General features: G+C 71.0%; 55 protein-coding genes and 1 pseudogene (2 of these 56 only partly in view). 39 read left to right on the top strand and 17 right to left on the bottom strand.

Going from position 1 to position 56,499, the window contains the following annotated elements; genetic code table 11:
- From ftsZ to AC07DF_RS21945, 6 genes are all read left to right on the top strand, one after another.
- Positions 1-450 carry the 3' portion of a cell division protein FtsZ gene (gene ftsZ, locus AC07DF_RS21970; protein WP_189729071.1) on the top strand. Its footprint begins 744 nt before the window's first position, so only the last 450 of its 1,194 coding nucleotides appear in the window; its start codon lies beyond the left edge, outside the window; it ends in the stop codon at positions 448-450.
- A 10-nt stretch (positions 451-460) separates the two neighbouring features.
- A complete protein-coding gene (pgeF, locus tag AC07DF_RS21965; protein WP_478973743.1) occupies positions 461-1,192 on the top strand; it encodes a peptidoglycan editing factor PgeF in 732 nt (243 codons plus the stop codon).
- A 6-nt stretch (positions 1,193-1,198) separates the two neighbouring features.
- Positions 1,199-1,918, top strand: coding sequence for a YggS family pyridoxal phosphate-dependent enzyme (locus AC07DF_RS21960; RefSeq protein ID WP_478973740.1), 720 nt, complete (start codon positions 1,199-1,201; stop codon positions 1,916-1,918).
- A 129-nt stretch (positions 1,919-2,047) separates the two neighbouring features.
- Positions 2,048-2,689: a cell division protein SepF gene (locus AC07DF_RS21955; protein WP_184596554.1), complete on the top strand. Its 642-nt coding sequence runs from the start codon at positions 2,048-2,050 to the stop codon at positions 2,687-2,689.
- A gap of 59 nt (positions 2,690-2,748) precedes the next feature.
- Positions 2,749-3,033: a YggT family protein gene (locus tag AC07DF_RS21950; RefSeq protein WP_115908676.1), complete on the top strand. Its 285-nt coding sequence runs from the start codon at positions 2,749-2,751 to the stop codon at positions 3,031-3,033.
- Positions 3,034-3,089: 56 nt separating this feature from the next.
- On the top strand, positions 3,090-4,217 hold the full coding sequence (locus AC07DF_RS21945; RefSeq protein ID WP_399020654.1) for a DivIVA domain-containing protein: 1,128 nt from the start codon (positions 3,090-3,092) through the stop codon (positions 4,215-4,217).
- A gap of 223 nt (positions 4,218-4,440) precedes the next feature.
- Here AC07DF_RS21945 and ileS read toward each other — a convergent pair whose 3' ends face one another.
- Positions 4,441-7,584 (bottom strand): isoleucine--tRNA ligase, encoded by a 3,144-nt coding sequence (ileS, locus tag AC07DF_RS21940; protein WP_478973734.1) that lies wholly within the window; start codon positions 7,582-7,584, stop codon positions 4,441-4,443.
- Between the two features lie 615 nt (positions 7,585-8,199).
- Between ileS and AC07DF_RS21935 the strand changes: the two genes are divergently transcribed.
- The 6 genes from AC07DF_RS21935 (at position 8,200) to AC07DF_RS21910 (ending at position 14,543) form a co-directional block, all read left to right on the top strand.
- A complete protein-coding gene (locus AC07DF_RS21935; RefSeq protein WP_478973731.1) occupies positions 8,200-9,861 on the top strand; it encodes a TraR/DksA family transcriptional regulator in 1,662 nt (553 codons plus the stop codon).
- Between the two features lie 89 nt (positions 9,862-9,950).
- A complete protein-coding gene (gene lspA, locus AC07DF_RS21930; protein ID WP_478973728.1) occupies positions 9,951-10,607 on the top strand; it encodes a signal peptidase II in 657 nt (218 codons plus the stop codon).
- Positions 10,608-10,652: 45 nt separating this feature from the next.
- Positions 10,653-11,597: an RluA family pseudouridine synthase gene (locus tag AC07DF_RS21925; protein WP_478973725.1), complete on the top strand. Its 945-nt coding sequence runs from the start codon at positions 10,653-10,655 to the stop codon at positions 11,595-11,597.
- Positions 11,594-12,064 (top strand): GNAT family N-acetyltransferase, encoded by a 471-nt coding sequence (locus AC07DF_RS21920; RefSeq protein ID WP_478973722.1) that lies wholly within the window; start codon positions 11,594-11,596, stop codon positions 12,062-12,064. Before AC07DF_RS21925 ends, AC07DF_RS21920 begins: the two co-directional genes overlap by 4 nt.
- A 95-nt stretch (positions 12,065-12,159) precedes the next feature.
- The gene (locus tag AC07DF_RS21915; protein ID WP_478973719.1) at positions 12,160-13,746 is read left to right on the top strand and encodes a Na+/H+ antiporter; all 1,587 of its coding nucleotides are present in this window, start codon (positions 12,160-12,162) and stop codon (positions 13,744-13,746) included.
- Positions 13,747-13,802: 56 nt separating this feature from the next.
- Positions 13,803-14,543, top strand: coding sequence for an SDR family NAD(P)-dependent oxidoreductase (locus tag AC07DF_RS21910; RefSeq protein WP_478973716.1), 741 nt, complete (start codon positions 13,803-13,805; stop codon positions 14,541-14,543).
- 75 nt (positions 14,544-14,618) lie between these two features.
- Here the strand turns inward: AC07DF_RS21910 and AC07DF_RS21905 are convergent, their stop codons facing one another.
- Positions 14,619-15,749 (bottom strand): mechanosensitive ion channel family protein, encoded by a 1,131-nt coding sequence (locus AC07DF_RS21905; protein WP_478973713.1) that lies wholly within the window; start codon positions 15,747-15,749, stop codon positions 14,619-14,621.
- An 87-nt stretch (positions 15,750-15,836) separates the two neighbouring features.
- Here AC07DF_RS21905 and AC07DF_RS21900 point away from each other — a divergent pair.
- Positions 15,837-16,439 (top strand): annotated as a pseudogene (locus AC07DF_RS21900) (dienelactone hydrolase family protein); the annotation flags it as partial.
- Here AC07DF_RS21900 and AC07DF_RS21895 read toward each other — a convergent pair.
- The 4 genes from AC07DF_RS21895 to AC07DF_RS21880 form a co-directional block, all read right to left on the bottom strand.
- Positions 16,424-18,094 carry an alkaline phosphatase D family protein gene (locus AC07DF_RS21895; RefSeq protein ID WP_478973710.1) on the bottom strand — a complete coding sequence of 557 codons (1,671 nt, stop codon included), beginning with the start codon at positions 18,092-18,094 and terminating at the stop codon, positions 16,424-16,426. The pseudogene AC07DF_RS21900 and the gene AC07DF_RS21895 sit on opposite strands and share 16 nt — an antisense overlap.
- Positions 18,095-18,186: 92 nt before the next feature.
- Positions 18,187-19,005: a DsbA family protein gene (locus AC07DF_RS21890; protein WP_478973707.1), complete on the bottom strand. Its 819-nt coding sequence runs from the start codon at positions 19,003-19,005 to the stop codon at positions 18,187-18,189.
- A gap of 103 nt (positions 19,006-19,108) precedes the next feature.
- Positions 19,109-19,813 carry a hypothetical protein gene (locus tag AC07DF_RS21885; RefSeq protein ID WP_478973704.1) on the bottom strand — a complete coding sequence of 235 codons (705 nt, stop codon included), beginning with the start codon at positions 19,811-19,813 and terminating at the stop codon, positions 19,109-19,111.
- Positions 19,814-19,894: 81 nt separating this feature from the next.
- Positions 19,895-21,220 (bottom strand): DUF2252 domain-containing protein, encoded by a 1,326-nt coding sequence (locus AC07DF_RS21880; RefSeq protein ID WP_478973701.1) that lies wholly within the window; start codon positions 21,218-21,220, stop codon positions 19,895-19,897.
- 217 nt (positions 21,221-21,437) lie between these two features.
- On the opposite strand from AC07DF_RS21880, the gene dnaE reads away from it, so the two are divergent.
- Positions 21,438-24,977, top strand: a complete 3,540-nt coding sequence (dnaE, locus tag AC07DF_RS21875; protein WP_478973698.1) for a DNA polymerase III subunit alpha — start codon at positions 21,438-21,440, stop codon at positions 24,975-24,977.
- 124 nt (positions 24,978-25,101) lie between these two features.
- Here dnaE and AC07DF_RS21870 read toward each other — a convergent pair whose 3' ends face one another.
- Positions 25,102-25,266: a hypothetical protein gene (locus AC07DF_RS21870; RefSeq protein WP_478973695.1), complete on the bottom strand. Its 165-nt coding sequence runs from the start codon at positions 25,264-25,266 to the stop codon at positions 25,102-25,104.
- A gap of 223 nt (positions 25,267-25,489) precedes the next feature.
- Here AC07DF_RS21870 and AC07DF_RS21865 point away from each other — a divergent pair, with 223 nt between their 5' ends.
- The 4 genes from AC07DF_RS21865 (at position 25,490) to AC07DF_RS21850 (ending at position 29,497) form a co-directional block, all read left to right on the top strand.
- The gene (locus AC07DF_RS21865) at positions 25,490-26,701 is read left to right on the top strand and encodes an NYN domain-containing protein (RefSeq protein WP_478973692.1); all 1,212 of its coding nucleotides are present in this window, start codon (positions 25,490-25,492) and stop codon (positions 26,699-26,701) included.
- 122 nt (positions 26,702-26,823) lie between these two features.
- A complete protein-coding gene (locus tag AC07DF_RS21860; RefSeq protein WP_382499059.1) occupies positions 26,824-27,798 on the top strand; it encodes an ABC transporter ATP-binding protein in 975 nt (324 codons plus the stop codon).
- A 107-nt stretch (positions 27,799-27,905) separates the two neighbouring features.
- Positions 27,906-28,727 carry an ABC transporter permease gene (locus AC07DF_RS21855; protein WP_478973688.1) on the top strand — a complete coding sequence of 274 codons (822 nt, stop codon included), beginning with the start codon at positions 27,906-27,908 and terminating at the stop codon, positions 28,725-28,727.
- A 56-nt stretch (positions 28,728-28,783) separates the two neighbouring features.
- Positions 28,784-29,497, top strand: a complete 714-nt coding sequence (locus AC07DF_RS21850; RefSeq protein ID WP_478973685.1) for an AAA family ATPase — start codon at positions 28,784-28,786, stop codon at positions 29,495-29,497.
- Positions 29,498-29,607: 110 nt separating this feature from the next.
- Here AC07DF_RS21850 and ybaK read toward each other — a convergent pair whose 3' ends face one another.
- The 4 genes from ybaK to AC07DF_RS21830 form a co-directional block, all read right to left on the bottom strand.
- Positions 29,608-30,117, bottom strand: coding sequence for a Cys-tRNA(Pro) deacylase (ybaK, locus tag AC07DF_RS21845; RefSeq protein ID WP_478973682.1), 510 nt, complete (start codon positions 30,115-30,117; stop codon positions 29,608-29,610).
- A gap of 11 nt (positions 30,118-30,128) precedes the next feature.
- Positions 30,129-30,869, bottom strand: a complete 741-nt coding sequence (locus tag AC07DF_RS21840) for an LON peptidase substrate-binding domain-containing protein (RefSeq protein WP_193480559.1) — start codon at positions 30,867-30,869, stop codon at positions 30,129-30,131.
- A gap of 11 nt (positions 30,870-30,880) precedes the next feature.
- Entirely contained in the window at positions 30,881-31,912 is a 1,032-nt protein-coding gene (locus tag AC07DF_RS21835) for a hypothetical protein (protein ID WP_478973679.1), read from the bottom strand.
- Positions 31,913-32,033: 121 nt separating this feature from the next.
- A complete protein-coding gene (locus AC07DF_RS21830; protein WP_478973676.1) occupies positions 32,034-33,611 on the bottom strand; it encodes an oxidoreductase in 1,578 nt (525 codons plus the stop codon).
- Between the two features lie 177 nt (positions 33,612-33,788).
- Between AC07DF_RS21830 and hisD the strand changes: the two genes are divergently transcribed.
- The 10 genes from hisD to AC07DF_RS21780 all read left to right on the top strand — a co-directional run bounded on the left by hisD (position 33,789) and on the right by AC07DF_RS21780 (position 41,593).
- Positions 33,789-35,114 (top strand): histidinol dehydrogenase, encoded by a 1,326-nt coding sequence (hisD, locus tag AC07DF_RS21825; protein ID WP_478973673.1) that lies wholly within the window; start codon positions 33,789-33,791, stop codon positions 35,112-35,114.
- Entirely contained in the window at positions 35,111-36,223 is a 1,113-nt protein-coding gene (locus AC07DF_RS21820) for a histidinol-phosphate transaminase (RefSeq protein WP_478973670.1), read from the top strand. The genes hisD and AC07DF_RS21820 overlap by 4 nt, the downstream gene beginning before the upstream one ends.
- Positions 36,220-36,813 (top strand): imidazoleglycerol-phosphate dehydratase HisB, encoded by a 594-nt coding sequence (hisB, locus tag AC07DF_RS21815; protein WP_030248649.1) that lies wholly within the window; start codon positions 36,220-36,222, stop codon positions 36,811-36,813. Before AC07DF_RS21820 ends, hisB begins: the two co-directional genes overlap by 4 nt.
- Positions 36,810-36,974: a hypothetical protein gene (locus tag AC07DF_RS21810; protein ID WP_478973667.1), complete on the top strand. Its 165-nt coding sequence runs from the start codon at positions 36,810-36,812 to the stop codon at positions 36,972-36,974. Before hisB ends, AC07DF_RS21810 begins: the two co-directional genes overlap by 4 nt.
- Positions 36,971-37,615, top strand: coding sequence for an imidazole glycerol phosphate synthase subunit HisH (gene hisH, locus AC07DF_RS21805; RefSeq protein ID WP_478973664.1), 645 nt, complete (start codon positions 36,971-36,973; stop codon positions 37,613-37,615). Before AC07DF_RS21810 ends, hisH begins: the two co-directional genes overlap by 4 nt.
- A 1-nt stretch (position 37,616) precedes the next feature.
- On the top strand, positions 37,617-38,345 hold the full coding sequence (priA, locus tag AC07DF_RS21800; RefSeq protein ID WP_478973661.1) for a bifunctional 1-(5-phosphoribosyl)-5-((5-phosphoribosylamino)methylideneamino)imidazole-4-carboxamide isomerase/phosphoribosylanthranilate isomerase PriA: 729 nt from the start codon (positions 37,617-37,619) through the stop codon (positions 38,343-38,345).
- A complete protein-coding gene (locus tag AC07DF_RS21795) occupies positions 38,342-38,743 on the top strand; it encodes a RidA family protein (protein ID WP_478973658.1) in 402 nt (133 codons plus the stop codon). Before priA ends, AC07DF_RS21795 begins: the two co-directional genes overlap by 4 nt.
- A gap of 13 nt (positions 38,744-38,756) precedes the next feature.
- Positions 38,757-39,512, top strand: coding sequence for an imidazole glycerol phosphate synthase subunit HisF (gene hisF / locus AC07DF_RS21790; protein ID WP_478973655.1), 756 nt, complete (start codon positions 38,757-38,759; stop codon positions 39,510-39,512).
- Between the two features lie 111 nt (positions 39,513-39,623).
- A complete protein-coding gene (locus AC07DF_RS21785; RefSeq protein ID WP_478973652.1) occupies positions 39,624-40,829 on the top strand; it encodes a DNA sulfur modification protein DndB in 1,206 nt (401 codons plus the stop codon).
- A 116-nt stretch (positions 40,830-40,945) separates the two neighbouring features.
- Positions 40,946-41,593 (top strand): NYN domain-containing protein, encoded by a 648-nt coding sequence (locus AC07DF_RS21780; protein ID WP_478973649.1) that lies wholly within the window; start codon positions 40,946-40,948, stop codon positions 41,591-41,593.
- A 34-nt stretch (positions 41,594-41,627) separates the two neighbouring features.
- Here the strand turns inward: AC07DF_RS21780 and AC07DF_RS21775 are convergent, their stop codons facing one another.
- Entirely contained in the window at positions 41,628-42,263 is a 636-nt protein-coding gene (locus AC07DF_RS21775) for a TIGR03085 family metal-binding protein (protein WP_478973647.1), read from the bottom strand.
- A gap of 83 nt (positions 42,264-42,346) precedes the next feature.
- Between AC07DF_RS21775 and hisI the strand changes: the two genes are divergently transcribed.
- The 11 genes from hisI to lgt all read left to right on the top strand — a co-directional run bounded on the left by hisI (position 42,347) and on the right by lgt (position 51,051).
- Positions 42,347-42,745, top strand: coding sequence for a phosphoribosyl-AMP cyclohydrolase (gene hisI / locus AC07DF_RS21770; RefSeq protein WP_478973644.1), 399 nt, complete (start codon positions 42,347-42,349; stop codon positions 42,743-42,745).
- Between the two features lie 11 nt (positions 42,746-42,756).
- Complete coding sequence (locus AC07DF_RS21765; protein WP_478973641.1) at positions 42,757-44,238, top strand: anthranilate synthase component I; 1,482 nt, start codon at positions 42,757-42,759, stop codon at positions 44,236-44,238.
- A 41-nt stretch (positions 44,239-44,279) separates the two neighbouring features.
- The gene (locus tag AC07DF_RS21760; protein WP_478973638.1) at positions 44,280-44,921 is read left to right on the top strand and encodes a TIGR02234 family membrane protein; all 642 of its coding nucleotides are present in this window, start codon (positions 44,280-44,282) and stop codon (positions 44,919-44,921) included.
- Between the two features lie 124 nt (positions 44,922-45,045).
- Positions 45,046-45,297, top strand: a complete 252-nt coding sequence (locus AC07DF_RS21755; RefSeq protein WP_215122074.1) for an HGxxPAAW family protein — start codon at positions 45,046-45,048, stop codon at positions 45,295-45,297.
- Between the two features lie 81 nt (positions 45,298-45,378).
- On the top strand, positions 45,379-45,813 hold the full coding sequence (locus AC07DF_RS21750; protein ID WP_478973633.1) for a DUF2752 domain-containing protein: 435 nt from the start codon (positions 45,379-45,381) through the stop codon (positions 45,811-45,813).
- 139 nt (positions 45,814-45,952) lie between these two features.
- Entirely contained in the window at positions 45,953-46,762 is an 810-nt protein-coding gene (gene trpC, locus AC07DF_RS21745; RefSeq protein ID WP_454360234.1) for an indole-3-glycerol phosphate synthase TrpC, read from the top strand.
- Positions 46,763-46,783: 21 nt separating this feature from the next.
- Entirely contained in the window at positions 46,784-47,005 is a 222-nt protein-coding gene (gene trpM / locus AC07DF_RS21740; protein WP_478973628.1) for a tryptophan biosynthesis modulator TrpM, read from the top strand.
- Positions 47,006-47,063: 58 nt separating this feature from the next.
- Positions 47,064-48,347 carry a tryptophan synthase subunit beta gene (gene trpB / locus AC07DF_RS21735; protein WP_478973625.1) on the top strand — a complete coding sequence of 428 codons (1,284 nt, stop codon included), beginning with the start codon at positions 47,064-47,066 and terminating at the stop codon, positions 48,345-48,347.
- Positions 48,344-49,162, top strand: coding sequence for a tryptophan synthase subunit alpha (gene trpA / locus AC07DF_RS21730; RefSeq protein WP_478973622.1), 819 nt, complete (start codon positions 48,344-48,346; stop codon positions 49,160-49,162). Before trpB ends, trpA begins: the two co-directional genes overlap by 4 nt.
- 86 nt (positions 49,163-49,248) lie before the next feature.
- On the top strand, positions 49,249-50,025 hold the full coding sequence (locus AC07DF_RS21725; protein ID WP_478973619.1) for a DsbA family protein: 777 nt from the start codon (positions 49,249-49,251) through the stop codon (positions 50,023-50,025).
- Positions 50,026-50,109: 84 nt separating this feature from the next.
- Positions 50,110-51,051 (top strand): prolipoprotein diacylglyceryl transferase, encoded by a 942-nt coding sequence (lgt, locus tag AC07DF_RS21720; protein ID WP_478973616.1) that lies wholly within the window; start codon positions 50,110-50,112, stop codon positions 51,049-51,051.
- Between the two features lie 61 nt (positions 51,052-51,112).
- On the opposite strand, the gene AC07DF_RS21715 is transcribed toward lgt, so the two are convergent.
- The 5 genes in view from AC07DF_RS21715 to AC07DF_RS21695 are tightly spaced (at most 7 nt apart) and all read right to left on the bottom strand, a layout consistent with a single transcriptional unit that may run on beyond the window.
- Positions 51,113-51,937, bottom strand: a complete 825-nt coding sequence (locus AC07DF_RS21715; RefSeq protein WP_478973613.1) for an HpcH/HpaI aldolase/citrate lyase family protein — start codon at positions 51,935-51,937, stop codon at positions 51,113-51,115.
- The gene (locus AC07DF_RS21710) at positions 51,934-53,145 is read right to left on the bottom strand and encodes a CaiB/BaiF CoA transferase family protein (protein ID WP_478973610.1); all 1,212 of its coding nucleotides are present in this window, start codon (positions 53,143-53,145) and stop codon (positions 51,934-51,936) included. Before AC07DF_RS21710 ends, AC07DF_RS21715 begins: the two co-directional genes overlap by 4 nt.
- A complete protein-coding gene (locus AC07DF_RS21705) occupies positions 53,142-54,575 on the bottom strand; it encodes an ADP-ribosylglycohydrolase family protein (protein WP_478973607.1) in 1,434 nt (477 codons plus the stop codon). The genes AC07DF_RS21710 and AC07DF_RS21705 overlap by 4 nt, the downstream gene beginning before the upstream one ends.
- Entirely contained in the window at positions 54,563-55,732 is a 1,170-nt protein-coding gene (locus AC07DF_RS21700) for an ADP-ribosylglycohydrolase family protein (RefSeq protein ID WP_478973604.1), read from the bottom strand. Before AC07DF_RS21700 ends, AC07DF_RS21705 begins: the two co-directional genes overlap by 13 nt.
- A 7-nt stretch (positions 55,733-55,739) precedes the next feature.
- Positions 55,740-56,499 carry the 3' portion of an ADP-ribosylglycohydrolase family protein gene (locus tag AC07DF_RS21695; protein ID WP_478973602.1) on the bottom strand. 515 nt of this gene lie beyond the right edge of the window, so 760 of the gene's 1,275 nt are visible here — the last part of the coding sequence; its start codon lies off the right edge, out of view; its stop codon occupies positions 55,740-55,742.

Raw genomic sequence — 56,499 nt, 5'->3', positions numbered from 1 at the left:
GCGTCCATCGACGGCGCCCGCGGCGTGCTCCTCTCCATCTCCGGCGGCAGCGACCTCGGCCTCTTCGAGATCAACGAGGCCGCCCAGCTGGTCAGCGAGGCCGCTCACCCCGAGGCCAACATCATCTTCGGTGCGGTGATCGACGACGCCCTCGGCGACGAGGTCCGGGTCACCGTGATCGCGGCCGGCTTCGACGGCGGCCAGCCGCCGTCCAAGCGGGACAACGTCCTCGGCTCGTCCTCGGCCAAGCGCGAGGAGCCGGCCCCGGCGCGGCAGACCGAGAGCCGCCCGTCCTTCGGCTCGCTCGGCAGCGTGACCCCGAAGGAGGACCCGGAGCCCGCTCCGGAGCCGGTCAATGACATCCCGGTCGCCCCGCCGGTTCCGCCGGCGCCGCGGACCTACTCGGACAGCGCGGCCGAGGAACTGGACGTACCGGACTTCCTCAAGTGATCCTTCAGTCGTGATAGGACAGCGCGAAAGCGTGAGCGGCGCGCACTTCGGCTTCACCGACCGGTGGGGCGGAGTGAGCGCCGCTCCGTATGAGGAGCTCAATCTCGGCGGAGCGGTCGGCGACGACCCCGACGCCGTACGCGCCAACCGGGACCTGGCCGCCAAGTCCCTGGGTGTCGAGCCGGACCGGGTGGTCTGGATGAACCAGGTGCACGGGGCCGACGTGGCGGTGGTGGACCGGCCGTGGGGATCTTCGTCCGAGATCCCGTCGGTCGACGCGATCGTCACGGTGAAGCGGGGGCTCGCCCTCGCCGTGCTCACCGCGGACTGCGTGCCGGTCCTGCTCGCCGACCCGGTCGCCGGGATCGCCGCGGCGGCCCACGCGGGCCGGCCCGGCATGATCGCCGGGGTCGTCCCGGCCGCGCTACGCGCGATGACCGAACTGGGCGCCGAGCCTTCCCGGATCGTCGTCCGCACCGGGCCCACCGTCTGCGGCCGGTGTTACGAAGTACCCGAGGCGATGCGCGCCGAGGTGTCCGCCGTCGAGCCGGCGGCGTACGCCGAAACCAGTTGGGGCACTCCGGCGGTCGACGTGAGTGCCGGAGTGCACGCCCAGCTCGAACGACTCGGGGTGCGCGACCGGGCGCAGTCTCCGGTGTGCACGCTGGAGTCGGACGATCACTTCTCGTACCGCCGCGACCGCACCACCGGTCGGCTCGCGGGCTATGTGTGGCTGGACTGATAGGGCATGACGGACCGTAAGGACGAACTCGCCGCAAATCTGGCGAAAGTTGAGCGACGCATCGCCGACGCATGCGCGGCCGCCGGGCGGGGGCGCGAGGAAGTGACCCTGATCGTGGTCACCAAGACCTATCCCGCGAGCGATGTGCGCATGTTGTCGGAGCTGGGGGTGCGGCATGTCGCCGAGAACCGCGACCAGGACGCGGCACCCAAGGCCGCCGCCTGTGCGGATCTGCCCCTTTCGTGGCACTTCGTCGGTCAACTCCAGACCAACAAGGTGCGATCGGTGGTCGGTTACGCGGACTTCGTGCAGTCCGTCGATCGTTCCAAGCTCGTCACAGCTCTGTCGAAGGAAGCTGTCCGCGCCGGTCGCGAACTGGGGTGCCTCATCCAGGTCGCGCTCGACGCCGGGGAGAGCGCGAGGGGTGAGCGGGGAGGCGTGGCCCCCGGCGGGATCGAGGAGTTGGCCGGCCTCGTGGCCGAGGCGCCGGGGTTGCGGCTCGGCGGACTCATGACCGTCGCGCCGCTCACCGGCGAGTATGCCGGACGCGAACAGGCGGCGTTCGAGCGGTTGATGGTTTTGTCGACCGACCTGCGCCGGAGTCATCCGACTGCCACCATGGTCTCGGCAGGGATGAGTGCGGACCTCGAACAGGCCGTGGCGGCCGGAGCGACACATGTGCGCGTCGGCAGCGCGGTACTCGGAGTCCGCCCCAGGCTCGGGTAACGTCGCCAAGAAGTCGGACCACAGCAGAAAATATGGTCATTGCCGCCGATAGGCGGACTCAAGGACCTCGTGGATCGCAGGCACTTGGCAGTCGTCAGCAGATCCACCACAGAGCGGAGGACTCAGAGCATGGCCGGCGCGATGCGCAAGATGGCGGTCTACCTCGGCCTCGTGGAGGACGATGGGTACGACGGCCGCGGATTCGACCCCGACGACGACTTCGAACCCGAACTGGACCCGGAGCCCGAGCGGGACCACCGACGGCACGAGCCGTCCCATCAGCCGCACGTCTCACATCAGCCCCAAAGGGACGAAGAGGTACGAGTCGTACAGCCGTCCGTGCCTCGCGAACCGGCCCCCCGTTCCGCTTCGCTCCCCGCGGAATCCGGACGCCCGGCGCGCATCGCGCCCGTGGCATCCATCACACAAGAACGCGCAAGTCTGGAGAAGAACGCACCGGTGATCATGCCCAAGGTCGTGTCCGAACGAGAGCCTTACCGGATCACCACACTCCACCCACGGACCTACAACGAGGCCCGTACCATCGGGGAACACTTCCGTGAAGGCACTCCGGTGATCATGAATCTGACTGAGATGGATGACACAGATGCGAAGCGACTTGTCGACTTTGCGGCTGGTCTGGTGTTTGGTCTTCACGGCAGTATCGAGCGGGTGACGCAGAAGGTGTTCCTGTTGTCGCCTGCTAACGTCGATGTCACGGCGGAGGACAAGGCCCGCATCGCAGAGGGCGGGTTCTTCAACCAGAGCTGAGACGCACCACCGGAAACAGCAGTACCCAGCAGGGCACAGGGGAGAGGGAAGCGCAGGTCATGAGCGTGGTTTTGGATGTCATCTACATCGCGCTGATGTGCTTCCTCATCGTGCTCATCTTCCGGTTGGTCATGGACTATGTCTTCCAGTTCGCCCGCTCATGGCAACCCGGCAAGGCGATGGTGGTCGTTCTGGAGGCCACCTACACTGTCACTGATCCACCGCTCAAGCTTCTGCGGCGGGTCATTCCGCCGCTGCGTCTCGGGGGCGTGGCGCTAGACCTGTCCTTCTTCGTACTGATGATCATCGTCTACATCCTGATCTCGATCGTGAGCCGGCTGTGATGAGCGATGTGACCTACCGTCTTGCCGAATGCCGACGACTACGTTGAGGTGAAGAGATGCCGTTGACCCCCGAGGACGTGCGGAACAAGCAGTTCACGACCGTCCGCCTCCGAGAAGGCTATGACGAGGACGAGGTCGATGCCTTCCTCGATGAGGTCGAAGCCGAACTGACCCGCCTGCTCCGCGAGAACGAGGACCTGCGCGCCAAACTGGCCGCGGCCACGCGCGCTGCTGCCCAGAACCAGCAGAACATGCGCAAGCCTCCGGAGCCCCAGCAGGATCAGCAGCAACAGCAGCAGCAGGGCATGCGCGGTCCGGGTGGTCCCGTACCCGCCGGCATATCGGGCCCGCCGCAGCAGCAGATGGGTGGCCCCATGGGTGGTCCGCCCCAGCTGCCGAGCGGTGCCCCGCAGCTGCCCGCCGGTCCCGGCGGTCAGGGTGGCCCGCAGGGCCCCGGTCCGATGGGCCAGGGTCCGGGCGGTCCGGGCCCCATGGGTCAGCCCCCGATGCAGCAGCAGATGGGTGGCCCGATGGGCGGCCCCATGGGCGGTCCGATGGGCGGCCCCGGTCAAGGAGGCCCCGGTGGCGACAGCGCCGCCCGTGTCCTCTCGCTGGCCCAGCAGACCGCCGACCAGGCGATCGCCGAGGCCCGTTCCGAAGCCAACAAGATCGTCGGGGAAGCGCGTTCGCGTGCCGAGGGTCTGGAGCGTGACGCCCGTGCCAAGGCCGATGCCCTGGAGCGGGACGCGCAGGAGAAGCACCGCGTGGCGATGGGCTCCCTGGAGTCCGCTCGCGCCACGCTGGAGCGCAAGGTCGAGGACCTGCGCGGCTTCGAGCGCGAGTACCGCACGCGCCTGAAGTCGTACCTGGAGTCGCAGCTGCGCCAGCTGGAGACCCAGGCCGACGACTCGCTGGCTCCGCCGCGCACTCCGGCTGCGGCGTCGCTCCCGCCGTCCCCGGCGCCTTCCATGGCTCCGGCCGGCGCGAGCGCCCCGTCCTACGGCGGTGGCAACCAGACGATGGGCGGCGGCCCGTCGCCGTCCGGTCCGTCCTACGGCGGCCAGCAGCAGATGTCGCCGGCGATGACCCAGCCGATGGCGCCCGTGCGTCCGCAGGGCCCGTCGCCGATGGGTCAGGCGCCCTCGCCCATGCGGGGCTTCCTGATCGACGAGGATGACAACTGACGGCCTGATGGCCAGTAGTACGGCGTAGGCATCGGCAGCGTTCAGGGCGAGGCCCCGGGGTGATCCCGGGGCCTCGCCCTTTTGCCATGCCGGTTCGGGTTGCCATGCCTGTTCGTCCGTACGCAATCGCGTTCGTGCGCACGCAACCGCGTTCGTGCGTACGCAACGCCGAAGGCCCGGTCCCGCCAAGATCTTTGGCGGGACCGGGCCTTCGGCCTGAGCGTTACGCCTTGCGCAGGCAGAACGTCAGGGACAGGCCTTCGTCCGTGAAGGGCTCGCCGTAGCCGCCGTCCGCCTCGCCCTGAGCGAAGTCCGTGGCGAGGACCTCGTCGGCGATCAGGCCGGCGTGGCCGGTCAGGGCCGCGACCGTCGCCTCGTCCGTGGCGGTCCAGCGCAACGCGATGCGGTCGGCCACGTCGAGGCCGCTGTTCTTGCGGGCCTCCTGGATCAGCCGGATCGCGTCACGGGCCAGGCCCGCGCGCCGGAGTTCCTCCGTGATCTCCAGGTCGAGGGCGACCGTGGCACCCGAGTCCGACGCCACCGACCAGCCCTCACGCGGCGTCTCCGTGATGATCACCTCATCGGGGGCGAGCGCGACGGTCTCGCCGTCGACCTCCACCGCCGCCGTGCCCTCGCGCAGGGCCAGGGACAGGCCGGCCGCGTCCGCGTTCGCGATGGCCTTGGCCACGTCCTGGACGCGCTTGCCGAACCGCTTGCCCAGCGCGCGGAAGTTGGCCTTGGCCGTGGTGTCGACCAGGCTGCCGCCGACGTCGCTCAGGGTCGCGAGCGATTCGACGTTCAGCTCCTCCGTGATCTGTGCGCGCAGACCGGAGTCCAGCGCGTCGAAGCCCGACGCGGCGATCAGGGCGCGCGACAGCGGCTGACGCGTCTTGACGCCCGACTCCGCGCGCGTGGCACGGCCCAGCTCCACGAGCCGGCGCACCAGCACCATCTGCTTCGACAGCTCCGGGTCGATGGCCGTGAGGTCCGCCTGCGGCCAGGAGGACAGATGGACCGACTCCGGGGCACCCGGGGTGACCGGAACGATCAGGTCCTGCCAGACCCGCTCGGTGATGAACGGGGTCAGCGGGGCCATCAGCTGCGTCACCGTCTCGACGACCTCGTGCAGCGTGCGCAGCGCCGCCTTGTCGCCCTGCCAGAAGCGGCGACGGGAGCGGCGCACGTACCAGTTCGACAGGTCGTCGACGAACGCGGACAGCAGCTTGCCGGCGCGCTGGGTGTCGTAGGCGTCGAGGGCCTGGGTGACCTGGTCGGTGAGCGCGTGCAGTTCGGACAGCAGCCAGCGGTCCAGCACCGGGCGGTCGGCCGGAGCCGGGTCGGCCTCGGACGGGGCCCAGCCCGACGTACGGGCGTACAGGGCCTGGAAGGCGACCGTGTTCCAGTAGGTGAGGAGCGTCTTGCGGACGACCTCCTGGATGGTGCCGTGGCCGACGCGGCGGGCCGCCCAGGGGGAGCCGCCGGCCGCCATGAACCAGCGGACCGCGTCGGCGCCGTGCCGGTCCATGAGCGGGATGGGCTCCAGGGTGTTGCCCAGGTGCTTGGACATCTTGCGGCCGTCCTCGGCGAGGATGTGGCCGAGACAGACCACGTTCTCGTACGACGACTTGTCGAAGACCAGGGTGCCGACCGCCATCAGCGTGTAGAACCAGCCGCGGGTCTGGTCGATGGCCTCGCAGATGAACTGCGCCGGGTAGCGGGCCTCGAAGGTCTCCTTGTTCTTGTACGGGTAGCCCCACTGCGCGAACGGCATCGAACCCGAGTCGTACCAGGCGTCGATGACCTCGGGCACACGCGTGGCCGTGCTGCCGCATCCGTCCTGCGGGCAGGCGAAGGTGACCGCGTCGATGAAGGGGCGGTGCGGGTCCAGCCCCGACTGGTCGGTGCCGGTCAGCTCGGTCAGCTCGGTGAGGGAGCCGACGCAGGTGAGGTGGTCGTCCTCGCAGCGCCAGATGGGCAGCGGCGTGCCCCAGTAGCGGTTGCGGGACAGCGCCCAGTCGATGTTGTTGTCCAGCCAGTCGCCGTACCGGCCGTGCTTGACCGTGTCCGGGAACCAGTTGGTGTTCTCGTTCTCCGCGAGGAGACGGTCCTTGATCTCCGTGGTGCGGATGTACCAGGAGGGCTGCGCGTAGTAGAGAAGCGCGGTGTGGCAGCGCCAGCAGTGCGGGTAGCTGTGCTCGTACGGGATGTGCCGGAAGAGCAGGCCGCGGCTGTCGAGGTCCTCGGTGAGCTTCTCGTCGGCCTTCTTGAAGAAGACGCCGCCGACGAGGGGGACGTCCTCCTCGAAGGTGCCGTCCGGGCGGACCGGGTTCACGACCGGCAGGCCGTAGGAGCGGCAGACCTTGAGGTCGTCCTCACCGAAGGCGGGGGACTGGTGGACCAGACCCGTGCCGTCCTCGGTCGTGACGTAGTCGGCGTTGACCACGTAGTGGGCCTCGGCCGGGAACTCCACCAGCTCGAAGGGGCGCTGGTACGTCCAGCGCTCCATCTCGGCGCCCGTGAAGGTCTGGCCGGTGGTTTCCCAGCCCTCGCCGAGGGCCTTGGCGAGCAGAGGCTCGGCCACGACCAGCTTCTCCTCGCCGTCGGTGGCGACGACGTAGGTGACCTCGGGGTGCGCGGCGACGGCCGTGTTGGAGACCAGGGTCCAGGGCGTGGTCGTCCACACCAGGAGCGCGGCCTCGCCGGCCAGCGGGCCGGAGGTGAGCGGGAAGCGGACGAACACGGACGGATCGACGACCGTCTCGTAGCCCTGGGCCAGCTCGTGGTCCGACAGGCCCGTGCCGCAGCGGGGGCACCAGGGGGCGACGCGGTGGTCCTGGACCAGCAGGCCCTTGTTGAAGATCTCCTTCAGCGACCACCAGACCGACTCGATGTACGCGGGGTCCATCGTGCGGTACGGGTCGTTGAGGTCGGTCCAGAACCCCATGCGCGTCGTGAGCTCTTCGAAGGCGTTGGTGTGGCGGGTCACCGACTCGCGGCACTTCGCGTTGAACTCGGCGATGCCGTACGCCTCGATGTCCTGCTTGCCGGAGAAGCCGAGCTCCTTCTCCACCGCCAGCTCCACGGGCAGGCCGTGGCAGTCCCAGCCGGCCTTGCGGGCGACGTGGTAGCCGCGCATGGTGCGGAAGCGGGGGAAGACGTCCTTGAAGACGCGGGCCTCGATGTGGTGGGCGCCGGGCATGCCGTTGGCGGTGGGCGGGCCCTCGTAGTAGACCCACTCCGGGCGGCCCTCGGACTGCTCCAGGCTCTTGGTGAAGATCTTCTGCTCGTCCCAGAAGGTGAGCACGGCGTGCTCGAGGGCGGGCAGGTCGACCTGGGCGGGTACCTGGCGGTACGTCGGCGATGTCATCAGCGGGCTTCCTCCGGCGGACTTGCTGCCTTCCGTCCGGAGGGACGAGAGCTACGTCATTGCCTGCGCCGCCTTCGGCGCGCTCCCGCGGTACCACCCTCCTTGGCCCTCCGGTGCGGGGTGTGCGCCGGTGAGCCCCCTCATTGGGGTCGCGATGCCGGCTCTACTGACCGCTGCTGTTCGGCTGCGGCTTTCTTCCGGCGGCTCCGGGGTGATCTTCACGTCGCGCTGGCCCCCGGGCTTCCACCGTCCCCGGGTCGCTCTGGGCTGCGTACGCCGCTACTCGTCCCCATCCACGCTTTTCGCTCCGCCCAGTGTACGGCGCCGGGGGGACAGCGGCCGACCGCTTTTCGGGGCCGCCGGGGACGGGGTGGCGCAAGAGGCGTTGTTTGGGTTTGATGACCCAATTGGAGTGGTATGGGTGTTCGGATCCTGGGACGTCCTGCTCGGCGGATTACCGGGCGGGGAGCTGGGCACAACGGATGCAGGCTCGCCGCGCGGCATGCGCGAGGCGGGCGAATCGGGCGGTGTGCCCCGTTGCCGCGGGACTCAAGTCGATTTATCGTCCCAGCACGATTCGCGAGCAAGATCACAATATGTGAAGGGGCCGCGGCCATGGTGGCGAAGAAGACCGCCGTACAGCAGCCGGCGTCCGGCAGGCCCGCGGAGGCCTCCGGCGGTGCGCCCAAGAACCCGGGCGGGAAGAAGACCACCCAGGGAGGATCGGCGGGGCGGGCGGCGAAGGGGGCGACCGCCAAGGCGACCGAGGGGACGAAGGCGGCTGTCACCCGGACCAAGGCGGCGGTCAAGAAGGCGACGGCCAAGAAGACCGCGGCAGGAAAGGCCGTGGCCAGGAAGGTCGCGGCGAAGACGGCGGAGGCCAAGGGGCGGAGCCAAAAAACGGAGGCCGGGGAGACCGCGGTCGAGAAGACTGGGGCCGGCAGGGCCGAGGTCGAGAAGGCCGCGGCCGAGAAGACCGAGGTCGAGAAGGCACGGCTTGAGAGAACCGCGGCGAAGAAGGCGGGGACCAAGAAAACGGCGGTCAGGAAGGCGACGGCCAAGAAGACCGCGGCCGAGAGGGCTGCGGGCGCGGAAGTCGCGGCCGAAAAAGCTGCGGGCGTGAAGGCCGCAGGCGCGGAAGTCGCGGCCCAGAAAGCTGCGGGCGTGAAGGCCGCGGGCAAGAAGGCGGCGGCCAAAAAGGCCGCTGCGGATGCGGAGCAGAAGGCCGCGGGTAAGAAGGCCGCTGTGGGCGGGGCGGCGGAGAAGAGGGCCGCGGGTAAGAAGGCCGCTGTGGGCGGGGCGGCGGAGAAGAGGGCCGGGGGCAAGAAGGCCGCTGTGGGCGGGGCGGCGGAGAAGAGGGCCGGGGGCAAGAAGGCCGCTGTCAGCGGGACGGTAGAAGAGAAGGCCGCGGGTAGGAAAGCGGCTGTGAGCGGGACGGTAGAAGAGAAGGCCGCGGGTAGGAAGGCGGCTGTGGGCGGGACGGCGGAGAAGAGGGCCGCGGGTAAGAAGGCGGCTGTGAGCGGGACGGCAGCAGAGAAGGCCGCAGGCAAGAAGGCGGCTGCCGGCGAGGTCGCGGAGAAGAAGGCCGCGGTCAAGAGGGCGAAGGCCGCCAAGGCCGTCGCCGCTGAGCAGGGCGTCGGGGCCGAGGGCGTGCGCGCCGGAGGCAAGAGCACCACCACGAAGAGCGCGGCCGGGAAGGGCACTGCCCGGACCGGAGCGGTCACACAGGACAAGGCCGGGAACAGCACGGCCGAGAAGGCGGGCGCGGCCGAGACCGCGACGCAGACGGGAGCGACCACGGTGGGTGCGAAGAAGACTCCTGGCACGGCGACGGCGGCCAAGACCGCCGTCCCGAAGGCACGGGTCGCCGCGGCGGAGCCCGGTGAGCTCGCGGTACGCCCCGGGGAGGACCCCTGGACGGAGGCGGAGGTCGAGGAGGCGCGTGCCGAGCTGACGTCCGAGGAGACCCGGCTGCGTGAGGAGATCACGTCGTCGGAGCGCTCGCTCGCGGGTCTGATGCGCGACTCCGGGGACGGAGCGGGCGACGACCAGGCGGACACCGGCACCAAGAACATCACCCGCGAGCACGAGCTGGCCCTGGCCGCCAACGCGCGCGAAATGCTCATCCAGACCGAGCGCGCCCTGGACCGCCTGCACTCGGGCACCTACGGCCTGTGCGAGAACTGCGGCAACGCCATCGGCAAGGCCCGGATGCAGGCCTTCCCGCGGGCCACGCTGTGCGTGGAGTGCAAGCAGAAGCAGGAGCGCAGGTACTGACCGACGACCGAATGCCGCCTGAGCACGTGGGGCCCACAGGGTGTGTCGTACCCTCGTCCTCAGTCAGGCACCTAGGTTGAGGGACTCACGTGGCAGAGGCGGAGCGCATCATCGGTACGCCGGACACACCGGATGCTGCCGGGGACGGGCGGGAGCGGCCCGAGAACGCGGCGTCGGGCGAGCGCGCCGACTCCGAGGGCACCCGGGCCGCCGGGGAGCCCGGCACGGGTGAGCCGGAGGCCACGGACGCGCGGCCCCGGGGCAAGCGCCGTATCGCGGTGCTGTTCGCCGTCGCCTCGTTCGCGTACGCCCTCGATCTGATCACCAAGATGATCGTGGTGGCCAAGCTGGAGCACCACCCGCCGATCGAGATCATCGGGGACTGGCTGAAGTTCGAGGCGATCCGCAACGCGGGTGCGGCCTTCGGCTTCGGCGAGGCCTTCACGGTGATCTTCACCATGATCGCGGCGGCGGTGATCGTCGTCATCGCCCGGCTCGCCCGCAAGCTCTACAGCCTGCCCTGGGCACTCGCGCTCGGAATGCTGCTCGGCGGTGCGCTGGGCAACCTCACCGACCGGATCTTCCGGGCTCCGGGTGTCTTCGAGGGCGCCGTCGTGGACTTCATCGCGCCCAAGCACTTCGCCGTCTTCAACCTGGCCGACTCGGCGATCGTGTGCGGCGGCATCCTGATCGTGCTGCTGTCCTTCAAGGGGCTCGACCCGGACGGCACCGTCCACAAGGACTGACAGGCGCCGTACGGGGCTGTCGGACCCGTCCGGCATACTCGACGGGTGAGCACGATTCCCGAGATCCGTACCCTGCCCGTGCCCGACGGACTGGAGGGCGAGCGCGTCGACGCCGCCATCTCCCGCATGTTCGGCTTCTCCCGGACCAAGGCGGCCGAACTCGCCGCCGCGGGGAAGGTCACGGTCGACGGGTCGGTGGTCGGCAAGTCGGAGCGTGTGCACGGCGGCGCCTGGCTGGAGGTCGAGATGCCGCAGGCGCCCGCGCCGGTGCAGGTGGTGGCCGAGCCGGTCGAGGGCATGGAGATCGTGCACGACGACGATGACGTGGTCGTGATCGTCAAGCCGGTGGGTGTCGCCGCGCACCCGTCGCCGGGATGGACCGGCCCGACCGTCATCGGGGGCCTGGCCGCCGCCGGGTACCGGATCTCCACCTCCGGTGCCGCGGAGCGCCAGGGCATCGTGCACCGCCTCGATGTCGGCACGTCCGGGCTGATGGTCGTGGCCAAGTCGGAGTACGCGTACACCTCCCTGAAGCGCCAGTTCAAGGAGCGCACGGTCGACAAGCGGTACCACACGCTCGTCCAGGGCCACCCCGACCCGACCAGCGGCACCATCGACGCGCCCATCGGCCGTCACCCGCACCACGATTACAAGTGGGCGGTCACCGCCGAGGGCAAGCCGTCCGTCACGCACTACGACCTCATCGAGGCCTTCCGCGCGGCGTCGCTTCTCGACGTGAAGCTGGAGACCGGCCGCACCCACCAGATCCGCGTCCACATGGCCGCCCACCGGCACCCCTGCGTCGGCGACCTGACCTACGGCGCCGACCCGACCCTCGCCAAACGCCTCGGCCTGACCCGCCAGTGGCTGCACGCGGTGCGCCTCGGCTTCGAGCACCCTGGGGACGGGCGGTGGGCGGAGTTCTCCTGCGACTACCCGGAGGACCTGCAGAAGGCCCTGGACCAGGTCCGGGAGGAGACGTACGCATGAGCACCCCGCGGTATGCGGTGCGCGTCGCGGAGGACCCCGGCGACCGTGAGGCGTGCTTCGCGGTGCGCAAGGAGGTCTTCGTCGGCGAGCAGGGCGTGCCGGAGGACCTCGAGTACGACGCGTACGACGCGGGGGCGGTGCACGTCCTGGCCGTTCAGGAGGACGGCGTGCCGCTCGGGACCGGGCGGCTGCTGTACGGCGAGGCGGCCGTGGCGCAGACCGGGGCCGGCCCGTCCGTGGGCTCGCTGGGCCGGCTGGCCGTGGCCGGCCAGGCGCGCGGCCTCGGTGTCGGTGTCGCCCTGGTGCGGGCCATCGAGGACGCGGCACGCGCGCGAGGGCTCGAGGCCGTCGATCTGCACGCCCAGACGCACGCGCTCGGCTTCTACACGCGGCTCGGCTACGAGGCGTACGGGCCGGAGTACTTGGAGGCGGGCATCCCGCACCAGGGGATGCGGCGTTCGCTGTAGCCGCTCGCCGCGGGTGCCGAAACGGTTTGTCCGTGGAGTTGCGTGGCAGGCTTGAGGTCAGTCGTGTGACCGTCTGACCTCCCGGAGCGCTGACCGTGGATCAGTTGGCCCTGTTGTTCGTGCTGCTGCTCGGGGCCGTGATCAGCGTCCCGGTCGGGGACCGGCTGCGGGTGCCCGCGCCGGTGCTGATGACGCTCCTGGGCATAGTCCTCGCGCTGCTCGAGTTCGTACCGAACGTCGAGATCCCGCCGGACCTCATCCTGCCGCTGCTGCTGCCGCCCCTGTTGTACGCCGCTGTGCGCCGCACGTCATGGCGGCAGTTCGCGGCGAACAAGAGGCCGATCTTCCTGCTGGCCGTGGCGCTGGTGTTCGTCACCATGGCCTGTGTGGCGGCCACGGCCGACGCGATCGTGCCGGGGCTGCCGCTGGCCGCGGCGTTCGCGCTCGGTGCGCTGGTCGCGCCGCCCGACCCGGTCGCGGCGACCGCCGTCGCCGGGCAGCTGGGGCTGCCGCGCCGGCTGGTGTCGATCCTGGAGGGCGAGGGACTGTTCAACGACGTGACGGCCATCGTCCTCTACCACGTGGCGATCGCCGCCGCCGTCAGCGGGACGTTCTCGCCCTGGCAGGCCGGGCTCGACCTGGTGCTGTCGGCCGTGGTGGGGGTGGTCGTGGGCATCGGGCTCGGCTGGGGCGCGAACAAGCTGATGGAGCTGCTCGGGGACGCGACCCTGCAGATCGGGCTGACCCTGCTGGTGCCGTACGCCTCGTACGTCATGGCCGAGGAACTGCACGGGTCCGGAGTGCTCGCGGTGCTCACCACCGCGGTGTTCCTCGCGGAGTACGGATCCGACGCCGACGACGTCATGACACGGCTGGCCGGGCACACGTTCTGGAACATCGTCGACACCCTCGTCACCGGCGTCGCGTTCGGTCTGGTCGGCCTCGAACTGCACAACGCCATTCGCACCGCGTCCGGCCGGTGGGGCGAACTGCTCGGCTGGGCGGCGGTGGTGGTGGCCGTCGTCGTGTTCGTACGGCTGCTGTGGCTGCTGCCGGCGACCTGGCTGACCAAACGCCTGCACGCGCGGCGGGACTACGACGAGGACATCCCGGTGAGCTGGCGCGAGACCGTGGTCATGTGGTGGTCGGGGATGCGCGGAGTGGCCTCGGTGGCGCTGGTGCTGGCCATTCCGCTGGAGACGGACACGGGCGCGCCGTTCCCCAGCCGGGACGAGCTCATCTTCATCGCCTTCGGGGTGATCGTGGCGACGCTGGTGGTGCAGGGGCTGACGTTGCCGTGGCTGGTACGGCGGCTGGGCGTGAAAGCCGACACGGATCAGGAGAAGGAACTCGCGAAGGAACTGGCGATCCGGGCGTCCAAGGCGGCGAAGCGGAGGCTGCGCGAGATCGAGGAGGAAGAGGAGCTCCCGGAGGAGTTGTCCGAGCAGATGCTGCGGCGGGCCTTCGACATCGGGGTGCGGATCAGTCCCGAGGTCGCGGAGGACGAGCGGCGGGAGGCTTCCCGGGAGCGCGCGCGGCGGGTGAAGCGGGTGCGGCGGATCCAGCAGGAGATGCTGAGCGCGGCGCGGCACGAGGTGCTGGCGGCGCGGAGTGAGCCGGGGGCCGATCCGGAGGTCGTGGACCGGGTGTTGCGGCATCTTGATGTGCGGTCGATGCGCTGAGGCGGGTCCGGCCGGGTTTTTGGGGTCGGCGGCTGACGGATCGTAGGGTCGTGGGTATGGCACGCAATGTAGTGATCAGTGGTGGAGGAACGGGGATCGGGCTCGCGGCGGCCCGGGTGTTCGCCGCGGGCGGGGACCGGGTGTTGCTGCTCGGGCGGCGGGCCGATGTGCTGGGGAAGGCAGAGGTGCCCGGGGCGCTGACGTATGCGGCGGATCTAGCCGAACCGGGGGACGTGCGGGATGTCGCCGGGTTCGTGAAGCGGGAGTTCGGGGCCGTGGACGTGCTCGTGCACAGCGCCGGAGGCAGCGGACTGCTGGAACCCGAGGCCGGGAGCGACGATCCGCTGGAGGCCCTCGCGCACAACTGGAGCGTGAACTTCCGGCTCAACCTCCTGACGTCCGTACTGCTCACCGAGGCGCTGAAGCCGCGACTCGCCGAGCCCGGCGGGCGGGTGCTGTTCCTCGGATCCATCGCCGCCTACCGGGGATCGGGGAGCGGGGCGTACGGGGCGGCCAAGGCGGGGCTGCACCCTTACGCCCATGACCTGGCCCGGGAGCTGGGACCGCGCGGCATCACCGTGAACGTGGTCGCGCCCGGCTACATCGAGGACACCGAGTTCTTCGGGAGCGCGATGGCCGAGGAACGGCGGGAGCGGCTCGTCGCGGAGACCTCGAACGGGCGGGCCGGAACACCCGGAGACGTCGCCGAGACGCTGCACTGGCTCGCCTCCCCGGGTGCCGGGCACGTCACCTCCCAGATCATCCAGGTCAACGGAGGCGCCGAGCGCGGCCACTGAGATCGGCCAGGAAGACGAGGAAGGGGCTGCCCGCACCGCGGGCAGCCCCTTCCTCGTCTTCCTGGCCGGCCTCCGTCAGCGTTCCGGCCTCGCCGAGCCGTGGTAGCGGCGCTGCTGGGGCGGGACACCGTCCTGCGACGGGCGGTGGCCGTTCCCGTTCCAGGACGGCGGCAGGATCGCGTCCGCCGTGTTGACCCGGGGGAGGGCGTACGGGTGCTCGTCGGCCAACCAGCGGACCATCTCCTCGCGCACCGTGACCCGCACCGTCCAGATGTCGTCCGCGTCCTTGGCGGTCACCAGGGCCCGCACCTGCATGGTGCTCGGGGTGGTGTCCGTGACGGACAGGTTGTAGGCGCGGCCGTCCCAGGCCGGGCACTCGCGCAGGATGTCGCGGAGCTTGTCGCGCATCGCGTCCACGGGGGCCGTGTGGTCGACGTGCCAGAAGACGATGCCGGTCATCTGCGGGGTGCCGCGCGACCAGTTCTCGAACGGCTTGGACGTGAAGTACGACACCGGCATGGTGATCCGGCGTTCGTCCCAGGTGTGGACGGTGAGGAACGTCAGCGTGATCTCCTCGACGGTGCCCCACTCGCCGTCCACCACGACGGTGTCCCCGATGCGCACCATGTCGCCGAAGGCGATCTGGAACCCCGCGAACATGTTGCTCAGCGTGGACTGGGCGGCGACACCGGCGACGATGCCGAGGATGCCGGCCGAGGCCAGCAGCGAGGCGCCCGCCGCCCGGAACGCCGGGAAGGTCAGCAGCATGCTCGCCGCGGCCACCACGCCGACGATCGCGGACACCACCCGCATGATCAGCGTCACCTGGGTGCGCACCCGGCGGACCCTGGCCGGGTCGCGGTGGGCCCGGGCGCTGGCGTACCGGCTGTACGACGTCTCGACGATCGCCCCCGCGATACGGATCACCAGCCAGGCGGTCGACCCGATCAGTACCAGGGTCAGCGCCCGGCCGATGGCCTCGTCGCGGCTCGGAAGCAGGTCCGCCTCGTCGTAGGACCCTCTCAGCAGGGCCGCGAAGAGCACGAGCTGGTAGGGGATGCGGCCGCGGCGGAGCAGACCCCACAGCGGGGTCTCGTGGTGCCGTTCGTCGGCCTTGCGCAGCAGGAAGTCGGTCGCCCAGCCGATCACTAGCGTGAGCACGACCGAGCCACCGACCACGATCAGCGGTCGCAGCAGGTTCTCCATGCCCCCGAACCTAACCGGCTCACGGCGGGCATGAACATGTGACTTCCGTCCGGTCATGGGTACTGCCGCGAAACTCGGGTTGTCACACCTGGCTGGCACCATGGCCTCATGAACATCATGCTCTTTCACTCGACCCAGGGGCTGCGGCCCGCGGTGCGCCAGGCCGCTGACCGGCTGCGCACGGCCGGACACGAGGTGTGGACGCCCGACCTCTTCGAGGGGCGCACCTTCGAGACCGTCGAGGAGGGCATGGAGCACCAGGAGAAGATCGGCAAGGACGAGCTGCTGAGGCGGGCCGTGCTGGCGGCCGCGCCCTACTCCGAGCGCGGGCTGGTGTACGCGGGATTCTCGCTCGGCGCCTCGATCGCCCAGACCCTCGCCCTCGGGGACGACAAGGCGCGCGGGCTGCTGCTCCTGCACGGCACGTCGGACATCGCGCCGGATGTCACGGCGGACGACCTGCCGGTCCAGCTGCACGTGGCGGAGCCGGATCCCTTCGAGACGGACGACTGGCTCAGCGCCTGGTATCTGCAGCTGGGCCGGACCGGCGCGGACGTCGAGGTGTACCGGTATGCCGGGGCCGGCCACCTCTACACCGACCCCGACCTGCCGGACTACGACGAGGAGGCCGCCGAGGCCACCTGGCGGGTGGCGCTCGGCTTCCTGGACTCGCTTCAGACCGGGTCGTAGACCCGCTCGAGCTTCTGTGTGCCGTTTCGGGTGCGGTAGGAGCGGGTCCATTTGGCGGTCGCGTCGCGGTTCGCGCGGTCGGAGAGGACGTAGTAGTCCATCTGCGCGCGTTCGGCCGTGATGTCCAGGACGCCGTAGCCGTGGCGGTCGGTGTCGACGAAGTGGACGTGCCGGTTGGCGGCGCGGATGACGGGTGAGGCGACCGCGGAGACCGTGCCCTCCGGGACCTTGACGATGTCGTCGAGGTTGTCCGAGGTGACCGAGGTGACGACGAACTCCGTGGCGGCGGACGGGGACAGCGGGTACGTGCCGGCGTCCACCGGCACGTCGTTGGCCCACGCCATGTGGATGTCGCCGGTGAGGAAGACGGTGTTGCGGATCGCGTTGGCGCGCAGATGGGCGAGGATCTCGCGGCGGTCGTCGGTGTAGCCGTCCCACTGGTCGGTGTTGAGGGCCAGGCCCTCCTGCGGCAGACCGAGCAGCTTGGCGAGGGGCTTCAGCAGGTCGGCGGAGAGCGAGCCGATGGCGAACGGCGAGATCATCACCGAGTTGCCGACCAGCCGCCAGGTGGTGTCGGACGCCTTCAGCCCCGCCTTGAGCCAGTCGAGCTGGGCCCGGCCGGTGAGCGTGCGGTCCGGGTCGTCGACCTCGCCGTTGCCCACCTTGACCTGCTGCGAGCGGAAGGACCGCAGGTCCAGCAACGAGAGGTCGACCAGCTTGCCGAAGCGCAGCCGGCGGTAGGTGGTGCCCGCGATCGCCGGACGCACCGGCATCCACTCGAAGTAGGCCTGCTTGGCGGCGGCCTGGCGGGCGGACCAGGCACCCTCCGCGCCCTCCGTGTGGTTCTCGGCGCCGCCCGACCAGGCGTCGTTGGCGAACTCGTGGTCGTCCCAGATGGCGACGACCGGGGCGGTGGCGTGCAGGGCCTGGAGGTCCGGGTCGGTCTTGTACCGCGCGTGCCGGATCCGGTAGTCGGCGAGCGTGACGATCTCGTGGGCCGGGGCGTGCGGGCGTACGACCGTGCCGCGCGTGCCGTACTCGCCGGTGCCGTACTCGTAGATGTAGTCGCCGAGGTGCAGCCAGGCGTCCAGGTCGCCGCGGGCCGCGAGATGGCGGTATGAGGAGAACCAGCCGGCTTCCCAGTTGGCGCAGGAGACCACGCCGAAGCGGAGGTTCGTGACGGCCGCGTCGGCCGCCGGGGCGGTGCGGGTGCGTGCGGCGGGGGAGTCGGTGCCGGCACAGGAGAAGCGGAACCAGTAGTCGGTGGCCGGCCTGAGGCCGCGGATGTCGGCCTTCACCGTGTGGTCGGAGGCGGCCCGCGCGGTGGTGGAGCCCTTGGCGACGATCGTGGTGAACGCCCGGTCCTCGGCGACGACCCAGCTCACCTCGGTGTCGGGGCCAAGACCGGAGCCGGGTATCGCCTCCGGGACGGGGGTCACGCGGGTCCACAGCAGGACGCCGTCGGGCAGGGGGTCACCGGAGGCGACGCCGTGCAGGAAGGCGGGAGCCTGGTCGACGGCGCGCGCGGGCAGGGTCGCTGCCAGCGGTCCGGCCAGGACAGCGGTCGCCGCCGCGGCCTTGACGACCGTACGGCGGCGCGGGGTGAGGGAGTTGAGGTCCTCTGACGGCTTCGATGATCTGTATCGACTGGTCACGGACGATCAGGTTACTGATCGGTACGCACCAGAGCGGGCGAACTCCGGAAGTTCGCCCGCTCTTCACATGGTGGCCCGTACCGGACCCGCCGTCACTTCTTGAGGGCCTCGCCGACCACCCTGTTGAAGTCCGCCACGGTCATCAGCGGCGTGCCCTGGCTGTCGGCGGTGAGCTGCTTGCCGTCCATGACGAAGCCCGGGGTGCCCGTCACACCGTCCTTGTTGTCGTCGAAGGTCTTCGACATGGCCATCGCCCAGGCGTCGTAGGTGCCCTTCTCGACCGCGGCCTGGAACTTCTTGTTGTCCTTCAGCTCGGGGACGGTGTTCGCGACCTTGATGAGGTAGCTGTCGTCCTTGAACTTGTCGGTCGTCTCCTCCGGGTGGTACTTCGCCGAATACAGCGCCGCCTTGTAGTCGAGGAACGCGGCGTCGCTCACGTTCAGCGCGGCGCCCAGGGCGCTCAGCGCGTTCTTGGAGCCCTCGCCGTTGTCCTTGTTGTCGATGAACGTGGCGCCGATGAACTGCATCTTGTACTTGCCGTCGTCGATGTCCTTCTTCACGGTCGGACCAACGGTCTGCTCGAACTGGGCGCACACGGGGCAGCGCGGGTCCTCGTAGACCTTCAGGGTCTTCTTGGCCGAGTCCTTGCCGATGACGACCGTGGTGCCCTTGGCGCCAGTGGTGTTGGCGGGGGTGACGACCTTGGCGTCCTTCTGGCCCTCCCAGTAGCTGGGCTTGTTGGCCTGGACGACCGCGTAGCTGATGCCGCCGGCTATCGCCAGGACGCCGACGATGGAGCAGGCGACGACGATCTGCCGCTTGACCTTCGCGCGCTTGGCCTCGCGCTCACGCTCGGCGCGCAGCCGCTCGCGGGCCGCCGTCTTCGCCGCCTGGCTGTTCCGCTTGCTCATGGTGATGTTCTCCGTAAGGGGACGCGCACACGTGGGTGTGCGGAATGCGTTGGGGGACTGCCTGTGCTCGAGAAGCTCGAAAGCTCGAAAGTGCGGGAGTGCCTCAGACGAAGGCGGGCGAGCACGGCGGTCCACGCCGCCCCAGGGAGTACGTGAGGATCCGGTCGCGGGCGGTGGGCGTGCGGTCGGCGGCGCGCGCCGGCAGGCACCGCCCAGCCGGAGCCCGCTCCACCGCGACCGCGGCGACCGCCAGCAGCAGCGGCAGGACCCTGGTGGAGACCGCCGCCGCCACGGCCCGCAGCAGCTGGGCCAGGGCCCGCTCGCCGCGGCGCAGCCAGACGGCGGCGACCAGGCCCACGCCGATGTGCGCGCCGAGCAGCAGCCAAGGGGTGGCCGGGTCGGCCTGCGCGACCGCGGCCGCGAGCCGGTCGGTGCCGGTGGCCCCGGCCATCCGGGCCAGCGGGGTGCCGACCTCGCCGCCCCCGCACAGCACGTCCAGGCCGACCGAACGCAACGGACCGGCGACCGGGCCGCCCGCCCGGCCGTAGCAGGCGTGCTGACCGGTGGTGAACACCGTGTCGGCGGCCAGTTCCAGCGGGATCAGCAGGGCCGCGATCCTCCCGAAGGAGCGCTCGCGGCCCGCCAGGGCGTACGCGATCACGAACACGGCGGCGGCGACCGCGGCCACCGTGCCCATCGGGAGCGGGACCTGGGACAGCAGCACGTGCGACGCGGTGCTGAGCGTCACGACCACTGCCGTGAACAGCGCCGCGCGTACGGCTCTGAGCTGGATCCCGGATATGTCCATAGCGAAAGGAGAGTCTGTCATGGGGGCCGGTAAGGGACCCCTAAAGGATGCCTGTGGGAGAGCGGATGGCAAAAGCCCCGGCTACAGGCCCGGGATCCGGCCGTTGCGGAACAGGTCCACGAAGGTCTGGTGGTCGGCCCGCGCGCGTGCGCCGTAGCTGTGCGCGAAGTCGACCAGCAGCGGCGGGAAGCCGTCCTCGTCGGCCGCGATCGCCGCGTCGATGGCCCGCTCCGTGGAGAACGGCACCAGGGACTCACCGGACTGGTCGTCCGCCGCCGAGTGCATCGTGGCCGTCGCCCGGCCGAGGTCGGCCACCACCTGGGCGATCTCCTCCGGGTCGTCGATGTCGCCCCAGTCGAGGTCCACGGCGTACGGCGACACCTCGGCGACCAGCTGGCCCGAGCCGTCCAGCTCCGTCCAGCCCAGCCACGGGTCGGCGTGGGCCTGGAGGGCACGCTGGGAGATGACCGTGCGGTGCCCCTCGTGCTGGAAGTAGTCGCTGATCGCCTGGTCCGTGATGTGCCGGGAGACCGCCGGGGTCTGGGCCTGCTTGATGTAGATCACGACATCGTTCTCCAGGGCGTCGCTGTGGCCCTCCAGGAGGATGTTGTACGACGGCAGCCCCGCCGAGCCGATGCCGATGCCCCGCCGGCCGACGACGTCCTTCACACGGTAGGAGTCCGGGCGGGCCAGGGAGCTGTCCGGCAGCGTCTCCAGGTAGCCGTCGAAGGCGGCGAGGACCTTGTAGCGCGTGGCCGCGTCCAGCTCGACGGAGCCGCCGCCCGGCGCGAAGCGGCGCTCGAAGTCGCGGATCTCCGTCATCGACTCCAGCAGGCCGAACCGGGTCAGCGAGCGGGCGTCACGCAGCGCGTCCAGCAGCGGGCCCTGCGCGGTGTCCAGCGTGAACGGCGGCACCTCGTCGCTCTTCGCACCCGTGGCCAGGGCGTGGATCCGCTCGCGGTAGGCCACCGCGTAGATCGTCACCAGCTCGGAGATCTGCTCGTCGCTGAGTGCCTTCGCGTACCCGATCAGCGCGATGGAGGCGGCGAAGCGCTTCAGGTCCCAGGTGAAGGGGCCGACGTAGGCCTCGTCGAAGTCGTTGACGTTGAAGATCAGCCGGCCGTTGGCGTCCATGTACGTGCCGAAGTTCTCCGCGTGCAGGTCGCCGTGGATCCACACGCGCGAGGTGCGCTCGTCCAGGTACGGCCCGCCCCGCTTCTCTGCGTCGAGGTCTTGGTAGAAGAGGCACGCCGTGCCCCGGTAGAAGGCGAAGGCGGATGCCGCCATCTTCCGGAACTTCACGCGGAACGCGGCCGGGTCGGCGGCCAGCAGCTGGCCGAAGGCGGTGTCGAAGACGGCGAGGATCTCCTCACCGCGGTGCTCGTCGTCGAGCTGCGGGAACGACATCGCTGGGTGCCTCCTGGTGCAGATGTTTCAGGGCGGCAGGTCCGCCCCTTGACTAACGTGCGGCGGGCCGCGGGAGTGCCCCGGACCCTCGCATGAAGGTACGCGGGTCAGCCCTCGGAGTGTCAGTGCCGAGGCATAGACTTCGACGCTGTCCCCCCAGACTGTGCGCAGCCTGTCGGGCCCCATTCGACCGCTCTTCTCCCTGGAGGCCGAAGCCGTGTCAAAGCCGCCGTTCACGCACCTGCACGTCCACACCCAGTACTCGCTGCTGGACGGTGCCGCGCGGCTGAAGGACATGTTCAACGCGTGCAACGAGATGGGCATGTCGCACATCGCCATGTCCGACCACGGCAACCTCCACGGGGCGTACGACTTCTTCCACTCCGCGCAGAAGGCCGGGGTCACGCCGATCATCGGCATCGAGGCGTACGTCGCGCCCGAGTCCCGCCGCAACAAGCGCAAGATCCAGTGGGGCCAGCCGCACCAGAAGCGGGACGACGTCTCCGGTTCCGGTGGCTACACCCACAAGACGATGTGGGCGGTCAACAGCACCGGCCTGCACAACCTCTTCCGCCTGTCCTCCGACGCGTACGCGGAGGGCTGGCTCCAGAAGTGGCCCCGGATGGACAAGGAGACCATCTCCCAGTGGTCCGAGGGGATCGTCGCCTCCACCGGCTGCCCCTCCGGCGAGGTCCAGACCCGGCTGCGCCTCGGCCATTTCGACGAGGCCCTCAAGGCCGCCGCCGACTACCAGGACATCTTCGGCAAGGACCGCTACTTCCTGGAGCTGATGGACCACGGCATCGAGATCGAGCGCCGGGTCCGCGACGGCCTGCTGGAGATCAGCAAGAAGCTCGGCATCCCCCCGCTGGTCACCAACGACTCGCACTACACCTACTCGCACGAGGCGGGCGCCCACGACGCCCTGCTGTGCATCCAGACCGGCAAGAACCTCTCCGACCCCGACCGCTTCAGGTTCGACGGCACCGGCTACTACCTGAAGTCCACCGACGAGATGTACGCCATCGACTCCTCGGACGCCTGGCAGGAGGGCTGCGCCAACACCCGGCTGGTCGCCGAGATGGTCGACACCACGGGCATGTTCGAGAAGCGCGACCTCATGCCCAAGTTCGACATCCCGGAGGGGTACACGGAGGTCAGCTGGTTCCGCGAGGAGACCCTGCGCGGCATGCACCGCCGCTTCCCGGACGGCATCCCGGACGACCGCATGAAGCAGGTCGAGTACGAGATGGACACCATCATCTCAATGGGCTTCCCGGGCTACTTCCTCGTGGTCGCCGACTTCATCATGTGGGCCAAGAAGCAGGGCATCGCGGTCGGCCCCGGCCGAGGCTCCGCGGCCGGCTCGATCGTCGCCTACGCCCTCGGCATCACCGACCTCGACCCCATCCCGCACGGCCTGATCTTCGAGCGGTTCCTCAACCCCGAGCGCATCTCCATGCCCGATGTCGACATCGACTTCGACGAGCGCCGGCGCGTCGAGGTGATCCGGTACGTGACGGAGAAGTACGGCGCCGACAAGGTCGCCATGATCGGCACCTACGGCACCATCAAGGCCAAGAACGCGATCAAGGACTCCGCGCGCGTGCTGGGCTACCCGTACGCGATGGGCGACCGCCTCACCAAGGCCATGCCCGCCGACGTCCTCGGCAAGGGCATCAACCTCGACGGCATCACCAATCCCGAGCACCCCCGTTACTCGGAGGCGGGCGAGATCCGGGGGATGTACGAGAACGAGCCGGACGTGAAGAAGGTCATCGACACCGCCAAGGGCGTCGAGGGCCTGGTCCGCCAGATGGGTGTGCACGCCGCCGGCGTGATCATGTCCAGCGAGACGATCACCGACCACGTCCCCGTCTGGGTCAGGCACACGGACAAGGTCACCATCACCCAGTGGGACTACCCGAGCTGTGAGTCGCTCGGCCTGCTGAAGATGGACTTCCTCGGCCTGCGCAACCTGACGATCATGGACGACGCCGTCAAGATGGTGAAGTCCAACAAGGGGGTCGACATCGACCTCCTGAGCCTCCCGCTCGACGACCCCACGACCTTCGACCTGCTCCAGCGCGGCGACACCCTCGGCGTCTTCCAGTTCGACGGCGGCCCGATGCGCTCCCTGCTCCGGCTGATGAAGCCGGACAACTTCGAAGACATCTCCGCCGTGTCGGCCCTGTACCGCCCGGGCCCGATGGGCATGAACTCCCACACGAACTACGCCCTTCGAAAGAACGGCCAGCAGGAGATCACGCCGATCCACCCCGAGCTGGAGGAGCCGCTCAAGGAGGTCCTGGACGTCACCCACGGCCTGATCGTCTACCAGGAGCAGGTGCAGAAGGCCGCCCAGATCATCGCCGGCTACTCGCTCGGCGAGGCCGACATCCTCCGTCGCGTCATGGGCAAGAAGAAGCCCGAGGAGCTGGCGAAGAACTTCGTCCTCTTCCAGGAGGGCGCCCGCAAGAAGGGCTTCAGCGACGAGGCCATCCAGGCCCTGTGGGACGTGCTGGTCCCCTTCGCCGGCTACGCGTTCAACAAGGCGCACTCCGCCGCGTACGGCCTGGTCTCGTACTGGACCGCGTATCTCAAGGCGAACCACCCCGCCGAGTACATGGCCGCCCTGCTCACCTCGGTGAAGGACGACAAGGACAAGTCGGCCGTCTACCTCAACGAGTGCCGCCGCATGGGCATCAAGGTCCTCCCGCCGGACGTCAACGAGTCGATGTCCAACTTCGCGGCCCAGGGCGACGACGTGATCCTCTTCGGCCTCTCCGCCGTCCGCAACGTCGGCACGAACGTCGTCGAGTCGATCATCAGGTGCCGCAAGGCCAAGGGAAAGTACGTCTCCTTCCCGGACTACCTCGACAAGGTGGAGGCGGTGGTCTGCAACAAGCGCACCACCGAATCGCTGATCAAGGCCGGTGCCTTCGACGCCATGGGCCACACCCGCAAGGGTCTGACCGCGCACTACGAGCCGATGATCGACAACGTGGTCGCGGTCAAGCGCAAGGAGGCCGAGGGCCAGTTCGACCTCTTCGGCGGCATGGGCGAGGCCGAGACCAGCGAGCCGGGCTTCGGTCTCGACGTGGAGTTCTCCCCCGACGAGTGGGACAAGACCTATCTGCTCGCCCAGGAGCGGGAGATGCTCGGTCTGTACGTCTCCGACCACCCGCTGTTCGGTCTGGAGCACATCCTGTCCGACAAGGCGGACGCGGGCATCTCCCAGCTGACCGGAGGTGACTATTCCGACGGCTCGGTGGTGACCATCGGCGGCATCATCTCCGGCCTCCAGCGCAAGATGACCAAGCAGGGCAACGCCTGGGCCATCGCCACCGTCGAGGACCTCGCCGGTTCGATCGAGTGCATGTTCTTCCCCGCGACCTACCAGCTCGTCTCGACGCAACTCGTCGAGGACGCCGTGGTGTTCGTCAAGGGACGTCTCGACAAGCGCGAGGACATCCCGCGGCTCGTCGCCATGGAGCTGATGGTGCCGGACCTGTCCAACGCGGGCACCAACGCGCCCGTGATCCTCACCATCCCGGCCACCCGGGTCACCCCGCCGCTGGTCAGCCGTCTCGGCGAGGTGCTCAGCCACCACAAGGGCGACAGCGAGGTCCGGATCAAGCTCCAGGGGCCGACCAAGACCACCGTGCTGCGTCTGGACCGGCACCGGGTGAAGCCGGACCCGGCGCTCTTCGGTGACCTGAAGGTGCTGCTCGGGCCCTCCTGCCTGGCCGGCTGAGGCAGGGCCCGGGGAGCGGGCCGGCGAAAGGCTCTCGACGCGCGTGAGGGGCGTACCCGCTACCGGGTACGCCCCTCACGCATATGCGCAAGTGAGTGGGTCTCAACGACCCGTCACGCAGATGTCAGTTGTGACCGAAGCTGCGCTTCCGCTTCCGGGTCGCCATGTCGCCCGGGGCGGCGACCTCGACTTCGGGCTGGTGCTCCGTCTGCGCCGCGGGGCTGCGGTCCGCCCGCTGGCCACGCTCGGTGGGACGCTGCTTGCGTTCACGGTTCTTGTTCTTGGCCATGGTGATGCCTCCTGTGGGGGATCTAGGGGCCAGGGCCGGGACCAGATTCACACAGGCCGACAACGATCGCATGTCGGACAATTACCGTGCGTGACAGGGCTGGTCGGAGCGGGAGCCCCGGAAACGCCACGCCGAAGATCGAGTTCCGGCCGTTAACCTCCGCGCCGTCGGGCAGACTCGAAGCAAGCCCGAACGCAAACCTCCTGGGAAGAGGGTGAGTCGTGTGGACCGCTGCATCGTCCTGGTGGACGCCGGGTATCTGCTGGGAGCGGCGGCGAGTCTCCTCGCCGGGGAACCCTCACGATCCCGCATCACCGTCGACCACACGGCCCTCATCCAGGGGCTGCGCGAACGCGCCGAGTCCGATACGCAGCAGCCCCTGCTGCGCATCTACTGGTTCGACGGCGCCCCCGACCGCGTCCCGCAGCCCGAGCACCGCCGGCTGCGCGTGATGCCCCGGGTCACCGTCCGGCTGGGCGCGCTGACCCGCAGCGACGGCCGCTGGGCGCAGAAGGGCGTGGACGCCGCGATGCACGCCGAGCTCACCGAGCTGGCCCGCAACCGCGCCTGCTCCGACGTCGTCCTCGTCACCGGCGACGGCGACCTGCTGCCCGGCATGATGGCCGCCAAGGAGCACGGCGTCGCCGTCCACCTGTGGGCCGTCCAAGCCGCCGACGGCGACTACAACCAGTCCGAGGACCTGGTCGCCGAGGCCGACGAGCGGCGCGTCCTGGACCGGACGTGGATCACCAAGGCGGTCCGCGCCAAGGAGTACACCGGCGTGTGCGCCCCGCAGCCCGTGCCCCGGCCCGAGATCGCCGCGATCCTCTCCGCGCCGCTGCCCGAGTCCTCGCTCGCCGCCACGGCCGAGCGGCCCGCCCCGCCGCCCCCGCACCCCGTCGCCGGCCCCGGGCAGAACGGCACCGAGGAGCGGGTCCCCGCCCCCAAAGGCGTCCCCACGCCCAAAGACTTGGCCGCACTGCGCGCCCCCGGAGCCCAGCCCGCCCAGCCCCCCGCCTCCGCCACCCTCCGCTGGTCCTCCGACAAGGGCTGGGTCGACCGGCCCACGGCCGAGCCTCCAGAAGCCGCCTCGATGCCGACGCTCGCCCAGCTGACCACGGCCGAGCAGCGGTGGGCCGACCGCGAGGAGGACATCACCACGGTCGGCGGCGACCCGTACGAGGTGGGGCAGGTCTTCGCCCGGCGCTGGGTGGAGCGCCTCGGCGACCAGAGCCATCTGCCGAAGCTGTCGGGGATGTACCCGCGCATCCCGCACCGGGTCGACGGGGAGCTGCTGCGCTACGCCGCCCGCTTCGGCCTGCTCGCCCACAAGGACGACCAGATCGACGAACGGGACCGGTACGCCATCCGGGCCGGTTTCTGGCGGGAGATCGGCGTGCGCACGGGCGTGGAGCACACGCCCGTCGGTGACTGAGTCCTTGCGAGCGGATTTCCCGGAATGGACCGACCCGAGAACGGGCCGGGGTTCCCGACCCCGTAGTCTCGTCCCTTGTGAGTAAGCGCGCGGCACAGGCATTTCGGCACGATGGTGACGTCGTGTGCGCGGTCCGCGGGCTGACCAAGACCTATCCGGCGGTCCGGGGTCGGCGCGGCGCGCCCGGAACACCCGAGGTCCGGGCCACGGACGACGTACGGCTGGACATCAGGCGCGGCGAGATCTTCGGCCTGCTCGGGCCCAACGGCGCCGGCAAGTCCACCCTCGTACGGCAGCTCACCGGGCTGATGCGGCCCGACCGCGGCAGCGTGGAGATCCTCGGGCACGACATCGTGCGCCACCCGGAACGGGCCGCGCGCATCCTCGCCTACCTCGGGCAGGAGTCGACGGCCCTCGACGAGCTCACCGTGTCACTCGCCGCCGAGACCACCGGACGGCTGCGCGGCCTGGACGTACGGGCCGCGCGGGCCGAGCGGGACGACGTACTCGACGAGCTGGGGCTCGCGCCGCTCGCCGGGCGGCCGCTGAAGAAGCTCTCCGGGGGCCAGCGGCGTCTGGCGTGCTTCGCCGCGGCACTGGTGGGGGAGCGGTCGCTGCTCGTGCTCGACGAGCCGACCTCCGGCATGGACCCGGTGGCGCGGCGGGCCGTGTGGTCCGCCGTCGACCGGCGACGCGCCGAACGCGGGACGACCGTGCTGCTCGTCACCCACAACGTCATCGAGGCCGAGACCGTACTGGACCGGGTGGCCGTCCTCGACCGGGGGAAGGTGATCGCCTGCGACACCCCGGCCGGGCTCAAGGAACAGGTCGCCGGTGAGGTGCGGGTGGAGCTGGTGTGGCGGGACGCGGCGCCGCTGCACGTCCCCGAGGTGGCCGCGCTGCGGGACCGCGTCGTGGAGTCGGGCCGCCGCTGGACGCTCCGGCTCGGGCCCGAGGAGGCCCGGGCCGTCGTCGCCACCGTCACCGGCGGGGCCGCCTTCGCCGCCCTGGACGACTTCACGCTGGCCACGCCGAGCCTGGAGGACGTCTACCTCGCCCTGGGCGGTGCCGTGCAGCAGGGGCTGGTGAAGGCGTGAGGACTACCGGGGCCCTGAGTGCGGGGGACTTGAGCGCACAGGCCGCCGCATACGTACCGAACAGGGCGACTGCCGCAGTGGACCCGAGCGAAGGGGAGCAGCGCGACGTGAGTGTCGTACCCGCCGATGTCCTGCCGGGCAGTGCCCTGGCCGCGGAGGAGCCGGCCGCGAGCGCGGCCGAGCTCGGGCCCAGGGCGCGGCTGTGGCCTTCGCTGGCGGCCGTGTACCGGGCGCAGCTGTCCCGGGCGCGGGTCGCGCGGATCCCGCTGCTGTTCGTGGCGACCTTCCAGTCGATCGGGATCATGATCCTGATGCGCGGCGTCGTGGACGACGGGGCCGAGGCGCAGGCGGTCGTCGCCGGTTCTTCGGTCCTGGTCGTCGCCTTCGTCGCGCTGAACCTGCTCGCGCAGTACTTCGGGCAGCTGCGGGCCAGTGGCGGACTCGACCACTACGCGACCCTGCCGGTGCCGCCGGCGGCGGTGGTGCTGGGCGCGGCGGGCGCGTACGCCTCGTTCACCGTGCCGGGGACCATCGTGACGGCGGTGTTCGGCTGCGCGCTGTTCGGGCTGCCGCTGGCCCATCTGTGGATCCTCATGGCCGTGATCCCGCTCGCGGGCGCCGCGCTGGCCGGGCTGGGGGCGGCGCTGGGGCTGCTCGCGCCCCGGCCGGAGCTGGCCACACTGCTCGGACAGCTGGGCATGTCGGCGGCGCTGCTGCTGGGCGTGCTGCCGGCGGACCGGATGCCGGAGGTCGTGCGCTTCGCGCGGGACCTGCTGCCGTCGACCTACGGGGTCGAGGCCTTCGCGCGGACGTTCGGGCCGCATCCCGACTGGGCCTTCGTGCTCGGTGACCTCGCCGTGTGCGGGGTGGTGGGCGTCGTCTCGCTGGCCGTGGCGACCTGGGCGTACCGCCGGGCGGCCGTCCGTTGAGCGCGGAGCGGTCGTCCGGTGACGCGGCGCACAGGCGGGGCTGGCACGATGGCAGGGTGACCGCACCACTGACTCCGCCACCGCCACCGCATGAACGTTCCGCGCAGGACGCGTGGCAGCCGCCGGCCGCCGGCCCCGGGGCGAACGGGCCCCAGGCTCCCGGGTCTCAGCACGCCGAGTACGCCGAGGGCGCCGGGCACGGCTGGTACGGACAGGACGGCCCCGGAATGAAGACCGAAGTGCGGGAAGCCGCCGTGATCTCGCTGGCCGTGGCGCTGGGCGGGGTGCTGCTCGGGGTTCTCTGGTGGTGGCTCGCGCCGCACGTGCCGCTGGTCGGTGACGTGGTGGAGGGCAACTGGGTCGTCTACCTCAAGGACACCGAGGGCGAGCAGGCCGTCGGGGTCGACGGCGTGTTCACGTTGCTCGGGCTGGGCTTCGGGGTCGTCAGCGCGCTGGTCGTGTTCCTGCTGCGGCGGCGTGGGGGTGTGCCGCTGGTGGTGGGACTGGCCGTCGGCGGGCTGCTCGGGTCGCTGCTGGCGTGGCGGCTCGGGGTGTGGCTCGGGCCCGCGGAGGATGTCATCGCGCGGGCGCGGGATGCGGGGCGGGGGGTGACGTTCTCCGCGCCGTTGAAGCTGGGGGCGAAGGGGGCGTTGCTGGCCTGGCCGCTTGCCGCGCTGGTGTTGCATCTGGGGCTTACGGCGTTGTTCGGGCCTCGGGATCCTGAGCCGGAGTTCGAGCACGGGCCTCATGAGGCGCCGCCTGCCGCGTAGATGCTCGGCGTTGGGGCTGGGGCGCGGGTGGGTGCGCAGCTCGGCGCGACGAGGTGCCGCTGCGCCCACCCGTGCCGCCCCTAGCGGCACGCATGCCCGCAGCTGAGCGGCTAGGCGGTCACACGCCCGATGGGCGCCAGGATCGCCTCCGTCAGTTTGGCCAGGGTCTCCGGTGACAGTTCCACCTCCAGGCCCCTCCGGCCCGCCGAGACGCAGATCGTCGGGTGGGACGACGCCGACTCGTCGAGGACCGTCGGGAGTTTCTTGCGCTGGCCCAGCGGTGAGATGCCGCCGCGGACGTAACCCGTGGTGCGTTCCGCCAGGGTCGGGTCGGCCATCGTGGCGCGTTTGCCGCCGACCGCTGCCGCCAGGGCCTTGAGGTCCAGTTGGCCCGCCACCGGGACCACGGCCACCGTCAACGCGCCGTCGACGTCCGCCACCAGGGTCTTGAACACCCGGTCCGGTGAGACGCCCATCGCCTCGGCCGCCTCTTCGCCGTAGGAGGGGTGGGCGGGATCGTGCTCGTAGGAGTGGACGGTGAAGTCCACGCCCGCCGTCGTGAGCGCGACCGTGGCGGGCGTGCCCCCCGGCTGCTGTTGCTTCTTCGACTTCTTCGCCATGCCGGTCCGCTTCAGTTGAGGCTCATCGGGCCGCGCGTCAGTTCTGACGCCGGCAACGACGGCAGATTACGGATGATGGCCGTCTCCGAGCGAAGGAGTTTCAGCTCGTCGCGCAGGCGGGACGCCGTGTCGGGGGCCTGGAGCAGGCGTTGCTTGGACGGGGTGTCCAGCATCATCGCCGCCGCCACCAGATACGACACCACGCCCGGTTCGTCGGGCAGCTCGGCACCGGTCGCCAGGGAGCGTTCCCGCGCCCCGGCCAGCCGCTTCTGGTACTGGCGGAAGGACCGCAGCACGCCCTCCGCCAGCGGCGCGGCCTCGTCGCCGGGCTCCTCGGGCAGCGTCTCCAGCTCGGCCGTGAGAAAGGGGCCGGACGCGTCGACGGACAGCAGCCGCACCCGGGAGGTGCCGGTCGCCAGCACTTCGAAGGAGCCGTCGGTCCGCTCCCGGATCGTCGCCGCGTCCGCCACACAGCCCACTTTGTGGAACGCCTTGACCGGGTCCGCGCCGAATCCGGCCAGGGGACCCCGTTCGGGCAGGGCTGTCGGGTCGGGCATGCCGGGTGCGCTCGGGGCCACCTCGTGGCCGTCGCGGATCGCCACGACGGCGAACCGGCGCGGCTCGTCCTCCGGGGTCTTCAGCAGCTCGCGCATCATGGCGCGATACCGCTCCTCGAAGACGTTGAGCGGGAGCACGAGCCCCGGGAACAGCACCGAGTTCAGGGGGAAGAGGGGGAGCCGGACGGTGGTCACGACGCAAAAGCCTAATGGTCGCCGGAGCGGACTCGTCCGCCCCGTTCACTCCGTGGATGCCAGGGCGGCTGACCTGCCGTCGCGGTCCGGACCTCGTCGCGTACCCGAATGAAGTGCCCGAGCGGGTCGTCCGACACCTGGTCCCAGGGGAACGAGGTGGCGTACGGGCCGTTCAGCCGCAGCTGCTCGGCGGCGTCCTGCCGGCGCTCCAGGCACACCAGGACGAAGATCAGCAGGTTCCGCATCCGGGCGGGCCAGGGGTCGGCCGCCGGCAGCAGCGGGGACAGCGCGATCGCCCGGTCGGCGGCCGCGTCCAGCCGCTCGCGCGGCACCTCGGGTCCGCAGCCGTCGGTCAGGTAGCCGAAGGCCGCCCGCAACGGGAGTGCCTGGGCGAGCGCGTCGGCGGGCGCGTCCTGTGCGGCCCGGTCGGCGAAGTCGAAGCACTCCTGGTGCGAACCGTGCCAGTAGGCGGCCAGATAGCGCAGGGCCGCCACATGAGAGCCGTAGTGGTGCGGAGACCGGCGTACGGCCGCCGCCCACAGTTCCTCGAAGTACTTGTGCCCGGCCTGCGCGCCCCGCGCGTGGTCGAGCGCGAGCCGCCACGGCACCGGGTCCCGCTGGTCGCCCCGGGCCGCGGCCGTGAGCAGCGGGCTCACCTCGCGCAGCAGCTCGGTGCGGGCCGGCGAGAGCCAGGCGCGGTCCACCGCCAGCTGGGCCCCGACCAGCAGCGCGTCGGGGTCGTGCGGGGCGGTGGCGAGCCAGGCGTCCAGCCATTCGGGGCGCGAGTGCGCGAAGGCGGCCAGCCGGGTCACGTACCGGTCGCGTCGCTCCCACTCGGCCGCCGCGCGGGTGGCGTGGAGCAGCCCGGCGGCCGGTCCGTGATCGCCGCGGGCGGCGGCGACCAGTGCCGGACTCAGCCGCGCGTCGGGCGCGTCGAGCAGCACCTCGTCGTCGGCGCACGGCCCGCCGACGAGGTGGGGGGCGGTCCTTGTCATCCGGCTCGCGCGGATGAACGGGAGCTGCAGAGCCATGGTGTCGACCATTGAAAGACCGCTGGTCACAGCGGCGCCAGATCGTTCGGGGAACTCGCCGAAAGTTGTACGCCCGATGGTCAAGAGAAGGTAAAGGTGTGACAGTTCAACCACTGTGGTCACACCAGCAACATCAATTGCGTCGCAGCAACCGTGTGGCCCCCGCCGCCACCGTCGTCGCCAGGATCCAGCCCAGCAGGATCATCGCGGTCGCCAGCCACTGCCAGCCACCGCGCAGCTGCCAGAAACCCACCTGGCCCAGGTCGATGACCGGCAGCAGCAGATCGAGCGTGAAGAGCGCCGGACTCCACTCCGGGTGCTCGCCCCGCTTCAGCGGCGGATGGCCGGCCTGCGCGAAGGCGAACGAGCCCGCCGCCCACAGCACCGCCATCCACACCGCGGCCCGGCCCGGCCGGTACCCGTAGGCGACCGTCCAGTCCTGCACATAGCCCCACAGCTTGGCCGCCGGCGGCAGGCTCTCGCGGTGCCGGCGCTGCTTGGCGAGCAGCACCTCACGGGCGTCCTCGTCCTCCCCGCCGGCCCGCAGCACGGCCGCGAGACGCTCGTACGGCTCCGGGTTGTACTCGGCCGTCGCCGCCGCCACCCAGTCCAGCCGCTCGGCCAGCGGGAACGGGCCGCGCGGCACGAGGTTCTCGTAGGCGAAGCCGCCCATGTGCAGCCGCCCCGGGCCGGGCCAGGCGTCCGCCCGGTCCATCAGGTTGATGACCTTCGCCCCCGACAGCACCACCCGCCCGCGCGCCGGATGCTCCCCGAGGAACCGCAGCTCGGGTGTCTGCACCCGGCGCAGCGACAGCTCCTGGTCCTCGGTGAGGGCGAGCCGGGCCCGCTCGAAGTCGACGGCGTCGCCGAACCGCCCGTCGTCGAGCCGGATCCCGCCCTCGCACTCGAACCGCTGGATCCGTGTGCCGCGCGCCGGGGTCATCCCGCTCATCGCCTGGGCGCCGACCCCCGCCGGGGTCAGATACAGGCTGCGCTCGACGGTCAGCTGCGGGGCGTTCAGCGCGAGCCGCGCGTAGGGGTTGGCCAGCCGCGCGCCGCGCAGGCTCAGCGAGACACCGATGGTGGCGGCGCGCAGGCTCAGCTCGCCGTGCGACTCCAGCAGCTCGGCCTGTAAGTCCTGGCCGACGGTCAGGCCGTCCGCGGCGATCGACCGGCCGCTGCGGTCCCGGTGCACGATCGACTGGTTGAGCATCAGGTCCGTGCCGATCTGCGCGTCCGTGATCCGGATGCCGCGGTGAAAACGGCAGCGCGGCATATGCAGATCGCCTTCGGTGTGCACCCGGGCCGCCTCGAGGCGCGGCACCGAGCAGTCCACCATCCGCAGGGTCGTGAAGCGGGCCTCCGGCAGCAGCACGTCCTGCTCGAACCGGCACTGGCGCATCTCGACGTACGGCACCACGGTGCCGCCGGCGAGGTCGAGTGAGCCGCTGATCCGGATGCCGGCCAGCTTCAGCGCCGACACCCGGCCGGCCAGGGCGGGCGGGCCGTCGAGCAGCAGCCAGCAGACGACCCGGGCCCGCACGGTCCGCTCCTCGCCCCACGGCCGGCCGCCGTGCGGATCGTCCACCAGCGGATCACCGCTGCTCAGGTCGTACACACTGCCGTCGCGGAAGGCCTGCCACATGCCGGCCTCGACCGCGGTCAGGTCTTCGGGCACATCCCCGGCGCGCACGCCGGCCCCCTCGGTCACGTCGTTCCCTTCCTCCCCGGGTACTCGCGGGTTGGTTTCTTCGTACAACTGTTCATGCCCGCTGGGTGACGCCCCGAACGCAAAACGTGAAGGGGATCTTCCGGCTTCCGCACCGTTCTGTATCAGCCATTGATACGCGCGGACGACGCCTGACCCAGGTCTGAGAGAATTGAGCACGTGATCTCCCGAATCGATCTGCGCGGCGACGCCCTCCCCGAGGGCACCGCCCTGCGTGACCTGCTGCCCCGAGCCGAATTCGACGTAGCGGCCGCCCTGGAGAAGGTGCGTCCGATCTGCGAGGACGTGCATCATCGGGGCGACGCGGCGCTGATCGACTTCGCCGAGCGGTTCGACGGCGTCAGGCTCGACCAGGTGCGGGTACCGGCCCCCGCGCTCACCCGCGCGCTGGAGGAGCTCGACCCGGCTGTGCGCGCGGCCCTGGAGGAGTCCATCCGCCGCGCCCGGATCGTCCACCGCGCGCAGCGCCGCGACACGCACACCACCCAGGTCGTTCCTGGCGGCTCCGTGACCGAGAAGTGGGTGCCGGTCGACCGGGTCGGGCTGTACGCGCCCGGCGGCCGCTCCGTCTACCCGTCCTCCGTGATCATGAACGTGGTGCCCGCGCAGGAGGCCGGCGTCGACTCCATCGCGCTCGCCTCACCCGCCCAGGCCGAGTTCGGCGGTCTGCCGCACCCCACCATCCTCGCCGCCTGCGCGCTGCTCGGCGTCGACGAGGTGTACGCGGCCGGCGGTGCCACGGCCGTCGCGATGTTCGCCTACGGCACCGAGTCCTGCGCGCCCGCCAACATGGTCACCGGCCCCGGCAACATCTGGGTCGCCGCCGCCAAGCGCTACTTCACCGGCAAGATCGGCATCGACGCCGAGGCCGGCCCGACCGAGATCGCGGTCCTCGCCGACGACACGGCCGACCCGGTGCACGTCGCCTCCGACCTGATCAGCCAGGCCGAGCACGACCCGCTGGCCGCCGCCGTGCTCGTCACGGACTCCGTCGAGCTCGCGGACGCCGTGGAGAAGGAGCTGGAGCCGCAGGTCGCGGCCACCCGGCACGTCGACGACCGGATCGTCCCGGCCCTGTCCGGCAAGCAGTCCGCGATCGTGCTGGTCGACGGCATCGACGAGGGCCTGCGGGTGGTCGACGCCTACGGCGCCGAGCACCTGGAGATCCAGACGGCCGACGCCGCGGCGGTGGCCGACCGGGTCCGCAACGCCGGCGCGATCTTCATCGGCCCCTGGGCCCCCGTCTCCCTCGGCGACTACGCGGCCGGCTCCAACCACGTCCTGCCCACCGGCGGCTGCGCCTGCCACTCCTCGGGCCTGTCCGTCCAGTCCTTCCTGCGCGGCATCCACATCGTCGACTACACGCAGGACGCGCTGGCCGAGGTCGCGCACCACGTGGTGACGCTGGCGGAGGCGGAGGACCTGCCGGCACACGGTGCGGCGATCAAGGCAAGGTTCGGTTGGAAGGTACCCGAGAGCAAGTGAGCGACGTACGTATCGACGATCTTCCCGTACGGGACGAGCTGCGCGGCAAGTCCCCCTACGGCGCGCCCCAGCTGGACGTCCCCGTACGGCTGAACACCAACGAGAACCCCTACCCGCTGCCCGAGCCGCTGGTCGAGCGGATCGCCGAGCGGGTGCGTGAGGCGGCCCGGAACCTCAACCGCTACCCGGACCGGGACGCGGTCGAGCTGCGCACCAAGCTCGCCGAGTACCTGACGGACACCTCCGGCCACGAGGTCGGCCTGGCCAACGTCTGGGCGGCCAACGGCTCCAACGAGGTCATCCAGCAACTGCTGCAGACCTTCGGCGGGCCGGGCCGTATTGCGATCGGCTTCGAGCCGTCGTACTCGATGCACGCGCTCATCTCGCGCGGCACCGGCACGGGCTGGATCTCCGGTCCCCGCAACGAGGACTTCACGGTCGACCCGGAGGCCGCCGAGAAGGCGATCGCCGAGCACCGGCCCGACGTCGTCTTCATCACCACCCCCAACAATCCGACCGGCAACGCGGTCCCGCCCGAGACGGTCCTCGCGCTGTACGAGGCGGCGCAGGCGGCCAAGCCGTCGATGGTCGTGGTGGACGAGGCGTACATCGAGTTCAGCCACGGCGACTCGCTGCTGCCGCTGATCGAGGGCCGCCCGAACCTCGTCGTCTCGCGCACGATGTCGAAGGCGTTCGGCGCGGCGGGCCTGCGCCTCGGTTACCTCGCCGCGCACCCGGCCGTGGTGGACGCCGTCCAGCTCGTCCGGCTGCCCTACCACCTGTCGGCCGTTACCCAGGCGACCGCCCTGGCCGCCCTGGAGCACACCGGAACGCTGCTGGGCTACGTCGATCAGCTCAAGGCCGAGCGGGACCGGCTGGTGCGCGAACTGCGCGCGGCCGGCTACGACGTCGTCGAGTCCGATGCCAACTTCGTGCAGTTCGGCAGGTTCGAGGACGCGCACACGGCCTGGCAGAAGATCCTCGACCAGGGCGTTCTGGTCCGGGACAACGGCATCCCCGGGTGGCTGCGGGTGTCAGCCGGAACCCCCGAAGAGAACGACGCGTTCCTCGACGCGGTTCGCGCACTGAAGAAGGAGCAGAGTCAATGAGCCGCACCGGACGCGTGGAGCGGACGACCAAGGAGACCACGGTCCTCGTCGAGATAGACCTCGACGGCACCGGCAAGACGGAGATCTCCACCGGCGTCGGCTTCTACGACCACATGCTCGACCAGCTCGGCCGGCACGGTCTGTTCGACCTGACCGTGAAGACCGAGGGCGATCTGCACATCGACTCGCACCACACCATCGAGGACACCGCCCTCGCGCTCGGCGCCGCCTTCAAGCAGGCCCTCGGCGACAAGGTGGGGATCTACCGCTTCGGCAACTGCACGGTCCCGCTGGACGAGTCCCTCGCGCAGGTCACCGTCGACCTCTCCGGCCGCCCCTACCTCGTGCACACCGAGCCCGAGAAGATGGCGCCGATGATCGGCGAGTACGACACCACGATGACGCGGCACATCCTGGAGTCCTTCGTGGCCCAGGCCCAGATCGCGCTGCACGTGCACGTGCCCTACGGGCGCAACGCGCACCACATCGTGGAGTGCCAGTTCAAGGCGCTGGCCCGGGCCCTGCGCTACGCGTCCGAGCGTGACCCCCGCGCGGCCGGCATCCTCCCCTCCACGAAGGGCGCCCTGTGAACGGCATCTCGACCCTGCTGATCGTCGTCGGCCTGTTCCTCGCCGGCGGGATCTACTCCTTCGTCAAGCAGCAGATGCCCAAGGGCCTGATCGTGCTGCTCTCGATCGGCGCCGCGATGTGCCTCGTGGCCGGTGTGCTGCGGCTGGAGGTGTGGAATTGAGCGCCCCCCAGAAGAAGGTAGTGGTCTTCGACTACGGCTTCGGCAACGTCCGCTCCGCCGAGCGTGCGCTCGCGCGCGCGGGAGCCGAGGTCGAGATCACGCGTGACTACGACAAGGCCATGAACGCCGACGGGCTGCTCGTTCCGGGCGTCGGCGCCTTCGCCTCCTGCATGAAGGGGCTGCGTGAGGCGCGCGGCGACTGGATCGTCGACCGCAGGCTGTCCGGCGGCCGCCCGGTCATGGGCATCTGCGTCGGCATGCAGATCCTCTTCGCGCGCGGCATCGAGCACGGCGTGGAGACCGACGGCCTCGACGAGTGGCCCGGCTCGGTCGAGCCGCTCCAGGCCGACGTCGTGCCCCACATGGGCTGGAACACCGTGGAGGCCGCGGCCGGCTCGCGGCTGTTCGCCGGCCTGGAGGCGGACGCCCGCTTCTACTTCGTGCACTCCTACGCCGTCCACGACTGGTCGCTGGAGACGCACAACCCGGCCATAGAGCCCCCCAAGATCACCTGGTCGACCCACGGCAAGCCGTTCGTCGCGGCCGTCGAGAACGGCGCCCTGTGGGCCACGCAGTTCCACCCCGAGAAGTCCGGCGACGCCGGAGCGCAGCTGCTGAACAACTGGATCGGAACCCTCTGAGATGGCTTCGAAGCTCGAACTCCTCCCCGCCGTCGACGTCCGTGACGGCCAGGCGGTCCGCCTGGTGCACGGCGAGTCCGGCTCGGAGACCTCCTACGGCTCCCCGCTGGAGGCCGCCCTGGCGTGGCAGCGCTCCGGCGCCGAGTGGCTGCACCTGGTCGACCTGGACGCCGCGTTCGGCACGGGGAACAACCGCGAGCTGATCGCCGAGGTCGCGCAGGCCATGGACATCAAGGTGGAGCTGTCCGGCGGCATCCGCGACGACGACACCCTCGCCGCCGCCCTGGCCACCGGCTGCAAGCGCGTGAACCTCGGCACGGCCGCCCTGGAGACCCCCGAGTGGGTCGCCAAGGTCATCGCCGAGCACGGCGACCAGATCGCCGTCGGCCTCGACGTACGCGGCACGACCCTGCGCGGCCGGGGCTGGACCCGCGACGGCGGTGACCTCTACGAGACGCTGGCGCGCCTCGACAAGGAGGGCTGCGCCCGGTACGTCGTCACGGACATCGCCAAGGACGGCACGCTCCAGGGCCCGAACCTGGAGCTGCTGCGCAATGTGTGCGCCGCCACCGATCGCCCCGTCGTGGCCTCGGGCGGCGTGTCCTCGCTGGACGACCTGCGGGCCATCGCCGAGCTCGTCCCCCTCGGTGTCGAGGGCGCGATCGTAGGGAAGGCGCTGTACGCGAAGGCGTTCACCCTGGAAGAGGCCTTGGAGGCTGTGTCGTCATGACCACTCGGCGCGTGCAGAGCGGAAGTCCCTGGGAAGAGTCCTTCGGTTTTGCACGTGCCGTTCAGGCGGGCGACCGGGTGCTGGTCGCGGGCACGACCGCCTTCAAGGGCGATGTGCTCTACGGCGAGGGCGACCCGTACGAGCAGGCCAAGGTGGCCTTCACCACCGCCCTTGAGGCGATCGCCGAGTTCGGGCTCACGGCAGATTCCGTGATCCGCACCCGGGTGTATCTGGCCCACGCACGGGACGTCGACGCCGTGGGTCGGGCCCACAAGGAACTGTTCGACGCCGTCCGGCCGGTCACGACCCTGCTGGTCGTGGAGGGTTTCATCGACTCCCGGGTCCTGGTGTCGGTGGAAGTGGAAGCATTCAGAGGGACACCTTCAAAGGAACACTAGAGGAGCACGATTCATGACCCTGGCGGTCCGAGTCATCCCCTGCCTGGACGTGGACAACGGCCGGGTCGTCAAGGGCGTCAACTTCCAGAACCTGCGCGACGCCGGCGACCCCGTCGAGATGGCCAAGGTCTACGACGCCGAGGGCGCCGACGAGCTGACGTTCCTGGACATCACCGCCTCGTCGGGCAACCGCGAGACGACGTACGACGTGGTGCGCCGCACCGCCGAGCAGGTCTTCATCCCGCTGACGGTCGGCGGCGGCGTCCGCACCGCCGAGGACGTGGACAAGCTGCTGCGCGCGGGCGCGGACAAGGTCGGCGTCAACACGGCGGCGATCGCCCGCCCCGAGCTGATCCGCGAGATCGCCGAGCGCTTCGGCCGGCAGGTGCTGGTCCTGTCGGTCGACGCGCGCCGCACCGAGTCGGGCTCCTTCGAGGTCACCACCCACGGCGGCCGGAAGGGCACCGGCATCGACGCCGTCGAGTGGGCGCACCGGGCCGCCGAGCTGGGCGCGGGCGAGATCCTGCTCAACTCGATGGACGCGGACGGCACGAAGGACGGCTACGACCTGGAGATGATCCGGGCCGTACGCAAACACGTGACCGTCCCCGTCATCGCCTCCGGCGGCGCCGGCAAGCTGACCGACTTCCCCCCGGCCGTCGAGGCCGGCGCGGACGCGGTGCTGGCCGCCTCGGTGTTCCACTTCGGGGACCTGCGGATCGGCCAGGTGAAGGAAGTCCTGCGTCGAGCGTCGTATCCGGTGAGGTAGTACCTTCTCGAGGCGAATAGTCACCAATCTCGAGAAAACCCTGCGCCGAGCTCGAGTCACGCCCTACCCTGATGGACCATCAGCGATGGTGCTGAAGAAATGGGTGGGGTTGTGGCAACGCTGAGCACCGACGGGTTCAACCCGGCGGCGGGTACGTTCATCCGCTGCATGCCGATCGACGAGCGGACCACGCACATCCAGGTGCAGTTCCAGCAGTTGCGCGCGGTCACCCACGACCCCGCGGTCCTCCAGCCGGGTGCGAAACTGCGCCCCTCGGACGTCACGGAGGACGACGTCGAACTGCACTCGTTGGTCCAGCGCGGCCTGGAGCTGGGCAAGAAGTCGAACATTCCCAAGTACGCGGCGTACATCCGGCGCCGCGTGATGGGGGAGGAGCACGGGGTGCTCCCTCCCATGCACTTGTGGACCGAACGGGCCCTGTCCGTCCACCAGTTCGCCGAGAGCGGTGTGGTGCAGCACTACCTCTGCGTGCCCTACGGCCTGAAGCTGATCGCCATCGACGGGGAGACGCAGCTGGCGAGCCACTATCACCTTCAGCAGGACCTGACCCTCGGTCAGGACGTGAAGGAACAGCACGCCACCTCCTACCTGAGCGCCGTGGTGCACGACGACCGGCCGCACATGCAGGCCCGGAAGTTCTTCCATGACCTGAACGTGCTCGGCGTCCGGGTCAACTCCACCATCGCCCTGTCCATGGACACCACCGACCCGGTGATGGCCGTCGTGGGCCGGATCTCGGACGAGGTGCCCTTCTTCAGCGGCCGGGTCGAACGGATCGCCCGCCAGATCAAGAAGAACAGTTCCAAGGTGATCAAGCTGCAGGATCTGCGGCAGTGCGTCATCAACATGGCGCACGGCATCGCGGGCGTGCAGTTCGGCGCCAAGCCCGCACCCGTCGACAGGGTCGACCTCGAGGATCTCGAAGCCGTGGCCCGTGACTGGCTGACGGCCTATTCGGAGGCCTTCGGCGCGGAACTCACGGACCGCGAGGGATGCGTCGCGGGCACCGGCACGGTCCTCGCCGCGGTCGGAGCGATGGGCCGGGCCCTGCTGACCGCCCCGCCCGAGGAACGCGACACGCGCCGTGAGGCACTGCTGGAAAGCCTGCGGCCGGTCGACTGGCGCAAGGGCGACCACTGGCTGGGCACCGTGCTCACCCAGACACCGCGCGGCAACTACACGATCAACGGGCCAAAGCAGTCCGCGTACGCCGTGTACGCGGCACTTCACGACCCCGCGAACGCCGCCTACCACCGGGTCCGCCACCTGCCCGAGCCGGCGACCGCCGGCGACTAGGCAGGGCCGCACCCGCATCAAAAAAACGGCCCCGTTGCCGGGGCCGTTCCTGTCGGCATGCGCCGACCTTGTATGACTTCACGTTAGCAGGCGGCATGCCTGGCCGGGAGAGACTCGTGAGCACCGTCATCGCCTACGTCGACGGCTTCAACCTCTATTACGGAATGCGGGCCAAATACGGCCACCGCTACTACTGGCTGGACCTGGCCGCCCTGGTCAGGCGGCTGAGACCGAATGACACGCTGGTCAAGGTCCGCTACTTCACGGCCATGGTCCGCGCCGAGCCCTCGGCCGCACAGAACCAGCGCGTGTACCTCGATGCCCTGGCCGCCCACAACCCGGGAGAGGTGGACATCACGCTGGGGCGCTTCACCGAGAAGCGCCCGCGCTGCGGCCGGTGCCGCACCGGCTGGCAGTGCGCCTGCGCTCCCTCGCGGGTCTACCGCACCTATGAGGAGAAGGCGACCGACGTCGCCATCGGGGCGCGGCTGGTCGAGGACAGCGCGCTGAGGGCCTCTGACGTGGCCCTGATCATCTCCGCGGACACCGACCTGGTACCGGCCGTCGAGTCGGCCCGCCGCGTTGATCCGAACAGAGCGATCTATCTCGCCCTGCCCCCGGGAAACATGTCTCCCAGCGCCAACTTCACCGGTGTCGGCCACTTCAACATCAACGAAACGGCCCTGCGCGCCTGCCAGCTCCCGCCGGTGGTCCCCGACGCCACCCGGGGGGCCCTGTACCAGCGGCCCGCCAAGTGGAAGTGAGCCGGGAGGCCGCGTAAGAGCCCCTCCCGGCGGGTCAGATTCCGAGCTGCTTCGTCTCGTGCAGCTTGGCGATCGCGTTCTCGTCGCCGTCCAGGTCGACCTTGGCCGCGCTCTGCCGGCCGTAGGAGAACAGGACCAGCTCGGACGGCTCGCCGGTCACCGTGACCACCGGTGTGCCGCGCTGGGCGACCGTCGTCTGGCCGTCGGGGCGGCGCAGGACCAGGCCCGTCGGGACGCCGCGGCCCATCAGCCGGGCGGTGCGTTCCAGACGGGACCACAGGGCGTCCTGGAAGACCGCGTCGAGCTCGCGCGCGGACCAGTCGGGCTGGGCGCGCCGGACGTCCTCCGTGTGGACGTAGAACTCGATGATGTTCGACATCTCGTCGACCGGCTTGAGGGAGAAGGGCGAGAAGCGCGGGGGGCCCGTACGGATCAGCTGGATCAGCTCCTCGTACGGCTTGTCGGTGTACTCGGCCATCACCCGGTCCAGGCGGGACGCGAGCTGCTTGATCAGTATCCCGCCGGCGGCGTCCGGGCGGCGCTCGCGCACCACCACGTGCGCGGCGAGGTCCCGGGTCGTCCAGCCCTCGCACAGGGTGGGCGCGTCCGGGCCCGCGGTCTCCAACAGATCGGCGAGGAGAAGTCGTTCACGCTTGGCATGGGTCGACATGCGGCAAGCCTACGACCGCCCGTCAGGTCCGCACAGCGGACACTCCACCCAGCCTGTCAGTGGCGCGCGGCACAATGGACGACATGACCAGCACGTCCCCCCGGCCGACCAGCCGCCTCGACCCGGAGATCGCCGCGCGCCTCAAGCGCAGCGCCGACGGCCTCCTGCCCGCCATCGCCCAGCAGTACGACACCGGAGAGGTGCTGATGCTCGGCTGGATGGACGACGAGGCACTGCATCGCACCCTGACCACCGGCCGCTGCACGTACTGGTCCCGCAGCCGCCAGGAGTACTGGGTCAAGGGCGACACCTCCGGCCACTTCCAGTGGGTCAGGTCCGTCGCCCTGGACTGCGACGCCGACACCGTGCTCGTCAAGGTCGACCAGGTCGGCGCCGCCTGCCACACCGGAGCCCGCACCTGCTTCGACGAGGACGTGCTGCTCAAGGACGGCGGTTCGGACGCCGCCGCCGCGGATCAGTAAGGTCAGCCGCCATGGACCTCGAGACGTTCCGCAAGCTCGCCACCGACCGGCGGGTCATCCCGGTCACCCGCAAGCTCCTGGCCGACGGCGACACCCCGGTCGCGCTCTACCGCAAGCTCGCCGCCGAGCGCCCCGGCACCTTCCTGCTGGAGTCCGCCGAGAACGGCCGCTCCTGGTCCCGGTACTCGTTCGTCGGAGTCCGCAGCGCCGCCACGCTGACCACACGCGACGGACAGGCGCACTGGCTCGGCACCCCGCCCGTCGGCGTCCCCACCGACGGCGACCCGCTCGCCGCCCTGCGCGCCACCATCGAGGCCCTGCACACCCCGCACCAGGAGGGCATGCCGCCCTTCACCGGCGGCATGGTCGGCTACCTCGGCTACGACATCGTCCGCCGCCTGGAGAAGATCGGCCCCGGCGAGCGCGACGACCTGAAGCTGCCCGAGCTGACCATGCTCCTCACCAGCGACCTCGCGGTCATGGACCACTGGGAGGGCTCGGTCCTGCTGATCGCCAACGCGATCAACCACAACGACCTCGACACCGGCGTCGACGAGGCGTACGCGGACGCGATCGCCCGTCTGGACGCCATGGAGGCGGACCTCTCGCGCGCGGTGGCCCAGCCCCCCGCCGTCCTGCCGCCCTCCGAGCTCCCCGAGTACTCCGCGCTCTGGGGCGGCCCCGACTTCCAGGAGGCCGTCGAGGACATCAAGGAGCGTATCCGGGCCGGCGAGGCCTTCCAGGTGGTGCCCTCCCAGCGCTTCGAGACGCCGTGCACGGCGAGCGCGCTGGACGTCTACCGGGTCCTCAGGGCGACCAACCCGTCGCCGTACATGTACCTGTTCCGCTTCGACGGGTTCGACGTCGCCGGCTCGTCCCCCGAGGCCCTGGTCAAGGTCGAGGACGGGCAGGCCATGGTCCACCCCATCGCCGGGACCCGCTGGCGTGGCGCCACCCCGCAGGAGGACCAGGCCCTCGCCGACGAACTCCTCGCCGACCCCAAGGAGCGCGCCGAGCACCTCATGCTCGTCGACCTGGGCCGCAACGACCTGGGGCGGGTCTGCGAGCCCGGCTCGGTCGAGGTCGTCGACTTCATGTCCATCGAGAAGTACTCGCACGTCATGCACATCGTCTCGACGGTGACGGGCCGCGTCGCCCCGGGCCGCACGGCCTTCGACGTCCTCACCGCCTGCTTCCCGGCCGGCACCCTCTCCGGCGCCCCGAAGCCCCGCGCCATGCAGATCATCGACGAACTCGAACCGTCCCGGCGCGGGCTGTACGGCGGCTGCGTCGGCTATCTCGACTTCGCGGGCGACTCCGACACCGCCATCGCCATCCGCACGGCCCTGCTGCGCGACGGCACCGCGTACGTCCAGGCGGGCGCCGGCATCGTCGCCGACTCCGACCCGGTCGCCGAGGACACCGAGTGCCGCAACAAGGCGGCGGCGGTCCTGCGGGCCGTCCACACGGCGAACCGGCTGGGAAAGGCCTGAGATGAACCCCGGGTGACGGTTCGCCCGGGGTTCAGGCGATAGTGGGGTACGTGACTGCTGTACCGCACCCACGTTCCCAAGCCTCCGGATCCGCCCGGGCCGGCCGCCTGAGCCTCGCCGTCGCACTGCTGTGCGGCGCGCTCGGCGCGGCCGTGGCGCTGCTCGCCACCCGGCAGAGCTGGTCGGAGGGCACCGCGACGGTGGCCGGTGGCGCCTTCCCCCTGACCGCCACGGGCAGCGACGTCACGGGCGTGCCCGCGGCGCTCGCCGTCGTGGGCCTCGCCGCGCTCGTCGCCGTCTTCGCCGTCCGCCGCGGCGGACGCGTGGTGGTGGCCGCCCTGCTGGCGCTCTCCGGCGCGGGCACCGTCGCCGCCGCCCTGCTCGGCGCCTCCGACAGCTCCGCACTGGACGAGAAGGCCGCCGAGGCCTCCGGCGACACCTCCGCCTCCGTGGCGGCCCTCAGCCACACCGCCTGGCCCTATGTCGCGGCAGTCGGCGGCGTCCTGCTCCTGCTGGCCGGACTGCTCGCCCTGCGCTACGGCCGGCTGTGGCCCGCGATGTCCGGCCGCTACGAGCGGGACGGAACGCCCCGGCCGCGCCGCAAGGCCCCCGCCGTCGACCCCGACCGGCCCGAGGACCTGTGGAAGGCACTCGACCGGGGCGAGGACCCCACCGGCGCGTAACGCCGCACGCGGGCGGGGCACGGGGAAGCGGAGGGAGCACCCCCGCTCACCGGACGCGCGCCCGTGCGGGACAATGGGCGCGAGCGTCCTGCTCAGACACGCACACAGCAACGAGGAGCAAGCAATGGCGGGCAGCAGCCACGGTCACACCCCGGCCGCCTGGACCGGTGTCACGATCGCCTTCATCGGTTTCTGCGTCGCGGGCGCGTTCATGGTGTTGGACCAGCCGCTGGGCTTCTGGGCGGGCATGGTCGTCGTGCTGCTCGGCGGTGTCGTCGGCGCGGCCATGCGGGCGATGGGCATGGGCCAGCCCAAGGACCTGCACCAGCCGCACGCGATGACGGGCGACCGCGAGCCGGCCCGCGCCGAGGGCTGAACCCCGGAACACCGCGTCGGCGCGTGAGGGGCGGTCGGCACTCGGGTGCCGGGACCGCCCCTCACGCGCGTGCGGGGCACAATGCGTACCGTGAACACCGACAGCCGAAGGGTGACGCGCCGCGTCCCGAGCCGCCTGGCCGCCCCCGCCGGGGTGCTCGCGGCCGTCGCCGCCGCCTTCGCCTACGTGGGCACGGTGGACCCCAACGAACCCGGCCACTACCCCGTCTGCCCGCTGCTGCACTACACCGGCCTGTACTGCCCCGGCTGCGGGGGACTGCGCAGCGCGCACGCCTTCGTCCACGGCGACCTCGCGGCGGCGCTCCAGGACAACGCGCTCGCCGTCCTCGGTTATCTGGGCTTCGCCGTACTGTGGACCGTATGGGTGGTCCACGCGGTCCGCGGGCGTCCCTTGCGGATCGAACCCCGGCCGGCGCAGGTGTGGAGCCTCGGCGCGTTGCTGCTGGTCTTCAGCGTTGTCCGAAACCTGCCCTTCGGTGGCTGGCTCCACCCTTGATCAACGGGCAGACGTCCAGGTACTGGGACCGGCGTCAACCGGATGCGAGGCCTACGCCCCGCTGCGGATACCATCGCAGTGACCATCGGTTTTCGACTGGTCGCTGGAACTGTCAACCGTCAGGAAGGGGGCCGCTCGCGTGAGTGTGCTCGACGAGATCATCGACGGAGTCCGTGCCGACCTCGCGGAGCGGCAGGCGCGCGTCAGCCTCGACGAGCTCAAGGAGCGCGCGGCGAAGGCTCCCGCGGCCAAGGACGGCGCGGCGGCGCTCCGCGGCGACGGCGTCAAGGTCATCTGCGAGGTCAAGCGCTCCAGCCCGTCCAAGGGCGCGCTGGCCGCGATCGCGGACCCGGCCGGGCTCGCCGCCGACTACGAGGCGGGCGGCGCGGCCGTCATCTCGGTGCTGACGGAACAGCGGCGCTTCGGCGGCTCGCTCGCCGACCTCGAGGCGGTCCGTGCCCGTGTCGACATCCCGGTCCTGCGCAAGGACTTCATCGTCACGTCGTACCAGCTCTGGGAGGCCAGGGCCTACGGCGCCGACGTCGTCCTGCTGATCGTCGCGGCCCTCGAACAGCCCGCCCTGGAGTCCCTCATCGAGCGCGCCGAGTCCATCGGGCTCACGCCGCTGGTCGAGGTGCACGACGAGGACGAGGTCGAGCGGGCGGTCGACGCGGGTGCCCGCGTGATCGGCGTCAACGCGCGCAACCTCAAGACCCTCGAGGTCGACCGCGGCACCTTCGAGCGCGTGGCCCCCGAGATCCCCGACCACATCATCAAGATCGCCGAGTCCGGCGTCCGCGGCCCGCACGACCTCATCGCCTACGCCAACGCCGGCGCCGACGCGGTCCTGGTCGGCGAGTCCCTCGTCACCGGCAAGGACCCCAAGACGGCGGTCTCCGACCTGGTGGCGGCGGGCGAACACCCCGCACTCCGGCACGGCCGGAGCTGATCACCCGCTAGGCTTGCCCCGATGACTCTCACCATGACGACCGTGGACCGGTACGCCCGCCTCGCGCGCGGCTGCCGCCCCCGCGGCTGCCGCGCCCCGGCCCGCCGGGTCCACGGCCGCCGCGTGCGCTACGTCATCGGTGACGAGCCGGGCCAGGTGAATGGCATGCGATGGCAGCAGCGCCCTGTTTCTGGGGGCGCGGGGAACTGCGCGAACGGCCACAGCGGGCCCGCAGCCGACTGAGACCCTTGCCCCCACGGCGAATAGTGCACACCCACACACTCACCGTGAAGGTTTCCGCATGCCCAGCCAGTTCTTCATCCCCGACCCTGAGGGTCAAACCCCCAGCCCCGAAGGCTACTTCGGGGCGTTCGGCGGCAAGTTCATCCCCGAGGCCCTCGTCGCCGCAGTCGACGAAGTGGCCGTCGAGTACGACAAGGCCAAGCACGACCCCGAGTTCGCCAAGGAACTCGACGACCTCCTGGTCAACTACACCGGCCGCCCCTCGGCGCTCACCGAGGTCCCCCGCTTCGCCGAGCACGCGGGCGGCGCACGGATCTTCCTGAAGCGGGAAGACCTCAACCACACCGGCTCCCACAAGATCAACAACGTGCTCGGCCAGGCCCTGCTCACCAAGCGCATGGGCAAGACCCGCGTCATCGCCGAGACGGGCGCCGGCCAGCACGGCGTCGCCACGGCCACCGCGTGCGCGCTCTTCGGCCTCGAGTGCACGATCTACATGGGCGAGATCGACACCCAGCGCCAGGCCCTCAACGTCGCCCGCATGCGCATGCTCGGCGCCGAGGTCATCGCCGTGAAGTCCGGCAGCCGCACGCTCAAGGACGCCATCAACGAGGCCTTCCGCGACTGGGTCGCCAACGTCGACCACACGCACTACCTCTTCGGTACGGTCGCCGGCCCGCACCCCTTCCCGGCCATGGTCCGCGACTTCCACCGGGTCATCGGCGTCGAGACCCGCCGCCAGCTCCTGGAGCGCGCCGGGCGCCTCCCCGACGCGGCCGTCGCCTGCGTCGGCGGCGGCTCCAACGCCATCGGCCTCTTCCACGCCTTCATCCCGGACACGGACGTACGCCTCATCGGCTGCGAGCCGGCGGGCCACGGCGTCGAGACCGGCGAGCACGCGGCCACCCTCACCGCCGGCGAGCCCGGCATCCTGCACGGCTCGCGCTCCTACGTCCTCCAGGACGAGGAGGGCCAGATCACCGAGCCGTACTCGATCTCGGCCGGTCTGGACTACCCGGGCATCGGCCCCGAGCACTCCCACCTCAAGGACTCCGGCCGCGGCGAGTACCGCGCGGTCACGGACGACGCGGCCATGCAGGCCCTGCGTCTGCTGTCCCGTACCGAGGGCATCATCCCGGCCATCGAGAGCGCCCACGCGCTGGCCGGTGCCCTGGAGGTCGGCAAGGAGCTGGGCAAGGACGGGCTGATCGTGGTCAACCTGTCCGGCCGCGGCGACAAGGACATGGACACCGCCGCGCGCTACTTCGGCCTGTACGACACCGACGCCGAGGTGGCCGAGGACGCCTCCGGCACCGCCGAGATCGAGGGGGACGCCAAGTGAGCGGCAACATCCAGCTGTTGACGGACACTCTCGCCGCGGCGAAGTCCGAGGGGCGCTCCGCCCTCATCGCCTACCTCCCGGCCGGGTTCCCGACCGTGGACGGGGGCATCGAGGCGATCAAGGCCGTCATCGACGGCGGCGCCGACGTCGTGGAGGTCGGTCTGCCGCACAGCGACCCCGTCCTCGACGGTCCCGTCATCCAGACCGCCGACGACATCGCCCTGCGCGGCGGCGTCAAGATCGCCGACGTGATGCGCACCGTCCGCGAGGCCCACCGGGCCACCGGCAAGCCCATCCTGGTCATGACGTACTGGAACCCCATCGACCGCTACGGCGTCGAGCGGTTCACGGCCGAGCTCGCCGAGGCGGGCGGCGCCGGGTGCATCCTGCCCGACCTGCCCGTGCAGGAGTCGGCGCTGTGGAGGGAGCACGCGGAGAAGCACGGGCTCGCCACGGTCTTCGTCGTCGCCCCCAGCAGCAAGGACGAGCGGCTCGCGGACATCACCGCCGCGGGCAGCGGCTTCGTCTACGCCGCTTCCCTCATGGGCGTCACCGGCACCCGCGCGACTGTCAGCTCGCAGGCCGAGAACCTGGTGGAACGCACCCGCGCCACCGGCACCGGCCTGCCGGTCTGCATGGGGCTCGGCGTCTCCAACGCCACCCAGGCGGCCGAGGTCGCCCGCTTCGCCGACGGCGTGATCGTCGGCTCGGCGTTCGTCAAGGCCATGCTGGACGCGCCGGACGACGCGGCCGGTGTCGAGGCGGTCCGGGCGCTCGCCGGTGACCTCGCGAAGGGCGTGCGCGGACAGGCGTAAGAAACCGGGAAGTCATACCGGTCCCTCGTACGGGTGGACCTGGGGCTGGGGAGGCGCGGTGCGCCTCCCCGGTTCGTTTCCGGGGTGTGAGCGAGAAGAACCGTGAGGGAAAGCGCACCGCCCGGGAGAAGCTGGCGGTCGAGCGCGAGAAGCAGAAGTCCGCGGACAAGCGCCGGCGCGCGCTGATCGTGGGCGGGGCCGTCGTCGCCGTCCTGGGTCTCGCGGCGGTGATCGGCGTCGTCGCCGCCAACGCCGGCAAGGAGGACGACAGCGAGGCGTCGGGCCCGGTCGTGGCTCCCTCGGGAGCACAGGGCAAGGACGGCCTCGCCGTCCCGGTCGGCAAGGACAGCGCCAAGTCCACGCTCACGGTGTGGGAGGACTTCCGCTGCCCGGCCTGCAAGTCCTTCGAGACGACGTACCGGCCGGTGATCCACGAGCTGACCGAGGCCGGCGAGCTGAAGGTGGAGTACCACCTGGTCACCCTCATCGACGGCAACATGGGCGGCACCGGCTCCCGCAACGCGGCCAACGCCGCGGCCTGCGCCCAGGACGCCGGGAAGTACCCCGCGTACCACGACGTGCTCTTCGACAACCAGCCCTCCGAGGTCGACGACGCCTACGCCGACAACGACAAGCTGATCGAGCTGGCCGGCAAGGTCGGCGGCCTGGACACCCCCGCCTTCCGCAAGTGCGTGCAGGACGGCACGCACAACGGCTGGATCGCCAAGTCCCACCAGGCCTTCGACAAGGGCGGCTTCTCGGGCACGCCGACCGTGCTGTTCAAGGGCGAGAACATCTACCAGGACCGGGCGATGACCCCGGCGAAGCTGAAGAAGATGGTGCTGGAGGCGAACAAGGCGTAAAGGCTTTTCTCACGCCCCCGTTATGGACCCGTAGCCGGGCTGCCTGCCGTGGGCCCGGTGCGGCAGGGTAGCGTCGACCTTGCCATGGAACTTGCCTTCATTCCCAGCCCGTCGCGCGGGGTGCTGTACCTCGGCCCCATTCCGCTGCGCGGCTACGCGTTCTGCATCATCATCGGCGTCTTCGTTGCCGTCTGGCTCGGCAACAAGCGCTGGATCGCCCGGGGCGGGCGGGCCGGCACGGTGGCCGACATCGCGGTCTGGGCCGTGCCCTTCGGCCTGGTCGGCGGTCGGCTCTACCACGTGATCACGGACTACGAGCTGTACTTCAGCGAGGGCCGTGACTGGGTGGACGCCTTCAAGATCTGGGAGGGCGGTCTCGGCATCTGGGGCGCGATCGCGCTGGGTGCGCTGGGCGCGTGGATCGGCTGCCGCCGCCGGGGCATCCCGATGCCGGCCTACGCCGACGCCGTCGCCCCCGGTATCGCCCTCGCGCAGGCCATCGGCCGCTGGGGCAACTGGTTCAATCAGGAGCTCTACGGCAAGCCGACCGACCTGCCGTGGGCCCTGGAGATCACGTCCTCGGCGGACGGGCGGGTGCCGGGCACCTACCACCCGACGTTCCTGTACGAGTCGCTGTGGTGCATCGGCGTCGCGGTCCTGGTCATCTGGGCCGACCGCCGCTTCCGGCTCGGCCACGGGCGGGCGTTCGCGCTGTACGTCGCCGCGTACTGCGCGGGGCGCGGATGGATCGAGTACATGCGTGTCGACGACGCCCACCACATCCTGGGTCTCCGGCTGAACGTGTGGACCGCGATCTTCGTCTTCCTGCTCGCCGTCGCCTACCTGGTGATCTCGGCGAAGAAGAGCCCCGGCCGGGAAGAGGTCGTGGAACCCGGTGCGGAGGCCTCCGGTGGTGAGGCCGGCGGTGGCGAGAAGGCCGATGACGCCGGCAAGGACGACGAGGCCGAGGACGAGGCCAAGGACGACGAGGCCAAGGACGGGGCCGGGTCCGCGAAGAAGACCTGACCGTCTGCAGCAGGTACGCGTGACTGAGGGCGCCCGGAGGATTCCGGGCGCCCTCAGTCATTCAGCGGCGGCGGGCCAGGGACAGCGTGCGCTGGGCCGCGGTCACCACCGCCGCGTCGACGAAGCTCCCGTCCGGGAGAGTCTGGGCGCCCTGCTGCGTCGCCGCGGCCTTGATGATCGTCTCCGCCTGCTCGATCTCCCCCTCGGTCGGCAGATAGGCACGTTCGATGACCGGCAGCTGACGGGGGTGGATCGCGGCCCGGCCCAGGAAACCGAGGGCACGGCCGTGGGCGCAGGAGGCGGCCAGGCCCTCCAGGTCGCTGACGTCCGGGTGGACCGACTGCGCCGGCGGGGGCAGGCCTGCCGCCCGGGCGGCCACGATCACCCGGGAGCGGGACCAGTCCAGCCCAGCGTCGTCCCGTACGCCCAGGTCGGCCCGCAGGTCCGCCTCCCCGAGCGCGATGCCCCGCAGGGACGGATGGGCGCCGGCGACGGCGTACGCCTGTTCCACGCCGAGGGCCGTCTCCAAGAGGGCGTAAAGGGGCAGCCCAGGGGAGGCGGCGCGCTCGGCGATCCGGACGACCTCAACGGGTGAGGTGATCTTGGGGAGTCGCAGGGCGCAGAGGCCGGGAGCGCGGGACACGGCCGCGATGTCCGGCGCGGCCCACGGGGTGTCCAGGGCGTTGACGCGGACGTGCACCGGGATCGCCGGCAGGTCGCCGAGCAGGTCGGCGGTGGCGGCGCGGGCGTAGGCCTTGCGGTCCGGGGCGACCGCGTCCTCCAGGTCGACGACGACGATGTCGGCGCCGGAGACGAGGGCCTTCGCCACCACGTGTGGGCGGTCGCCCGGGGCGTACAGCCAGGTGAGCGGGTAGGCCGCCGTCACAGGGCGCCCTCCGCGCGCAGCGCCGTGAGGTCGGCCGGGGACAGGCCCAGCTCGGTCAGGACCTCGTCCGTGTCGGCGCCGTGCGGGCGGCCGGCCCAGCGGATCGCGCCGGGCGTCGCGGAGAGGCGGAAGAGGACGTTCTGCATGCGCAGGGGGCCCAGTTCCGGGTCGTCGACCGTGGTGATGGTGTTCAGGGCCTGGTACTGCGGGTCCGCCATCACGTCCCGGACGTCCTGGACCGGGGCCACCGCCGCCTCCGCCTTCTCGAAGGCCGCCAGGACGTCCGTGCGGGTGCGCGCGGCGATCCAGGAGCCGACCGCCTCGTCCAGGAGGTCGGCGTGCCGGGCCCGGTCCGCGCCCGTGGCGAACCACGGCTCGTCGATCAGTTCCGGGCGGCCCACCAGGTGCATCACGCGCTCCGCGACCGACTGGGCCGATGTCGAGACGGCGACCCAGGTGCCGTCCGAGGTGCGGTAGACGCCGCGCGGGGCGTTGTTGGGGGAGCGGTTGCCGGTGCGGGGCTGGACGTGGCCGAGCTGGTCGTACCAGAGGGGCTGGGGGCCGAGAGCGGCCAGGATCGGTTCGATCAGGGCCATGTCGACGACCTGGCCCGCCCCGGTGCGTCCGCGTGCCGCCAGCGCGGTCATCACCGCGTACGCCGTCGTCAGGCCCGCGATGGAGTCGGCCAGGCCGAACGGGGGCAGGGTCGGGGGCGCGTCCGGTTCGCCGGTGATCGCGGCGAAGCCGCTCATCGCCTCGGCGAGCGTGCCGAAGCCGGGGCGGTGCGCGTACGGGCCGAACTGGCCGAAGGCGGTGACGCGGGCGAGGACCAGGCGGGGGTTGGCGGCCGACAGCTCCGGCCAGCCCAGGTCCCACTTCTCCAGGGTGCCGGGGCGGAAGTTCTCGATGATCACGTCGGCCGTGGCGGCGAGGCGCAGGAGGGTGGTGCGGCCGCCCGGTTTCGACAGGTCCAGGGTGATGGTGCGCTTGTTGCGGCCGAGCATCTTCCACCACAGGCCGACGCCGTCCTTCGACGGTCCGTGGCCGCGGGAGGGGTCCGGTTTCGCCGGGTGCTCTACCTTGACGACCTCGGCGCCGAAGTCACCGAGCAGGGTGGCGGCGAGCGGGCCGGCGAAGAGGGTGGCGAGGTCGAGGACGCGGAGGCCGGTGAGGGGAGCGGTCGTGGGCGCGGTCGTGGCAGCGGTCATGGGCGGTGGGTCTCCCGGTGCGTGAGGTGGGCGAGTGCGTCGAAGCCGATGCCGTCGAAGTCGCCGATGGATGTGGCGAGACGGTTCTTCAACGGGGCCGTCCAGTGGTCGGGGAGGGCCGCCGGGTGTCCTGCCAGCAGGCCGGCGACGCTGCCGGCCGTCGCGCCGTTGCTGTCGGTGTCCCAACCGCCGCTCACGGCACGGCAGATGGAGCCCGTGAAGTCGCCGTTCGCATGGGTGAGGGCGGCGGCGATCAGGGCGGTGTTGGGGACGGCGTGCACCCAGTGGTACGTGGGGGAGTGGGTGGCGTGGAGTTCGTCGACGACGGTGTCGAAGTCGTCGTGTTCGGCGGCCAGTCGGATGGCGTGCTGGACGGCTCGAGCGAGGCGGGAGCGGGGAGGGACGACGGTGAGGCCGGTGCGCAGGCAGGTGTGGATGTCGTGTTCGCCTGTCGCCGCCGTCGCGAGGGTGGCCGCCGTGAACATCGCCGCGTAGACGCCGTTGGCGGTGTGGGTGAGGGTGGCGTCGCGGTGGGCCTGTTCCGCGGCGGCGGCCGGGTCGCCGGGGTTGGTCCAGCCGTGGACGTCGGCGCGGATCAGGGCGCCGATCCACTCGCGGAACGGGTTGCGGTGGCGGGCGGTGTGCGGGGGTTCCAGGCCGGAGAGGAGGTTGCGGTAGGCGATGCGCTCGGCGGTGAAGGTGCGGCCGGCGGGGAGTTCGTCGAGCCAGGTGCGGGCCACGTCCGTGGTGGTGAAGGTGCTGCCGTGGCGTTGGAGGACGAGGAGGTTGAGGAGGGGGTAGTTGAGGTCGTCGTCCTCGGGCATGCCGTCGATGTTCTCGGCGAGGGAGGTGGTTGCCGAGCGGCGGTTCCAGGGGTGTTGCTCGAGGAGGTCTTCGGGGACGCCCTTGGCTGTGAAGTAGGTGGTGAGGGGCCAGTTGCCTGTTGAATGGGCCAGTTGGCGGATGGCCTCCAGGGGGAGTTTCTCCACTGGTTTGCCGAGGAGGCAGCCGGCGGCTCGGCCGAGCCAGGCGGCTTCGAGGTGCTGCGGCGTGGGGGCGGGGGCGGAGGTTGGGTCGCTCGCCCGCGCCGGCGGGGTGCCGCCTGCGCCCACCCGTGCCGCCCCAGCGGCACGACTGCCCGCAGGCTCGGGCCAGTTGGCGCAGGCCAACCTGACTTTCTCCAGGTCCGTTGGTTCGTCGTCCGTCAAGCTGCTCGGCAGGTCCGCCAGTTCGTCCAGGAGGTCTCTCGCCAACCGGCGGAGGTAGCGGGACGCGGGAGTCGGGGACGCCCCTGCTGTGAGCGGGGCCTCCGGGCCGCCTGCCGCTCGCCAGCGGGCCGCGATCGCCTTCGGCTCGCGGCCGTCCTGGGACGCCTGGCGGAGTTCGTGGCCGATCAGGTCCTCCGGCTGGACCCAGGTCAGTCGGAGCATTCCGGCCCTCCGAGGGACGCGAAGGCCTCTTCGTGGGCGCGGCGGCGGGACACGTCCCGGGCGAAGATCTCGCGGGTGACGGCCGTGAGGGTCGTAGCCGGTTCCCAGAGGTCCAGGCGGCTTGCCTCCGCGACCGTCTTGGACCAGTCCTGGGGGATCGGCGAGCCGAGGGCGCCGGCCATGGCCCCTGCCATCGTGGCGATGGAGTCGCAGTCACGGCCGTAGTTCACCGAGCCGAGGACCGCGTGGCGGTAGTCGCCCTGCGCCACGAGCAACATGCCCAGGGCTACGGGGAGTTCCTCGATCGCGTGCAGACGGGAAGGGCGGCGGGCGCCTAGGGAGGGGGACCGGTAGTCGGGGCCCACGGTGTCGTAGGGGGCCACCGCCTCGCGCAGGGGGCGCAGCGCCGACTCGAAGTCCGTGTGCCGGGAGGCCTCCTCGCAGACCCGTTCGATGGCGGTGCGAGTGCCGTCCTTCGCGAGGGAGAGGCACGTCGTGATGACCGAGTCCGGGGTCGCCCCGGGCGTGCACGCCGCCGCGACCGCCGCGGCCAGGACGCCCGCCGCCTCACGGCCGTACGACGACTGGTGCGCGCCCGCGATGTCGAGGGCCTCGGCGTAGGCGGCACGGGGGCCGGTCGCGTTGACCAGGCCGACCGGGGCCGTGTACATCGCCGCGCCGCAGTTGACGACGTTGCCGGTGCCGGCCTCGCGCGGGTCGGCATGGCCGTAGTGGATCCTCGTCACCAGCCATTTCTCCGCCAGGAAGATCCGTTGGAGGGGGAGGGCCTCGGTCTCCAGTTCCGGGATCCAGCGTGGCTCGGTCATGAGGTCGGGGACCAGGTGGTCGGCGACGGCGTAGGCGTCGAGGTGGTCGCGGACCCGGGCGTAGACGCGGACGAGGGCGTGGGTCATCAAGGTGTCGTCGGTGACGTGGCCGTCGCCCTTGTGGTACGGGGCGAGGGGGCGGGCCGTGCGCCAGGCGTCGCCGTGCCAGGGGCCGACGACGCCGTGGACGCGGCCGCCGTGGCGTTCCAGGATCTGCTCGGGGGAGTAGCCCTCGACGGGGCCGCCGAGGGCGTCGCCGACAGCGGCTCCTACCAGGGCGCCGGCGATCCGCTCGTCCAGCGAGGCGTTTTGGTGGGATTTGGGCTTCATGGCCGCATCATCCACCTGGGCGGGCCGGTTGTGCGGCTTCCAGGAGTTCGGCGAGTTCTACGAGGTCGGTGCCGGTGAGGCGGGGCAGGACGCAGCCGGAGAGCGTGCGGCAGGTCTCCCGCCAGGAGGCCGGGATCGAGGCGCCGCCGCCCAGCGCGCCGGTGAGGGCGCCCGCCAGGGCCGGGGCGGAGTCCGCGACCCGGGACAGACAGGCCGCCGCCGGAACCGCCTCCGCGATGCGGCCGCGGGCGGCGGTGGCCAGGGCGAGGGCGACCGGGACCGTTTCGGCGGCGGCGATGCCATAGCTGTAGACGTGGTCGACGATCTGGTGTTCCAGGGGCGGGACCAGGGCGAAGGCGCTGTCCGAGGCGGCGGCGAGACGCAGTGCGTGCCGGGCGTTGCGGCCGATCTCCGTCTCCTCGGGGAGTTCGGCGAGGGCCGCCGTGACACAGGCGTCGACGTTCGCGCCGGCCAGGGCGAGGGCGAGGGCCGCGGCCATCGCGCGGGCGCCGTGCACGCCGTCGCCGTCCTGGGTGTAGCGGGCGTCGAACTCGGCGAGGGCGGCGGCGCGGGCGGGGTCGCCCGGGTGGGCCAGGGCGAGGACGCAGGCGCGTACGCAGGCCGCGTCGTCGAAGTAGTGCGGGTTGTCGTGGCCCGTGGCGGGTGGTCGCAGGCCGGTGGCGAGGTTGCCGAGGCCGGCGCGGACGGAGATGCGGGCGCGCAGGGGGAGGACGGCGGACTCGATCTCGGGGGCGCGGTCCGCCGCG

The sequence above is a fragment of the Streptomyces sp. NPDC044719 genome (assembly GCF_056433405.1).
The sequence above is the reverse complement of the archived record's forward strand: the minus strand, read 5'-3'. Positions and strand labels throughout refer to the sequence as shown.

Coding starts and splice junctions, on each gene's coding strand:
- AC07DF_RS21960 (WP_478973740.1), top strand. CDS start 1,199: ATGACGGACCGTAAGGACGAACTCGCCGCAAATCTGGCGAAAGTTGAG.
- AC07DF_RS21955 (WP_184596554.1), top strand. CDS start 2,048: ATGGCCGGCGCGATGCGCAAGATGGCGGTCTACCTCGGCCTCGTGGAG.
- AC07DF_RS21950 (WP_115908676.1), top strand. CDS start 2,749: ATGAGCGTGGTTTTGGATGTCATCTACATCGCGCTGATGTGCTTCCTC.
- AC07DF_RS21945 (WP_399020654.1), top strand. CDS start 3,090: ATGCCGTTGACCCCCGAGGACGTGCGGAACAAGCAGTTCACGACCGTC.
- ileS (WP_478973734.1), bottom strand. CDS start 7,584: ATGACATCGCCGACGTACCGCCAGGTACCCGCCCAGGTCGACCTGCCC.
- AC07DF_RS21935 (WP_478973731.1), top strand. CDS start 8,200: ATGGTGGCGAAGAAGACCGCCGTACAGCAGCCGGCGTCCGGCAGGCCC.
- AC07DF_RS21920 (WP_478973722.1), top strand. CDS start 11,594: ATGAGCACCCCGCGGTATGCGGTGCGCGTCGCGGAGGACCCCGGCGAC.
- AC07DF_RS21910 (WP_478973716.1), top strand. CDS start 13,803: ATGGCACGCAATGTAGTGATCAGTGGTGGAGGAACGGGGATCGGGCTC.
- AC07DF_RS21905 (WP_478973713.1), bottom strand. CDS start 15,749: ATGGAGAACCTGCTGCGACCGCTGATCGTGGTCGGTGGCTCGGTCGTG.
- AC07DF_RS21890 (WP_478973707.1), bottom strand. CDS start 19,005: ATGAGCAAGCGGAACAGCCAGGCGGCGAAGACGGCGGCCCGCGAGCGG.
- AC07DF_RS21885 (WP_478973704.1), bottom strand. CDS start 19,813: ATGGACATATCCGGGATCCAGCTCAGAGCCGTACGCGCGGCGCTGTTC.
- AC07DF_RS21880 (WP_478973701.1), bottom strand. CDS start 21,220: ATGTCGTTCCCGCAGCTCGACGACGAGCACCGCGGTGAGGAGATCCTC.
- AC07DF_RS21870 (WP_478973695.1), bottom strand. CDS start 25,266: ATGGCCAAGAACAAGAACCGTGAACGCAAGCAGCGTCCCACCGAGCGT.
- ybaK (WP_478973682.1), bottom strand. CDS start 30,117: ATGGCGAAGAAGTCGAAGAAGCAACAGCAGCCGGGGGGCACGCCCGCC.
- AC07DF_RS21835 (WP_478973679.1), bottom strand. CDS start 31,912: ATGGTCGACACCATGGCTCTGCAGCTCCCGTTCATCCGCGCGAGCCGG.
- hisB (WP_030248649.1), top strand. CDS start 36,220: ATGAGCCGCACCGGACGCGTGGAGCGGACGACCAAGGAGACCACGGTC.
- priA (WP_478973661.1), top strand. CDS start 37,617: ATGGCTTCGAAGCTCGAACTCCTCCCCGCCGTCGACGTCCGTGACGGC.
- AC07DF_RS21795 (WP_478973658.1), top strand. CDS start 38,342: ATGACCACTCGGCGCGTGCAGAGCGGAAGTCCCTGGGAAGAGTCCTTC.
- hisF (WP_478973655.1), top strand. CDS start 38,757: ATGACCCTGGCGGTCCGAGTCATCCCCTGCCTGGACGTGGACAACGGC.
- AC07DF_RS21775 (WP_478973647.1), bottom strand. CDS start 42,263: ATGTCGACCCATGCCAAGCGTGAACGACTTCTCCTCGCCGATCTGTTG.
- hisI (WP_478973644.1), top strand. CDS start 42,347: ATGACCAGCACGTCCCCCCGGCCGACCAGCCGCCTCGACCCGGAGATC.
- AC07DF_RS21765 (WP_478973641.1), top strand. CDS start 42,757: ATGGACCTCGAGACGTTCCGCAAGCTCGCCACCGACCGGCGGGTCATC.
- AC07DF_RS21755 (WP_215122074.1), top strand. CDS start 45,046: ATGGCGGGCAGCAGCCACGGTCACACCCCGGCCGCCTGGACCGGTGTC.
- AC07DF_RS21750 (WP_478973633.1), top strand. CDS start 45,379: ATGCGTACCGTGAACACCGACAGCCGAAGGGTGACGCGCCGCGTCCCG.
- trpM (WP_478973628.1), top strand. CDS start 46,784: ATGACTCTCACCATGACGACCGTGGACCGGTACGCCCGCCTCGCGCGC.
- trpB (WP_478973625.1), top strand. CDS start 47,064: ATGCCCAGCCAGTTCTTCATCCCCGACCCTGAGGGTCAAACCCCCAGC.
- lgt (WP_478973616.1), top strand. CDS start 50,110: ATGGAACTTGCCTTCATTCCCAGCCCGTCGCGCGGGGTGCTGTACCTC.
- AC07DF_RS21710 (WP_478973610.1), bottom strand. CDS start 53,145: ATGACCGCTGCCACGACCGCGCCCACGACCGCTCCCCTCACCGGCCTC.
- AC07DF_RS21705 (WP_478973607.1), bottom strand. CDS start 54,575: ATGCTCCGACTGACCTGGGTCCAGCCGGAGGACCTGATCGGCCACGAA.
- AC07DF_RS21700 (WP_478973604.1), bottom strand. CDS start 55,732: ATGAAGCCCAAATCCCACCAAAACGCCTCGCTGGACGAGCGGATCGCC.